The following is a 57,671-nucleotide window of genomic DNA, read 5'->3' on the forward strand; positions in this document are numbered from 1 at the left end:
TTCTCACAGGAAAATATCAAAGACAGCCAATTAAAAATGCTGTTTGCAATCTGCACGCCAGCAATTGCAAGTGAGGCTCAAATAGGTCTTGCCCTTAGAATCCTCTGTGGTTTTGGTATAGACGAAATTGCCGAAGCATTTCTTTCCAACAAAGAAACCATCAATAAGCGCCTATTCAGAGCAAAGGAAAAACTACGTTCAGAAAAAATCGAACTCGAACTGCCCTCCGAAGCAGAAATTATTAAACGCCTCGATAACGTACTCCATATTATTTACCTCTTATTTAATGAAGGGTATTATTCTAAAACCCAAAATCAAATTTTAAGAAAGGAGCTCTGTATTGAAGCGTTACGCCTTGCGTTAATGCTTTCGACTTATGAAAAAACAAATACACCTAAGACCAATGCGCTCATTGCGCTGATTTGTTTTCATTCCTCCCGTTTCGAGGCAAGGCTGACCAATAAAGGTGATTTCATTTTGTATGAGCAACAGGATGAGGAGCGCTGGAATCAAGAACTTATACATCAAGGGCTTTATTTTCTGAAAAACGCTGCATCGGGAGACGAACTCACATCCTACCATCTGGAGGCAAAGATTGCGCAATGCCATTGTATAAAGGAAGACAGTCCAGAAAAATGGGCCGAAATCCTGCAATGGTATGACCGTTTATTAGTCGTCAACTATTCACCTGCAGCTGCATTGAATAGAATATTTGCACTATATAAAGTAAAAGGCAATAGAGCTGCACTTACTGAAATAAAAATGCTGCAGCTAGAAGATAATCACTTTTATTTTGTCCTCCTTGGTGAACTCTATAAGGAACTGGACAAAAACAAAGCCATCGCAAACTTTAACAAAGCAAAAATCCTGGCTAAAACAACATTGGAAAAAGAGATCATCCAACAGAAGATTGATGCTATAAAGTCTGCAATGGCCTAATTGTTTGCTATTGATCGATTACTTTTGCTCCTTTCCAATAGGATACAAAAAGTTGGTATAGCTCCGAGGGCTCCAAATCAATAGTTGAGGACGAATACATGATACACAGTTCTTGAGTGGATTCTTGATAAGCCATTTTCCATAACAGCGACGAAAGCTGCTCTTTATATTTAGGGGGATTACCCAATGTAACAATAACCATCGTATCACCACCGACTTTTTGTAAGTCGATACTTTTGACATCCTGCCAGTCGCCTTGGCCAAAAGCTTTCGATATTGGTGTTGTCTTTCCAAGAAAATAGCGGTCGTTCAAAACAATTTGCGCTGTTTTATCCCGAAGGCTCAGTAGGCTGGAAAACAATAAAACTAAGAGTACCAGCAATGCTCCTGCAGAGAAAACTGTCGGTTTGGCTTTAAATACACCATCAAATAAACCGATACTGTACAATAAAATGACCAGAAGCAACAAACATAGGCCTCCCGAAATTGACAATAGCTGACTTGTTTTCTTTTTATTTCTGTATAAGCTTGTTTCCTTCATCTGCTTAATTTCCCCAGTTAACATTTAGGTTATGTTTTTCAGCATAAGCTTTTCCTAAAGCATATACGTTGTCAAACACCTCGTTAATGGAAGGCATATCGTTTTTTTCGATCTTTTGGAGTAATGCCTGCTTTTCTTCAGCCGAACCTTTACCATCACATAACTTTGCATAAGCGGTATATTCATTTTTATAGACAGGCAACACTTTTTCAAATAATGCAATAGACTGCTCTTTCAATGCTTTTGCATCGGCATCGGAAACATTCAGTTCCTTAATATCCTTTAAGGCCTTTTCAACAACCTGAATTTTGATCCCGACAGATTTTTGAGCTTCATCGCCTACTTTCTTACTGGAGGGCATATCCGCAAATTCAACGGTCTCCTGCTCGAGCTGTTTGCCATAGCGTTCAGGGGCAAAATCTGCTACAAGATTTGTGTTTAAAACAACTTTTCCGAAAAAAGTCTCTGGACTTGGGGATTGACAAGCCGTAAAAAATAAGCTCATCGACATGAAAATAATAAATAGTAAGTGCTTCATATATAAATTCTGTTTGTGACCAAAGTAATTAATTATCATGAAATAGGCAAACATGTTGCCCCGCCCTCCTGCTCTATAAATTGTCATAAACCCTTCCTTTTAGGCGAAAAAAGCACGATATCGGAGCGATTTATATTGCACAAAATGTTAATTTTTAATATATTAGCAATTACAACATAAGAGATTAAAAACAGTCATTATGGGCTATGATATTAGTTACCACCCCATCTCAGAACAGCAGATAGAAACTTGGTATTTTGACTTGCTCAAAAATCCTGAAAAGATTGAGGAAGTTTCTGCAACTCACCAACTAGAAGACTTCTATAAAACCAAATACCAAGACACCTTAAATGCGGGCCGGGAAACCGACAAAAATGATTATTTTGACAAAACCCATGGTTTTTTCATTGCTGTTGTCCAAGGTTTTTTCGAAAAATACTTCTATGTTCGAGGTGGAGCCCTTTCCTTCTCCAAAAATGACCATTTATCCAGCTATTACAAACAGTGGGAACAATTTGTTCAACAAGAATTTCTAACCAATAATATCGAAAATAGGCTTGTAGAAAATTATTGTTCGGGTGTGTTCATCCCGGCAGAAAAAGTCGCGCAATTGTTGATAGATTACCAAAGTGACCCGACGATCAAGGATGAATTAGATACGCTATTTTCTGATAACCGTATTTCTATTTTCCTCAATGCACTGCAATATGCCAAAGATCGTAACCTTGGTCTCTTGGAAGCAACAGAAGTTGTAGAACCACAACCTTTTGATCTGAATGAATCAAAAAGTTACTCCAACCTCTTTAACTGCGACAAAGACGGACCGCTTTTATATCAGACAACAGCATTAAAACAGATCCAGGAAATAGAACAACGCAATGGACTTCCAGAAAATGAGATTTTACCAAATGTCAAAACAGAGACAATCCATGCAGACCCTAAACATTTTGAAACCACAGACAGCTCTCAAAGCAGCAAAAAAAAGAATTTTTGGAGCAGATTATTCGGTAAAAATTAGACGCTGGTCTTTGCTGGACATTGGCACTATAGATACCTTAATAGCATCTACACTGTTGAAGAAATCTTGAATTCCAACCCATTAAACACTTCAATAATATTGATTTCAATCCGTTATACGGACATATTTCAAAAACAATTGATCGCCTTGCATCTGAATTAAACAAATGATTTGACGATATTCGTCTTAGAATTATAACTGCTCACCCCATTATGATCTTCATTCTTCTCCTTATTATTCTTACGCTGTTCGGGATTTTATATCTGCTTCGTTCGGCTGTCAAAAAACAACAGCGGAACATAACAATTGCTGAGTATGCCATTATCATCGGCTACCTGATTTCATTAATGATAACCGGGGTAGGGCTATTATTCCACTCGAGTCAATATAATCAGGCCGTAGATCCCGTAGATGGTGATTGTTATATTCCCTTCGGCGGAAAACACCTTGTATCGCTATCATTTTATTTTATTGCATTTAATATTTCAGCAATAGCGATTTGGCTCAAGGGACGAAAAATCCCCCCTATTCCTCTTGTTCTGATGCTGATTATGTTAATGACAGGTAGTATTATCAGTCTGTTTGTGCTCGTTCAGGTCTGTCACCACGATACGTCCACATTGGATATGTATGTTGGCAACGAAGGAACTTTATTCTTTATTTTCACGCCAATATGCTGCTTGATTATGGGCATTGGGCTAATCCGTAAAATCATCGTTGAAGAGCGGGGTTACGCTATGAGTAGAAGCTATGCCAACAGCACGCTCAATAAAATCAATAACCTGCTTTCCTCAAAGCTGAATTATCCGACATGGGCTCTTATTTTACTTGTTCCGGTCTTTCTCCTACTAACTATCATCCTTGTCCTATTGGGGCAGGATCGGGATTCAATGGTGAAAGTTTTCACAGAAACAACTACTTGGGCTTTTTCACAAAAAATGCACCCTCCTATCCTCGATCATCAGGGCCATTACCTCTGTACAGTTGCGGCAAAAGGAGATCCCGCTCTTGTTAAACCCCTACGGCTAGGTACAAGACATGGCAACACGATCATTGTCAATAGACAGCTTCAGGTGGCCAACGCATTCGAAGAAATATTAAGCGATTTATCACCAGCACTACATCGCTATGTCAGATATTGCTACGATAAATATGGTTTTAATATCTCCGTCAAAATTAATTCCAGCAGCGCATCAAATGTGACTTATATTTTGATGAAACCACTAGAATATATATTTTTATTTTTCTTATATACATTCTAAGTCGAACCCGAAAAGAAAATCGCAAAACAATACAGCTAATTTTTAAAATCGTAGCCAACAATCAGCCATTACCCCAATTTTCTCCATTTCGGGAAACATTTCATTTTAATCATTATGGATCAAACACATTATTTTATCGTTCTGACGGGAGGACCTGGGGTCGGTAAAACAACCTTATTAAATGAATTACATAAGCAGGGATTCAGCATTGTGGAAGAGGATGCCCGGCACATCATCCGAGAACAATTGGAAGCTGATGCCGATGGTTTGCCCTGGAAAAATAAAATTCACTATGCCAAACTCATGTTGGCCGCTTCATCAGCCAGCTATTTGATGCAGGTGAGGCAACATCACCAAAACTACATTTTTTTTGACCGCGGAATTCCAGATACATTGGCATATATTGCGATGGAAGGTCTTTCAATCGAAGAAGAACTGCTTCACGAAGCAAAAGGTCGACGTTATCATAAAAAAGTATTTATCTTACCGCCTTGGGCAGAGATCTATGCGAATGACAACGAGCGGAAACAAACTTGGCGGGAGGCCGAAAACACTTTCAAGATAATGAAAGAGACCTATACACAACTCGGTTATGAAACCATTGAGGTTCCAAAAACAACGGTAAACGATCGCGTTCAGTTCATCCTGAAAGCCCTGGAACAGCAAAACTATTGATTCCGCATTTCTTTCTCAATACGGCGGTCAGGTATAAGCCACATAATAGCGACTGTTCCATACATGAGCAAACTGATATAGGGATTAATAAAAGACAGTCCTATCCCCAAAAAATACAGCGCTGTAGAAATATTTTCCTTAACCTTCGATTTAACCGCTTTTTTCAGTGCAGATTCTTCCCCTTCGATTTGAATCACAAAATATTCAACGATATTATATGATATGGAACACATGATCAGGACAAAGCCATAAGCGATAATAGGATCCCTTTCAAAATGTGACTCACCAATCCAATTTGTTGTAACCGGCATTAATGATAGCCAAAACAATAAATTCAAATTGCTCCAAAGAACTTTTCCATTTACTTTTCGAACAATTTGAAAGAGATGATGGTGATTATTCCAGTACAGTCCAACGTAAACAAAACTAACGATATAGGAGATAATTTTAGGATATAATGGTTTAAGACTCGCAAAAGTAAATCCTTCAGGTACTTTTAATTCAAGTACCATAATCGTTATAATGATGGCCAAAACGCCATCACTGAATGCTTCTAACCTGCCTTTAGTCATTTTTGAAGATCGGAGTTAATAGCTGATACTGCAGGCCTAAGCGAAATACATTTAATCGTGCCACACCGGGATCAGCACCAAGCATCCCGTTGTTATAATCCTTCAATCCCCATGAATAACCGGCAAACACGGTATAACGGTCATAATTTACATTAAACTGTAAACGAGGGCGTAGATCCAAATCGATAACCTTGCCTCTATCACGATCAAAACTTGTTTTATTCCCCTGTTTATCTTCAATGCTACCATTTTCTTTGATGCTCAGCGTTTTGGCAATATCCATACCCAGCTGTATATCCATTGTCATCGGTTCAAAAAAGACACGATAGCCAACAAAAGGATTAAAATTGATAAATTGTTGATTTAGACGGGTCTGACCACGGCTTCCATTCATAAACTCATTGCCTTCCAAATCAATCTTTGTCTGCAATCGTTCATATGCACCCTCTAAACCTAATATTAGGTTGTTGGCAAAAACATAACGGTAGTTTAAGGCGCCTCCAATATTGATTCCATATTTTTTTCCATAAGGATTATTGGTATAATAGTCCTGTTGTGTAGATCCATTCAACGTACTCTTTGCTTCCGTTCCCGATCCCGTAAAATTGGACACACCGGAGGTGACACCCACACGTAGTTCATGAGATTGCGAGAAAGCCATAAAATGGGTTATACCAGCAAAAAGTCCGACAAGTAAAAATCTCTTCATCATAACCGAAATATTAAATTAAAATCCTTTAAAAAATTGAGCGAATTTGATTGTTAAAAGTAAGAAAATTTATGTGATTCAACTTACTCCAATCTTTATTTTTTCTGTAACGATAAGCTGTATTCATCAGCGGAAATCCATCAATCTTATCAGCCAATAAAAAAATATCAGGAGACAATATGACTATATTTATTGAACTACATCAATGGAAATGAATCAATTCAGGCTTATTTTTGTTGTATTACAAACAAAAGAATAATCCGTATGAAATATATATTGGAAAACCCTATCCTTGGCCATATTACTGAGCAGAAATATAAGACCACAATACAATGGAGAAATGGAGAATTTATTACGGATGAACCTGAAAAACTTGGTGGCAAAGATCTTGGTCCTGACCCCTACACCCTTCTCATCTCATCGCTTGTATCTTGTACCTTAGCTACTTTACGCATGTACATCGATAAAAAAGGGCTTGATATTCCAGAAATTTCAGTCAGTTCAAATATGTACCTCAAAATTGAAAAAGGACAGGTGGTTACATATTTTGATCGCGAGATAGCTTTTGGACAAATCTTAGCAGAGGATACCCGAGAACGCCTGCAACAAATTGCCGAAGAATGTCCCATTTCAAAAATTTTAAAGGGTAATGCCATTGTCAATACACTCATCAGGACAAATCCTTAAACAAGAACATCATGAAAACATTAACCTTTCTCATATTTGGTAAAAATGAAGAAATTCTCCTCACGCTCAAGAGAATCATTGAAAACACGCCCAACTGGAATGCATCGATACAATACGATTTGGATGCCTGTAAAAAACAGCTTATTGACGTCCCTGTAGATGTTTTGTTATTGAGTTCAGGACTCTCTCCTCAGGAAGAGCGTATAATAACAGATCACCTTACGCGGCTCACTTATCCGATTGGTCTGATCAAACATTATGGCGGTGGAAGTGGACTTCTAAAAAATGAAGTCTATAGTCTTTTTCCAGACTTACTCTCCGTTTAATAAAGCACGGGCCATAGCAATAGCGTCCTAGAAAAACAACCGAAAACCGTTAAAACTCTTTCTTTATTGAACTAGATCAATAGAAATCGGCGGCTAATAGGCTAATTTTGGATACTAAATAATAAGATCATGAACAGACAGAACTTTATAAAAAAGGGACTTTTGGGTTCCGGGATATTTGCATCCACAGTGTCTTCAGCTGATATCTTGAAGAATGATATTGACGAGATAGAACCGCTTGAAACGCTGGATGCCGAAGCTGTAAACTATAATTCAGACAAATTGGAAAACCATAGTGTCCTCCACAAAGCGGCTACACGCGGTCATGCAAATCATGGCTGGTTAGATAGCAATCATACGTTTAGCTTCGCCAATTATCACAACCCCGAACGTATGCACTTTGGTGTGTTACGTGTGCTAAATGATGATATGGTGGCTGAAGGAAGAGGTTTTGGCAAACACCCTCACGACAATATGGAAATCATCAGTATCCCTTTGGAAGGTGATTTGCAACATGAAGACAGCATGGGTAACAAAGCTATTATCCGGAAGGGAGATATTCAGGTGATGAGCGCCGGAACGGGTATCATACACAGTGAATATAATAAAAACACCGATCAGGTAGTCAAGTTTCTTCAAATTTGGGTGTACCCTAATCAACGGAATGTGAGCCCCCGATACGATCAAATTACATTGGATATAACACAAAGACAGAATAAGTTCCAGCAAATTCTTTCTCCAAATCCAGAAGACGAGGGTGTATGGATCCATCAGGATGCCTGGTTTTCCATGGGGCATTTTGACAAGGACGTCCAAACAAAATACCAGATCAAAAAGGCAGGAAATGGTGTATATGTTTTTGTAATAAAAGGTAGTGTTACTGTCGAAGGACAAGAATTAGAAAGCAGAGATGGCTTTGGAATATGGGATGTCGCTGAAATTAACCTGAAAGTGACCTCAGCAGATACTGAAATCCTGCTGATGGATCTCAGTATGATATTGGACTAATTAGATGCACTATTTAGACATCAATTAACAAAAAAAGGGAGCCTCATAGGCTCCCTTTTTTTGTTAAGGCTATTTATATTTTAGAAAGTAACGGAATTCAGCTTTTTATCAACCAAAATGCCATCTATTGCTTTCAGATTGAAGTTGACATTACGTTTTGCTTTCAATTTGATCTTAAATAAAACTTCAGAGCCATTCAAAGTCTCCTTGTTGCCTAGATTAACAAAAGTAGCATACAGAGCCTTACTTCCATTGGTGTGAAGACGATCGTTGCTATAATTGTTCATCTCTTTTAAATGTACGGACTCAATACCGACATATTCAAAATCGCCTTGATTGTAAGGAAGAGCAAAACTAAGTGCATTGACAGCTTTAAGATTCTCTCCACTAACACTGATCTCCACAATATCACCCGATTTTAAGGTCGTTTTTGAAGGAATCAATTTTAATTTACCACTGACCTTTTCTTCTTTATTTGGTTTTGCACCACCTTCTATGACAACAGCAACATTGGAAATATCATAAGCGTCAATCAGATTATTTTTATTGACATCACCATTGCTGACATAACCTTCAAAATCTCCATCTCCCAGTCGCAATCCCGTGTAGTTAATATAGGAAGTCAAGTCATTATGATCGATCAATCGGTCATTATTAATATCGCCCGGTAAGTAGCTTGACGATCCCGGTACTTTAAACACATATAATTCTCTTCCTGAACCAAAACCTCCAACAGCTTCAGAAACTGAAATTTTGACAAATCGGGCCACCGGATGGGTTCCAAAATCAAAACGTTTCATTTCGCCATCACGTTTCCAATCAAAACTACCAGCTTCCGTCCAGGTGTCCTTATCGTTGCTATAGAATACTTTTCCTTTTAAAATGATGCCATTTCCGCCATCGGTTCTTGGAAGATACTCAAACTTATCCAATTGATTAACGGATTTTAGATCTAAGGTCATATCAAACGGAACCGCAGTCTGTCCCCATTTTGTATGCCACATATCCCCCTCATCATAATTGAACAATTTATTGATACCATTTCCACCTTGGTTATCCACAGAAGTCTCTGCTTTGATACCTTCAATGGCAAATTCCAACGGGTTTGCCTTTGTTCTTGCGGCAAATGTACTCCAATCTGAAACACCAGATTTATTGACAGCCCTAATTTTAAACTGGTAATCCGTTTCCGCGGCCAATCCTTCGAATAGCAATTGACTGTCTTTGATGGTCGAATAGATCAGATTATTGAATTCAATTTCATAATAATCAGCATTTGCAACCTTTTCCCAGGTTGGCGTTAAGGTATATGCTTGTGTATGTTGGTCTGTGATAACAGCTTTGGGCGAGGTCAAAGCACCAGTCTGAGCCAGATAGTTGTCAGCAGGAGCATATTCGAAACCCTCCAATTGTACTTCTATTGCGGTCGATGAGACATCCTGTTTGGCTAGTCGTACCAGCAACATCGGATTTTTCACCAAAGGTATTTTTTCAAACTCCGATCCCTTGGTTGCAAACTGATTCAGGTTTGGTTGTGCGTCGTAGAAATATACGTTTTCAGAAGTATTAAACGCATCTATACTATTCACTTCTTTAAGTTTGCTATTTTTCCCATTGATCTTTACTGTCAATTTCTTCGGTGCTTTGCTAACGTTGAAACGAATTTCCGTAGACTTCATTTTCTCAAAGCCGTCAAATTCGCCTTGCGTTGGAGCAATCGCAAAAACAACTTTATTGTTGTTTAACTGTGAAGTTATGGATGTATTTGCCCCCTTACCATAACGATAAGCCTCTGTCTTTCCATCATCATCATATTCCAGGAAACTGGAGTTCCCATAAGGATATACTTCATAAATACGTTGATCTTTTTTGATTTCCAGCACATTATTATTTGGGCTGGTCACCGGAATAATGGCTCCATTTTTCACGAAAACGGGCAGCTTCCAAATAGGCACATTAAAGTTATTGATAATACGCCCTCCCTTGTATTTTTCACCCGTAAAATAATCAATCCATTCACCATCCGGCAGGTAGATACCATTGCGCATATCATTTCCCTTCTCATCCACATGTGTTTCCTGGTAAATCGGTGCTACAAGGAAATTTGGACCATAGAGGTACTGGTATTGCGTTGCTTTTCCAAGCGTATAACTATTTGCTTGCTCTAAAAACATAGCACGAATGATGGGCAGTCCATCTACTGCTTGTTTCGCAACACTATAGCTATAGGGAACCAACTGAGATTTCAATTTCAGATACAGACGATTGATAGAAGTAGCTGGCTCCCCCAAAGCATGTGGGTATTTCTCGTTCGATCCCCAGCCATCCATATTAAGTTCCATTGGTGTCCAGGTCTTCCATTGAAAATCACGAATATTGACCTTAAAATTTTTACCACCAAAGATCCCGTCCATATCGGAGGTAATATTGGGCTGACCTGAAAGTCCCGAGCCAATATATGTTGGTATATGGAATCGAATATACTCCCATACGCCTCCAGTCTGGTCGCCCGACCAGATACCGGCATAGCGCTGTGTGCCTGCCCAACCATCCAATGAAATAATAAATGGACGAGCGTTGTTACCATAGTAAGGCATAGTATGTCCCACATCGGCGACCCCATTGAGACCAAAGGAGTATCCTGGACCAACCCAGGCCACATCCGTTTTTAGGACTCGTACACCCGCATCCCGAACCTCTTTTACAATATCACGTTGCAGTAATGCACTTATACTATCTTTCGGATGGAGATCAGACTGTGTCCATAAACCGATTTCTACTCCATTCTTACGTGCATAATCACCAAACTCTTTCAAATTTCGGATATTTCCATCTAAAGATTCCGTTTGGCCATAGCCAGCACCATAGCCATCATTTGGAAGAATCCAGCCCAAAGGCATATCATGTGCTTTATACCGGTCTATTACAGCGCGGGCCGAAAACTGATAATTGTTTTTCTCACCGTTCAGCGATTCTTTGATTCCGCCATTGTTCTTTTGACTTTCTTTATAGCGTTTTCCGTCTTCAAATAGAATTCCCTTTTCATCTTCTTTCCAAAAATCGCGGTTATAGGCATTAAGATGCCCCTCATACAAACCAAATTTCGGTAGAAGAATTGGGTTGCCCGTCAATTGATAGAAATCGTTGAGCAAAGGTACTATCCCGTCATTAATCATAAAAAAGACATCTAGATAATCTGTATCATGCGCCAATTTTACTGTCCCAGGGGTTTTGGCTCCAAAGGTATAACTTCCCTTCTTAAAGGTATGCCACATAAAACCATACCCTTTGGTTGACCAGTAATAAGGGCTTGGAGAGGCAACACCACCATCGGTCCAGCTGTTCTGATTTTCGATTGCAATCACTTTTCCCTTATGTGAAAAACGCCCGTTTTGAACGCCGCCACCAAAAAAGTATTCATCCGCATTTTCCTTCAATTCAACGCTTACTTGTTTCTCTTCGAAAACAATTGGCTTTAAGCTTTCAACGACAATTTTATTGCTTTTCCGATTGAGGATACTAAACTGAGAAGTCTGTTTATCCATTGAAAAAAGAATATCGTTAGTGGAGATGCTGACCTTATTACCTTCATCCTTTACCTCAAGCCCAGTGACCGTTTTCCGAGGTTGCTCTACCAATATTTTTGCTTCGGGTTTTGCTTCGGGATCACGGATAACACCGCCATGAACATCCTGGAACATCCTAAAAATATGATTACCGTAGAAATCTAAAGTCAGACGTTGACCATTATCGTATACTATCTCGACTGTTGTCGGATTAATTTTCTGAATCGTGATAATACGGTTGCCTTGATCGCGACCTATTGTACTATAATATTTGATCGTACTTACTTTAGCGTCAACTCGAGTGGGTTGAAAAATAAAAGGAGAAGCCAATCCCATCAGTAAACTGACTTGTGCTTTTGTGCTCCAAAAAGATATCTTCATGCGTATGATTTATAATGCATTAAATTAACTTAACAATAATACAATAGTAAATCGAAGTAAAAAAGAGATTATGGAATGCAAACGATTGTCCAATAATAATGTTGCAGGCTAGCGGCGGTTGCGGAACAGCTTCCGATGGAGCAGGCTCACCGACGGTCCTGTGCTGCGATAACCGAAAGGCGGAGGATATGCAATAGCCTGTACATGGAAATACGGAAGTACTTAAACGAAAGAAGCCCTTGACTGTTTCCAGCAAGGGCTTCCGTGTAAAAAAAGGCACCGACCTACTCTCCCACCTGTTACGGCAATACCATCGGCTCTGGCGGGCTTGACTGCTCTGTTCGGAATGGGAAGAGGTAGACACCGCCGATATAGGCACCTAAAAATCTTTATTGGATGATCTATGATATTAATATCATGTGATTCATGCCAACTGACATAGCTATTGAAAGAGGTTCGTTTCCTGTTTGTTTCTTAAAAATTAAAGAGGAAGACAACAGTGTCTGTCTGCTTGAGAAAGCTTCGGGCTATTAGTACCACTTGGCTTTGGTCTCTCAACCTTTACACCTATGGCCTATCAACGTAGTCATCTTCTACGACCCTATAAGGAAGTCTCATCTCGTGGCTAGTTTCGCACTTAGATGCTTTCAGCGCTTATCTATTCCAGACGTAGCTACCCTGCCGTACACCTGGCGGCATAACAGGTTCACCAGAGGTCTGTCCAACCCGGTCCTCTCGTACTAAGGTCAGATCCACTCAAACTTCCAACGCCCACAACAGATAGGGACCGAACTGTCTCGCGACGTTCTGAACCCAGCTCGCGTGCCACTTTAATGGGCGAACAGCCCAACCCTTGGGACCTTCTCCAGCCCCAGGATGTGACGAGCCGACATCGAGGTGCCAAACCTCCCCGTCGATATGAGCTCTTGGGGGAGATCAGCCTGTTATCCCCAGCGTACCTTTTATCCTTTGAGCGATGGCCCTTCCATACAGAACCACCGGATCACTATGTCCGTCTTTCGACCCTGTTCGACTTGTCGGTCTCACAGTCAAGCAAGCTTATGCCATTGCACTCCACGTACGGTTACCAAGCGTACTGAGCTTACCTTTGAAAGCCTCCGTTACCTTTTTGGAGGCGACCACCCCAGTCAAACTACCCACCAAACAATGTCCTCCCCATAAGGGAGTTAGAAACCGAATACAGAAAGGGCGGTATTTCAAGGTTGATTCCATGACTCCTGGCGAAGCCACTTCAACATCTCCCGCCTATCCTACACATCCTGTACCCAATCTCAATGTTAAGCTATAGTGAAGGTGCATGGGGTCTTTCCGTCCCGTTGCGGGTAATCGGCGTCTTCACCGATACCACAATTTCACCGAGCTCATGGCTGAGACAGCGCCCAGATCGTTACACCATTCGTGCAGGTCGGAACTTACCCGACAAGGAATTTCGCTACCTTAGGACCGTTATAGTTACGGCCGCCGTTTACTGGGGCTTCGATTCAATGCTTCTCTTGCGATGACATCCCCTCTTAACCTTCCAGCACCGGGCAGGTGTCAGGCCTTATACTTCATCTTGCGATTTTGCAAAGCCATATGTTTTTGTTAAACAGTCGCCTGGGCCTTTTCACTGCGGCTGCTCTTACGAGACAGCGCCCCTTCTCCCGAAGTTACAGGGCCATTTTGCCGAGTTCCTTAGCCATGACTCACTCGAGCACCTTAGGATTCTCTCCTCGACCACCTGTGTCGGTTTGCGGTACGGGTCTTCATAACCTGAAGCTTAGCGGGTTTTCTTGGAAGTCTGTTTACCTGCTCTATCAGCGCCACCGGAGCTTTGCTGTACTATTGGGTTTCAGCAGGGTCGGCGGATTTGCCTACCGTCCCTATACCTACGCCTTTCAACGAACTATTCCGTCAGTTCGCGGCAGTGTCACTACTCCGTCACCACATCGCAGTTATGAAGAGTACTGGAATATTAACCAGTTGTCCATCGGCTTGCCCCCTTCGGGTGCGCCTTAGGTCCCGACTGACCCTGATCCGATTAACGTTGATCAGGAAACCTTGGTCTTTCGGTGGGCGGGTTTCTCACCCGCCTTATCGTTACTTATGCCTACATTTGCTTTTCCATAACCTCCACAGTTCATTGCCAAACTGCTTCCCCGGCGATGGAATGCTCCCCTACCAGATGCATATCTTTCAATGCAAATCCATAGCTTCGGTACCGTTCTTGATGCCCGTTTATTATCCACGCCCGGCCGCTCGACTAGTGAGCTGTTACGCACTCTTTAAATGAATGGCTGCTTCCAAGCCAACATCCTAGCTGTCTGGGCAACCGGACCTCGTTAGTTCAACTTAGAACGAATTTGGGGACCTTAGCTGATGGTCTGGGTTCTTTCCCTCTCGGCCTTGGACCTTAGCACCCAAAGCCTCACTGCCGGCTATATTTGATAGCATTCGGAGTTCGTCTGGATTTGGTAGGATTTGACTCCCCCGCACCCAATCGGTAGCTCTACCTCTATCAAACTCTACGCCGACGCTGTTCCTAAAAACATTTCGGGGAGTACGAGCTATTTCCCAGTTTGATTGGCCTTTCACCCCTACCCTCAGGTCATCCGGAAACTTTTCAACGTTTATCGGTTCGGTCCTCCATTACATGTTACTGCAACTTCAACCTGCCCAAGGGTAGATCACAAGGTTTCGCGTCTACCTCATCTGACTATGCGCCCTATTAAGACTCGCTTTCGCTTCGGCTGCGTCCCTGAAGGACTTAACCTTGCCAGACAAGAGTAACTCGTAGGCTCATTATGCAAAAGGCACGCTGTCACAGGACCTGCCTGCTCCAACCGCTTGTAAGCACACGGTTTCAGGTTCTTTTCACTCCCCTGTTCGGGGTTCTTTTCACCTTTCCCTCACGGTACTGGTTCACTATCGGTCTCTCAGGAGTATTTAGCCTTACCAGATGGTGCTGGTGGATTCCCACAGGATTTCTCCGGTCCCGCGGTACTCAGGATACCACTATGTCAACATTCTTTACCTGTACGGGGCTCTCACCCTTGTCGCGCAGTTTCCCACCTGCTTCCAGTTCATAGCGCTGTACAATCTCGTGGTCCTACAACCCCGACCATGCCGTAACATGATCGGTTTGGGCTCTTTCCCGTTCGCTCGCCACTACTTGGGAAATCATTGTTATTTTCTTCTCCTACGCCTACTTAGATGTTTCAGTTCAGCGCGTTCGCGTTTTATACGACTATTCTTCAAATAGTCAGGTTGCCCCATTCGGAAATCTCTGGATCAAGTCGCATTTGCCAATCCCCAAAGCTTATCGCAGCTTATCACGTCCTTCTTCGCCTCTGAGAGCCTAGGCATCCCCCGTGTGCCCTTATTTACTTTCTTCACCGGCATAGCCTTTTGCTACTATGCGGCTGCTTTTGATATATATACCCGTATGCTAGGTTCGGGATCGTTCGGCATTCACCGAGGGCCTCTCCCTTACTTCAAACACATACACGTATTGTCTCTATACTGTTGTCTTCTCTTGTAATTTTTTTTCTCTTTCAATATGTCAAAGAACTCTTTTTCCGGTATCCTGAAGTATATCTTTATATACTTCACCGGTGATGTGGAGAATAACGGATTCGAACCGTTGACCCCCTGCGTGCAAGGCAGGTGCTCTAGCCAGCTGAGCTAATTCCCCTCTTTTTTTCGTAGTCCCGAGCAGATTTGAACTGCTGACCCCTACATTATCAGTGTAGTGCTCTAACCAACTGAGCTACGGGACTAGCTTATCTTGTTCATCTCTTTCTCTCGGTCCTGCTCCTTTCGGGGCGGGCACTTTCTTCTGATGTTTTTTCTTCTTGCAATCATATGTAACGTGACGAGCACCGATCTTCGATACTCTAGAAAGGAGGTATTCCAGCCGCACCTTCCGGTACGGCTACCTTGTTACGACTTAGCCCCAATTATCGGTTTTACCCTAACACGCTCCTTTCGGTAACATGCTTTAGGTACCCCCAACTTTCATGGCTTGACGGGCGGTGTGTACAAGGCCCGGGAACGTATTCACCGCGTCATTGCTGATACGCGATTACTAGCGAATCCAACTTCATGGGGTCGAGTTGCAGACCCCAATCCGAACTGTGAATGGCTTTTAGAGATTAGCATCATATTGCTATGTAGCTGCCCGCTGTACCATCCATTGTAGCACGTGTGTAGCCCCGGACGTAAGGGCCATGATGACTTGACGTCGTCCCCACCTTCCTCTCTGTTTGCACAGGCAGTCTGTTTAGAGTCCCCACCTTAAATGCTGGCAACTAAACATAGGGGTTGCGCTCGTTGCGGGACTTAACCCAACACCTCACGGCACGAGCTGACGACAGCCATGCAGCACCTAGTTTCGTGTCCCGAAGGACGAGTGCGTCTCTGCACTCTTCACTAACTTTCAAGCCCGGGTAAGGTTCCTCGCGTATCATCGAATTAAACCACATGCTCCTCCGCTTGTGCGGGCCCCCGTCAATTCCTTTGAGTTTCACCCTTGCGGGCGTACTCCCCAGGTGGATAACTTAACGCTTTCGCTGGGACGCTGGCTGTCTATCGCCAACATCGAGTTATCATCGTTTAGGGCGTGGACTACCAGGGTATCTAATCCTGTTCGATCCCCACGCTTTCGTGCATCAGCGTCAATACCAGCTTAGTGAGCTGCCTTCGCAATCGGAGTTCTAAGACATATCTATGCATTTCACCGCTACTTGTCTTATTCCGCCCACTTCAAATGGATTCAAGCCCATCAGTATCAAAGGCACTGCGATGGTTGAGCCACCGTATTTCACCCCTGACTTAATAGGCCGCCTACGCACCCTTTAAACCCAATAAATCCGGATAACGCTCGGATCCTCCGTATTACCGCGGCTGCTGGCACGGAGTTAGCCGATCCTTATTCTTCCAGTACATTCAGCTAGATACACGTATCTAGGTTTATTCCTGGACAAAAGCAGTTTACAACCCATAGGGCAGTCTTCCTGCACGCGGCATGGCTGGTTCAGGCTTCCGCCCATTGACCAATATTCCTTACTGCTGCCTCCCGTAGGAGTCTGGTCCGTGTCTCAGTACCAGTGTGGGGGATTCTCCTCTCAGAGCCCCTAGACATCGTCGCCTTGGTAAGCCGTTACCCTACCAACTAGCTAATGTCACGCGAGCCCATCTCTATCCTATAAATATTTAATAATTCCTCGATGCCGGGAAATTATATTATGCGGTGTTAATCTCTCTTTCGAGAGGCTATCCCCCTGATAGAGGTAGGTTGCTCACGCGTTACGCACCCGTGCGCCACTCTCACCATCTTCGAGCAAGCTCTCCGATGGATCCCGTCCGACTTGCATGTATTAGGCCTGCCGCTAGCGTTCATCCTGAGCCAGGATCAAACTCTCCATTGTAAAATGAAGTTTTTGATTCCAACTATTTACATAATCAGAATTCTTTTTTTATATCTCTGATCTTGGATCGAATTGAACGAATTACTTGAATTTGTTCATGACTTTCGTTTGTCTACTCGTCACGCTTACATGATTGTGTTTTCTTAAAGAACTTTTGCCGCTTCAACTTCCGTATCCGCTATATTCCGATGGCATTGCGCCGTCTTTATCTTTTTTGTTTTTCCCTTCGTTTCCGTTGGGACTGCAAAGGTAGAAATCTTTTCTGAACTTCCAAAAACTTTTTGAAGTTTTTTTTCTTTTCTCTTTTTTTGATTTCCGCGTTTAAAATAAACTGAGCGGGATTTTAAATCCTGTCAGACTTCTCTTAAACCCTTCTTTTTTCAGGGTTCCCTCTTTCGGGGTAACCGTCCCTCCCTTGCGGAGTGGTGCAAAGATAGGGAGTTTTCACAATCACTTCCAAGACTTTTGTTCTTATTTATTTCATTTCATCCATAACTGCCTGTAACGGTGCGAGATTATTTTTGTAAAACAGGTGATAGGAAGGCTGGGATGGCTGATCCGGCCACCAGATTTGGCCTTCGGAGAACCCCAGGTCATCGTATAGCGTATGGAGGCAGGCTTCGCAATGGATCTATTACCAATTTCGTTCAACTTTTGTTAATAATTAATAGGGGTATTACAGGGGTATAACAGGGGGTTAACAGGGGGTTAGCAGGGGTACAACCCCTATTAACCCCCTATTAAAACGGTGTTATAATGCTGTTAATTACAAATCAGTATACAATTTGAGCCTAAGCGGGGTAACAACAGACCTCCCCTTTTGTCAAAACTGCCGCTGAAACAAGCGAAAATAGCAATATGAAAAGCCAAATGGTCTTTGACAAACAATATGTAACTGAAACCGTATATTCGTAAATAGCAAATTAAAATCTTCCTTATTTTGAACGGACTTTTCAAAATTTACAAAGTTGACGCCGATGAGGCACTGCGCATACAACAATCCAAAAACGAAATACATCAACATGATTTCGAGGAATTGATTATTGGTGTGGCAGGAAAGCTCGAACATTTTATCGATTTTAAAACAAAAACCTACACCGCTCCATTTATAAGTTTTATCACTCAGGGCAAAACCCACCGCGTCAAACCTCTTCTGCATAATAATAACATTGAATTTTGGGTCATTCGATTTAAAAGTGAATTTATCCCCGAAACGACTTTCCAGCTCTACGCCCACTTTCATGAAAATGCGACATTGACCTTCGCCAGCCCCAACTGCTTCGGGAGATTGATAGTCTTGTGTGAGCTAATGCAGCAGGAATGCTTACAACATAGCGTAGACTATGCGGTTATCAAGCAGCTATTGAGCACCATCTTTACCATGATTGAATCTGAACGAAAAAGGCAATTTCCAGACAGCCAACAGCAATTGAAAAATCAGAGTACAACGTTCACAAGCTTTCTATCTATACTGGAAGAGAACTACCGCCGTCCCGAAGGCGTTAATTTTTACGCGGAGAAGCTTTTTATGTCGACACGAAACCTAAATTTAATTTGTCAGAGCATATTACAACAAAGCGTTTCTGAGATTATCGAAACACGGAAACTTATTGAAGCAAAAAACCTCTTGTTGACAACGACTAAAACGATCTCGGAAATTGGTTTTGAACTCGGTTACCAAGATAAAGCCTACTTTACCAATGTCTTCAAAAAGAAAGCAGGCATGACGCCTTCGGAATTTAGAAATGAGATCCAAAAACTTATTTCCGAATAGCGTACAACAGATTTCCGAATAGTACAACAGATTGACAGGATAATGATACCGCCTAGCCAAACCCATCCCTTACCTTTGTAATAAAAATTGACGCAGTCACATCATATCAAATGCGTAGAAAGGATTTTATTAAAATTATGGCAACATTACCATTAGCTGGAGTAGCTCATAAAGCAAACTCTTTATATAAATTTTCCGAGGAACTGGAGGCAACGGACAAATTTCCGGTCTTATTTTTAGGACATGGAAGTCCCATGAACGCCATAGAGGACAACGAATTTGTCCGGGGATTCAAAAAAATTGGCCAAACTTTCGAAAAACCGAAGGCGATTCTTGTTGTCTCGGCACACTGGGAAACACGTGGAACATTTGTCACAGCGATGGAGCATCCCGCCACCATTCATGACTTTGGCGGTTTTCCTCAGGCATTATTTGATGTCCAATACCCAGCTCCAGGCAGCCCGGCGCTCGCTTTAGAAACACAGCGTATTGTCAGCAAAACAGAGGTTCATCTCGACGACAAATGGGGGCTGGACCATGGATCATGGTCTGTAGTCAAACATCTATACCCTGATGCAGACGTTCCTATTATTCAAATGAGCATCGATTACACACAGCCTGCAGCATACCATTATGAAATTGCACAGCAATTAAACGCGCTAAGAAAAAAGGGTGTACTCATTATCGGTAGCGGCAATATGGTGCACAACTTACGGATGGTCGCCTGGGACAAACTCGATACGGCAGGCTATGCGTATGAGTGGGCTACTATAGCCAATGAAAAAATGAAGAAATTTATTCAGAATGGTAATCATCAGGCGCTCATAGATTTCAGAAAACAGGGCAAAGAGTTCGACTTGGCAATTCCAACTCCTGAACATTACCTCCCTTTAATCTATACCTTGGGTTTACAGGAGAAAAATGATGAGTTGTTTCTCTTCAACGACAATTCAGTGGCTGGATCACTGACCATGACCTCTTTGAAAATCGGTTAAGCCTCCAGCATACCTATCAGGAATATCCAACAATACCAGCCCATTCCATTAACCGAGAAAAAGGCCCATGGAATGGGCTTGTTGTATACAGTACTCCGCTGAGTTGGAAATAATCTCGAAATTTCCATGACAAAAAGTGCTTTGATTGCAGCGCTAGGATCGATAAATTTGTTTGAAACAAAACAACGTACTTGAACTTAACTCATGGCAACAAAACCTGTTATTGAAATTGAATATTGTCCAAAATGCAATTGGATGCTGCGCGCCGCCTATATGGCGCAGGAGGTACTGAGTTCGTTCACCGATGAGATCCATGGAGTGATGCTGGTCCCCAGCGAAATTGCAGGCCGTTATACAGTACGGGTAGCGGATAAGGAGATATTCGATCGAAAAAGAGCCGGTCGATTCCCCGAAATAAAAGAACTCAAACAACTGATCCGTGATCTGGTCGCACCAGATAAATCCTTAGGTCATTCGGACAAATCTCCTTCATCCAACATGTAATTTAGCATAAATCGGATTTTAAAGACTTCTTCTTATTAGCAACTTTGTATAAATTAAATGAACAATCATGACTATTCAACAAGAAGTAGATTTTCAACGTATCGCCAAGGCCATACATTTCTTACAGGAAAACTTTAAGTCTCAACCTACATTGGGTCAGATCGCTTCTCATGTTTACATGAGTGAAGCTCATTTTCAACGCATGTTTACCGCATGGGCAGGTACAAGTCCCAAGAAATTCTTACAGTACGTAAGTATAAATTATGCAAAATCATTGCTCAAGGAAAATAACATTGCTGAAACAACATTCCAGCTTGGCCTTTCCAGCAGCAGTAGACTTCATGAACTATTTATCAACATTGAGGGGATGACTCCCGCTGAATATAAAAATGAAGGCTCCAATTTATTGATTTCCTACGCGTATTATCAGAGCTTATTCGGCACAATGCTAATTGCATCCACCTCAAAAGGTATTTGTCATATTGCCTACGCGGATGATAACATAACAGCTTTTGACGCTCTTCAGCAACGATTTCCGAACGCAACATACCTACAACAGGGGAACAGCATGCATGAGAATGCACTCAGCGCATTAAATCCCCAAGATAAAGATATCCGTCAGGTAAAATTACATTTAAAAGGCACTGATTTTCAATTGAAAGTCTGGGAAGCTTTATTAAAAATCCCTATGGGTAACTTAAGCACTTACGGTGCTATCGCTTCTCAAATCGGAAACCCCAAGGCTTCCCGTGCTGTCGGCACAGCTGTTGGAAGCAATCCGATAGCTTACCTTATCCCCTGTCATCGTGTTATACAAAACAGCGGTATATTTGGTGGTTACCGATGGGATCCAATGCGGAAAACAGCGATGATCGGATGGGAGACTTTGCATACGGCTATTTAGTAAACACACACAATACGATAACATGGAACTTTTCGACAATCTCTTCGATGGCAATAGAAATCTACTCCCTTACGATGGGACTGTCAATTATTATGGTAAAATACTACCTCCACAGGAAGCAAACCACTATTTTGATAGACTCATGGACTCGATCGAATGGGTAAATGACCGTGCCATTATTTTTGGAAACGAAATCGTCACCAAACGAAAAGTGGCTTGGTATGGCGACCAGGCTTTCGAATATAGCTATTCCAACACCACTAAAAGGGCGCTTCCCTGGACAAAGGAACTTCTTGAACTGAAAAAGATTGCCGAACAACAAACACAGGAGACGTATAATTCCTGCCTGTTGAATCTTTATCACAATGGCGACGAAGGAATGGCCTGGCACAGTGACGGTGAAAAAGACCTCAAAAAAAATGGAGCAATTGCTTCTTTAAGCTTTGGTGCTGAACGAAAGTTTGCCTTTAAACATAAAACGAGCAAAGAAAAAATAGACATCATCTTGGGCCATGGAAGTTTATTGGTGATGAAAGGTCTTACACAAACGTATTGGTTGCATCGGCTTCCACCGACAAAAAAGGTGTTCAGTGCACGAATTAATCTGACATTTCGATGCATCGATCAGCTGTAATCTTACAGCCCCAGGGTAAGGCTTACAGGAATGGACACCTAGTTGTAGGCAGACTTCAACAGCATTCAGTCACCAATCGTGTCAACCTTTTCAAACATAAAGGCTGACACGATCGATCGGGTTATTTAATAACGTCCCAGCTGTTGTCCTTGGCTGTGTAATCCATAAAAATGCCACCGTCCAAGGTAATATTTTTCACCTTTTTAGTCGAAGTCCAAGTCAGGATTACCTGTTTTTCATTGTGTTGCCAAATTGACGGAGTTTGATGTTTTGTCTCCACCGATCCATCCGTATAGGTAATCAACACATCAAACGGAATTGCAAATCCCCCGATATTGGTGATCGTCAGTGTATTTTTACCAGCAAGCTGTTTAAAACCATTCACCTTAAGGTCAATGTAATTATTGGTGAAATACCAATTTTTCCAATACCAGTTTAAATTCTGCCCAGCTCCAGCATTGATGCTATAAAAGAAGTCCCAAGGCGTCGGATGTTTTCCATGCCATAGCTCCATGTAATGGTGTAGTGCTTTTTTAAACAGTTCATCACCCAGGTAATCCCGTAACGCAATATAAGACAATGCGGCCTTGATGTAGGCATTGTTGCCGTACCCTAAACCACTCAACTGAGAGGTCATGGTAATCAAGGGTTGGTCTTCTTCGGTAGAGGGGTCAAAGATATAGCGCTTTACACGGGCATCTTTGAAAAGTTCTTTATTTTTTTCGGCACCAATCTCCGCATTTCCAATCCAGAATTCCAATGCAGTAGCCCAGCCTTCATCCATATAACCGTATCGCGTCTCATTGATACCCATGTAAAAAGGGAAATAGGTATGTGCAATTTCATGGTCTGCTGTTTGCCGTGCATCCACGAGATTATCTGGGACACTCGAATCGTTAATCATCATCGGATATTCCATATCTGCAAACCCTTGAACGGCTGTCATTGTTGGGTACGGATAGGTGACACCAGGCCAATTTTTAGAAAACCAGTCAATGCAATATTGCTGCCAACCAATGTATTGTTCAAAATCTGCTGTTCCAGCGACATAGCTTGACTGCACACTCACGCGCTTACTTCCCAAATCTACACTCCCGCCATCCCAGATATAATTATCACTCACACTGAAACAAAAATCAGGCACATAGGTTGCTTTAAATTTCCACTTATTCCAGGCTTCTTGTGTTGTCACTTTCCCCGCTTTCATTTCGGCATCTGTCGCGATATGTATTGGCGTATCGCTGACTTTTGATTTTTCGAAACGGTCCAGAATAGGTTTCTGCAGTACATCAGCCGCATTTGTCAATTCACCTGTCGCCCAAACAACAAAGTTCTTCGGAACAGATATCTCAAATTGATAATCGTTGAAACCATTGTAGAATTCTTGTCGGCCATTATGTTCCAGAAGATCCCAACCATTATAATCGTCGTATACAGACACACGCGGATAAGAGTAAGCACAATAAAAGGTGGAAGCATTCAACAGCCCTTCACGGTCGCTTTCGACAGATAACGGATATTCCCAGCTAATGTCCAATGTTGCAGTCCTTCCCGGAAGGATTTTCTGCCCAAAATCACCTAACTTCACCGTTCCCCAGTCCTTGCTGTTTACGTCGTAAACTTGACCATTCAGTTTAAACGATTTAATCTTTAGGCCCGAAGTCAGGTAGTCGTCCGAAGCGTATGCAGCACGTACCGCATTAGGTTTGTGCACATTGTTCACAAATCGGATAGCCAAGCGTTTCAATGTATCGGGACTATTGTTTGTGTACAGAATAGTCTCTGTTCCACTCACCATCTTTGTAGCCGGATCCAATTGCACCCGCACATCATACTTACCAAAATTCTGCCAATAGTTTTTCCCTGGTAGACCCGTTTTGGTACGGGTTCCCTTCTCGATCGCTTGCTGAATATTTCTTGGGGTATACAGTTCTTGCGCATGAGCTACCCCTGTCAATAAAAGCAAAGTCAATCCATAATTAAATATAGTGCGTCCTATCATATCCTAGTTTAAATAATCAAACTAAGATAAATTTGCTGTGATTTGCAAGTTTAATTCTCCTGCTTCGCAAGAAAAACAAACTTCTTCAACACAATACCACATTTGCATTTGTTCAGAGATCAAAAAAAGACAGGCTCCGAGTACTTGAGAAAACATTTTATTTTTTTTGACGTTTAGTTTTAAGATAGACCCGAATGTATGCATCAACTTTTACGTTTTAACGATTTCTTCCGACATGCTTTTTTAGCAATACTTTTAATTTCAATCCCTACGCTGCTCGCTGCCCAAACCGATGCAAAAACAGACTCTCTTGCACAGTACAAACATCAGCGTGACTCGGCCTTGGCCAGTCAATACGATATATCGGATCTAATCGGAAGAATAATCCATCCCAAACGAAAAAAGGAACATGCGAGTAAACGCTCTCCCATCACCTTAATGCCCAACATTGCCTACAACCCAACCATTGGTGGTCAGATCGGAATCAAGGCTGTCGCGGGGAAAGTATTGGGTGACCCCAAAACAACGACCATGTCGATCGCAGCGACATCCGCCTCAATCACCACAAAAAACATCATGGTCTTCTATATTAGCCATAATATCTTTACCCCCAACAATAAACTAAATTTTCAGGGCGCTTTTGCACTTGTCAAAATGGTCGCTTTAGATGCGGGTTTGGGCATGACTCCCCATGGAAAATGGAACAATGCCGATGAAGAGATCCTTGCCAACCCCGACCATAAGAAATACGGAGCAAAATATAACGCGTTTACATTTAATGAAAAAGTCTATAAACGAATCGCCGACGGACTATTTGTTGGAGCCGGATTGGCGTTTGACTTACGACGAAAAATAACCAGCAGCGGCCCCAATGGCAACATTACTCCCAATACCATCTACACCGAAAAACATGGCTTCGAGCCCGACAGTTATAATTCCAATGGACTATTGCTCAATATGCAATACATGACAAGAGACAATCCCAATAGGCCTTACAAGGGTATCTATTCGGATATCGGTGTGCGATGGAACACAACGCTGTTGGGCAGTAGCAAAAGTGCTGTACAGCTTACCACCGACTTTCGAAAATACTTTAGTTTATCTCAGTCCGACCCGGCTCATGTACTTGCCTTCTGGTATTGGGGCTCCTATAAACTCGGTGGTACACTCCCCTATTTTGATCTCCCCGGAACGGGAAGAGACGTAGCCGTCAGAAGCGGCCGCGGTTACACCATTGGTTATTTCAAAGGAATTTCTTTCGGTTATGCCGAAACAGAATACCGCTTCCCAATTTTAAAGAATCGCTTTTTGAGCGGAGCTGCTTTTTTTAACCTACAGACTGCCAGCGACGAACTGGGCACCAAACTTTTTGAAAGGTGGCAACCTGGGGGTGGTGCCGGATTACGGGTACTCTTTAACAAAGCAACACGCACAAATCTATGTCTGGACTATGCCTTTGGAAAATATGGTTCCCGTGGTTTCTTTTTGGGGCTGAATGAAGCTTTCTAATTCCAGATTGCGACAGCTTTGTTTGCCATAAAATAACTAAATTAGCCGATGTTGTTGCTCTTTCTATTCACGAAGAGTGACTGAATTGGCATTGACGATATTTCATCATGAATTTAAAAACCTTTTTTCTATACATTGTATTATTATCAGCTCTTGTTTCCTGTCATCAGACAAAGACGTCAAAAACAACGAAAAATGACGAACAAAAGAAAGAACAGGTAGTCCCTCCTGCATCACCACCACTCCCATCGGATACTTCGAGCTACGATAGCCCGCGTTTTGCAGACAGAATAAAGGAACAAGCGCAGCAGTTAATGAAAATGAACGACGCCGGCCTCTTCGATAAACTGCACCAGAAGTTAACGACAACACTAAGTGCAGACCAGAAAGATTATTTTCTTGGGCATCCTAACTTGGCTGTTTTAGCGATCGCGAAAGGGAATATCTTCGAAAATGGCCCCGGTGACCTTGGGTATACGGTATACAACAAAGGTAATCATCGCATCGAGATCACCTTATTCGATCATAAAAGCAATACATACAACACACTGTATAAAGAGTTAAAAGTTGTCAATACCCTTCAAAATTTGGATTGTTCATCCAGCTTTGGATCGCTCGATTATCTCGTTGCTTCCGAACTGATTGATCAAGAGGATTATATTCGATTAAACAATTCAAATTACCTGATTGACGACAATTCCTTTGATGTGACCGATATTTCGACGAACAAAAACTTTGATTTGCAGCAGGGATGTCTGAACAAAAAATTCTCAAAAGAAGCCATGGCCAACAGTCTTTGTGTACCGACTAGCTCCGTATATGCGAATTTTCAATACCTAAAATACAATAAGAAAAAGCAGATTTTTGAAATTTATTTCAGTCAGGAATTTGCAGACTAAGCCGACCAAACCTTAACGATGAAAAGATATTACCTACTTGCTACCCTTGGTTTATGTAGCAAATTATATGCGCAGGAAGTGGATACTACGACTAATCTGCTAGAACAAGTCGAAGTTAAAGCCTACTTCAATAAACAACCGCTATTGCGATTGACATCTTCTGCGGCTGTGTTAAGCAGCCAAATGATCCAATCCCAGCAGTCGCCCTCCTTTGTTTCAGCAATGAACAGGGTGCCGGGTTTACGCATGGAAGAACGTTCCCCTGGGAGTTACCGGCTAGCACTCCGTGGGAGTATGGTCCGTTCACCTTTTGGTGTTCGCAATGTCAAAATATATCTGGACGACTTTCCTTTTACTGACGCAGGCGGGAACACCTACATTAACTTGATAGATCCCTCCGCAATAGGGCAGATAAATGTATTGAAAGGTCCAGATGGATCGATATATGGGGCCAATTCAGGCGGTGTACTCTCCTTTTATAGTAAAGGATTCGATCGATCTGACAAACCTGAAGTCAACCTCCAATTAACGGGGGGCTCCTACGGTCTTTTCCAGGAACAGCTCAATGCAATATTACCCATCAACCAGACTCAGCAACTTGCTATCAATCAAAGTTGGACAAGAAGTGACGGTTATCGCCAGAATTCAGCCTTAAACAAAAAGAATATCCAACTCAATTACAATTGGCAATATGCAAAAACATCCGAATTAAAATTCACCGGTTTCTATTCGGATATCGGTTACCAAACTCCGGGAGGGCTCACCGCAGCACAAATGGAGAGCGACCGCAGGCAGGCTCGGCCTAAGGGCGGACCAAATCCTGGTGCTGCTGAACAAAAAGCAGCAATCTACGATAAAACATTCTTTGGTGGACTGAGCAACCAGACGCATCTCAGTTCTAAGATGACCTTATTCGCCAGTGTATTTGGCTCATCCAATCAGATCAAAAATCCCTTCATCACCAATTACGAGAAAAGAGATGAAAAGAATTTAGGAACGCGCCTGTATTTATCTTATGTGGATTTGTTGAGCCAAGATTTAAAATATGAAGTCCAACTGGGCTTGGAAGCGCAAAAGGGTTGGTATGCTATTGACAATTATGACAACGCCCAAGGTGTCGCTACCGATCCTCAGGCCAAGGACAAATTGGAAAACAGTCAGCAATCATTTTTTGCACGCACCCAACTGGAATGGCTAGAGCGTCTCCAGGTAGAGCTGTCGCTCGGATTAAATGAGAATAAAATTGGCTACCAGCAACGTTATCCTGTTGCACAAGAAAACAAAGAAAATATTGATTTCGGGAGTACATGGATGCCACGAGCAGCACTATCCTATTTGATCACACCAATGCTTGCACTTAGAGCATCGATTTCTAAAGGTTTCTCTGCACCAACTGTTGCTGAAGTCCGTTCGTCAGACAATACAATTAATACGATGCTGAAACCAGAAACAGGTACAAACCATGAATTTGGGCTTCGTTGGCATTTGTGGAATCGCCGGATTATTTTAGATGCAGCGGCCTACACTTATCAAATGAACAATGCCATCATCCGACAGGTACGGGATAATGGTGCTGAATATTTTCAAAATGCGGGTAAAATAAACCAAAAGGGATTGGAAGCATCGCTATTCATGTATTTGATCAGGCCTCAAACAACCGGTACGGTCCGTAGCCTACAGCTGACCAGTAATTTTTCCCTCAATGACTACAGTTTCAAAACCTATCAGGTAGGCGACAAAAACTATAAGAACAATAAACTTCCTGCGGTTCCTAAAACGGTATGGGTAAATTCGTTGAATATACTTTTCCCGGATGAATTCCAGTTGGATCTTCTTTCCAATTTAACAGCAGCAATACCACTGGATGACGCAAACACTGTTTATGCCAAACGGTATCATCTTTTACAAGGCAAATTATCCTGGAGCAAATCTGTCTGTTCACAGCATAAAATTAGATTTTTTGTTGGGGCCGACAATCTACTCAATGAAAAATATAGTCTTGGAAACGATATCAATGCTTTTGGAGGACGGTATTTTAATCCTGCCCCTTTACGTAATTATTATGGCGGAATGAGTTTTAATTTTTAACCAAGCATTATGGACTTCCATCAATATACATTGACCGATATCGATTTCACCAAGGTGAGCCGTTATTCTTATTTTCCTTGGATGGACCTGACATTGGCCCATTTTCAGGTCAATGCGATGGAAATGGAGGTGAATCAGGCAAATTTTCAGGTACTGGAGAATTATACCGATTTTGAAGTGATGATCCTCCATACGTTGCCCACAACAGCCGTCTTTTGCAATTGTCCACAAACAGGATTCTGCCGTCATCAAAAGGCGGCTTTAAGTAAACTATTTACACAGGAGAATTGGCTGGCATTTTTTGATCACAACCGCTATCAGCATCTCCTCAAGAAGGTTGCGGCACAATATGGACTGGAAAAGGAACCGTCTTTAGAAAACTATTTTGCTGCCCAGATCAAAGCAGGGAAGCTGGAGTTTCTGTTAAAAGACAAACAGCTGACCTCCATTGATGACTTTGATCTAGTAGAGGAATCTCTTGTCCCAAAAAAGGTCAAGACGACGGCCGAACAGCAGCATCATTTTGTGGTGTTAACGCGCAACCGGTACTACAAAAATCTACAAATACTCCTGTGTCAAGCTCCAATGACGAAATCCGGCCTACCTAAAAATCCGATTTCCGCCAGTGAGAGTCAGTCCCGTATCTGGCAAAGCAGCTCGATTGAGGAAATGCAATTTTACACCGCTGTTTACCAATTTTCTCAAGCTATGCAACAGGATATCGAAATCAGCTCCAGTCTGAAGGCGGTTGCAAAAAATCCGTTACACCTCGATTTTTATCTGCATGACTATGAGAAATCCGACAATATAACAGCCTCCACCTTATCGCCGGTTCAATTTAACCTAAACAAAGGTGAAATTAAGCTCTTCATTACAAAAAAAGGTGCGTTTTATACCATTCAAGGAGAAATTCATATTCATACGATAGCCCACAATTTACAGGATTTAGTCGTTCTTTTGGACCATTTCATTCTCATCAAAAATCAGCTTTTTCTGATTGAAAATAGGTTTCACCTCAAGTTGATCCGTTTGTTTGGCAACAAAGGTGAGCAATTGTTGATCCATCAGCGTAAGTTCGAAGAATTCAACAGGTTGTTTTTGGAACAGATAGCACATTCCGTGGAGTTAAATTTTAAAGATATTCCCAAAGCAAGCAAGCCACAGTTGAAGGAAAATCTGTATTATCAGGACATGCAGCCACTTTTGTTTCTGGAAGAATCGGAAGATTTTGTCAACCTTATTCCTGTCATGCGTTATGGTGAGGTCGAAATTCCTATTTTAAGTAAGCGGAATATATTTGGTACAGACAGCAAGGGTACACAATTTTTGGTCGATCGGAAACGTGAAGCTGAAACAAAAGTTATTTCCCTGTTACTGAAGCAGCATCCCTATTTTCAGGAGCAAATGGATGAAGGAAGCTTTCAGCATTTTTATTTGCATCGCAAATACTTTCTGGACAGTAACTGGTTTCTGGATGCTTTTGAGGAGTGGCAACATCAGGGTATACAGATCATCGGATTTAATACGTTACGTGGAAATAAATTAAGCCGTTTTAAGGGAAAAATACATGTGGAGGTCCTCAGTGGACAAAATTGGTTCAACGCCAATATACAGGTCAAATTTGGCCCCAAAAGTGTCTCCCTAAAAAAACTTGAAAAGGCAGTACGGAACCGCTCGCAATTCATCACCTTGGATGACGGCACCCAGGGCATTTTACCGCAACAGTGGCTCGATAAATTTGAAGCCTATTTTAATGCAGCAGAATCGATAGCTGATGATTTCATTGAAATTCCAAAATACAAATTCAATGAAATCGATCAACTATTTGATCAGGCGGAGCTAGACCCTATCGTGTTGGCGGAGCTCAGCACGTTGAGAAAGCAGCTCGCTAATTTTTCTTCGCTATCCGAGGTCCAGATACCACCAACTTTTGTCGGAAACTTACGCCCTTATCAGCAACAAGGGCTACAATGGCTGCATTTCTTGGATGGGCTTAATTTTGGTGGCTGTCTTGCCGATGACATGGGACTTGGCAAAACGATCCAAATATTAGCCTTTCTGGCTACTCAAAAAGCAAAGGGACAATCTGCACCAACATTACTTGTACTTCCCACGACCTTAATTTTTAATTGGCGGCATGAAATCCAGCAATTCCTTCCATCTTTCCAAACGTTGGTTTTAGATGGTCCAAATAGAATAGAAAAAGGGATGCAGTTTGAACAATATGACCTTGTTTTAGTTTCTTATCACAACCTGCTGACGGATATTAATACGCTAAAAAAAATAACCTTCAATTATGTCATATTGGACGAATCGCAGCAAATCAAAAACCCGGATTCCCAGCGATACAAAACGGTAAATTTATTAAAATCAAGAAATCGCATTATTTTAACAGGAACTCCTATCGAGAATAATACGATGGATCTTTATGCCCAGCTTTCCTTTATTGTGCCGGGTCTACTAGGAAGCAAAAAATATTTCAAAGATGTCTATACGACTCCTATTGATGCTTTCCATGACCGCAAGAGAAAAAAAATGCTGAAAGAGAAAATAAAGCCTTTCATTCTCCGTAGAACAAAACAGGATGTATTACGTGATCTTCCTACAAAAAATGAACTGGTCCTTTACTGTGAGATGAAAACTGCCCAACGGCGAATTTATGATCTTTATGAAAAAGAGTTTCGAGATTTTATCTCTGCCAAAGATGGCGATGAAATCAAGAAAAGCCCCATGCATGTCCTAAAAGGTCTAACAAAATTGCGACAGATATGTAATTCAAGCAAACTGCTCCAAAATGAGGATCTGACTAGCGCTGCGGACTCTGCCAAAATTGAAATGCTTATCGAGCAAATTCAGCATAAAAAAGACCAGCACAAAATGATCGTGTTTTCACAGTTTGTCAGTATGCTCAATCTGATTAAAGAGGCTTTGGATAAACAGGGTATTCGCGCGTTAATGCTCACAGGCCAATCCAAAAATCGAGGTAAATTGGTTAGTGATTTTCAATCCGACAAGGATATCCCCGTTTTTCTGGTTAGTCTAAAAGCCGGTGGTACCGGACTTAATCTTACCGCGGCCGATGTCGTGTACCTGGTAGACCCCTGGTGGAATCCTGCTGTTGAACAACAGGCGATCGATAGGATCTATCGCATGGGGCAACAAAAGACGGTCACCGCAGTCCGATTAATCAGCCCTAACACGGTCGAAGATAAAATTCAGACCTTACAGCAACATAAAAAGGAGATTAGCAACAGTATTCTGGATGACGGCGGAAGTTTAGATGTCTTTTATCTCGACAAAAGCTATTTAATGAATTTGCTACGCTAAACTATTGAAATCAAAAAAGGGGACATCGATCGATGTCCCCTTTTTTGATATAATTCGTTTTCAGCTGCTCTTTACTTTTTGTCAGAAATGTACGTTTTGTTACCATTTCCGTTGATATAATATTTGCCACCTTTTGGACCGAGATAAACTGTATGTCCATTATATTTTTCACTTGTTGCTTTATCAGCTGTAGCTACGGCATCCTTTTTAACAGCAGCGGCTTGTTTTTCAGCTTTAGCACTTTCTTTTTTTACGGCTTTTTCCTTCGCTTCCATTGGTGCTGCTGGCGCTGTTTTTGTATCAGCCATCTTTTTCGTCTGCACTGACTTTTCCTTGACTGCAGCTTCCTTCTTCGCAGTAGCTTTCACCGGCGCTGCCTTCGTTTTCGTTTCGGCCTCGTTGGCTTTAGTCTTTACTTCTTTTGCTTTTTGTTCAGACTTTTTGGCTTCTTTTTCCATTTTTTTAGGAGCCGTTTGTGCATAGGATTGTCCCAATCCCACTGCAGCGATCAAAGCTAATGCAGCTGTGATTTTTTTGAAACGATTTATTGCTCTCATAACTCAATTGTTATTTAAATAATTGTAAATAAAAGTACAATACAAATGCCGTATTTCGATTTAATTACCTGAAAAAATAATTTTAACAAATTTTTAACCTAGCCAAGGAATTATTCGACAACTTGTTTTCTAAATTTCGAATCAATTACATATTTTACCCCCTTCGCATCTATAAATACAGGCTTTCCATGGTAGTGCTCATTACTGCGTCGATCAATGGCAACACGATACCGGGTGGCGGAGCTAGTGGAGCTGTAGGTTATATTGCCAACCGATTCTCCAGGGCTCACGATTACTTCCGAACCTTCATATACGCGCTCACTCACCCTGCCGTTAAAACGCTGTTTTCCCGTTGACGTTTTTATTTTCTCCTGCTGCTCGGGCTCTTTATCGATCGGCGCAACGTCCAAGGTCATCACATCGACCTGTGGGCTTAAAGGGAAGAATGGATCTACCCACCGATATACAAAATGATAATCGGTTTCTAAGTTATTAAAAGCATGCATTTGCTGTGCCCTTACAACACTTATCCCACCTCCTAAAATCAGCAATGGCAGTAGGCAACGTCTAAAGAAGATTAATTCAACTCTTAACATATCTTTTTTTCCTTTCGTTTAAGTGCTTCCAAATAAAATGCCATCTCTCTCTAAAGCACTCATCTTTAACACATTTTTAACTAAAATAAATTAGTTTGATATTTAACTGTTTTATGTTTAACTTTGTGCTATGAAAAACGAATCCATGAATCCAGTAAAACCCTTAGTGGATAGTATCATTGCTTTGCGAACGAGCTTAAAACAATACTATATCCAGAAAATAAAGGAACAGCAATTGGATATCACCTATGAAATGTTACAAGTATTGGCAGCACTGTGGAAGAAGGAGCAAATGAATCAGCAAGATATAGCCACAGCAATACAGAAGAACAAAGCAAGTGTCACTCCGCTGATCGATAATCTTTGTAAACGGGATCTGGTTAGACGCGTAAGCGATCCCAATGACAGACGAAATAATTTAATCGAATTAACGGTAAAGGGAGACGAATATAGGACATTATTAGATCCTGTCCAGCAAGACCTCTACCGTGTGATCCTGCAGGAGATATCAGAAAAAAAAGTATTGGAAATTACAGAAACTCTCGAAAAATTGACCGCAATTATTGATAAGCAATAGTATCGGGAGCCTTGATTTTCAGAAAAAAAGAAGATAAGTAATTGAGTCATGAGCAATTCAACATTAAGTGAGAAAGAAATAAAACGAAGGCGGAAGATATGGATCATCAACATCCTATCTGCAGTCGTCATTGTGGTTACAATTATCTGGGGTATCTTAGTCTTTTTCCACATCAACGAATCTGTTTATACAGATGATGCCCAGGTAGATGCCCATATTACCCCTATAAATTCGCGTATCAGCGGTTATATCAAAACAATTCGATTTGATGAGCATCAAAAAGTTCACAAAGGCGATACACTCGTCATTATTGATGATGCTGAGTACAGAATTTTATTACAAAATGCACAAGCCACTCTTGCCGATGCCAAAGCAAGTAAAACAATATCGCAATCTGGAATTGCCATTGCCGGCAACAGTACTGCGATAGCAAATGCCAATATCGATGAGATGAGAGCCCGGCTAGATAATATGGAATTGAATTATAGGCGTTACGAGAGTCTCGTGAAAGATGAAGCAGTAACGCAATATCAATTCGATCAGGTAAAAGCAGATTATGAGGCCATGTTAGCCAAATATAAGGCACTTTTGGCGCAAGAGCGTGTATCGAAACTTAACACACATGAGTCTGAACAGAAGCTGTCAATCAATGATGCCTCATTACTAAAGGCCGAATCTGCGATTGATCTAGCCAAGTTAAACCTTTCGTATACGGTTATCACTGCACCGTACGACGGTGTATTGGGACGGCGGACGATTGAAGAGGGTCAATTGGTGCAAAACGGTACGCCATTGGTCAATATTGTACGTGATGAGCAGAAATGGATTACCGCAAATTATACCGAAAGTCAACTAAAAAATATTGCTCTCGGGGCAAAAGTCAACATTGAAATTGATGCATTGGCCGGGAAGACATTTGAAGGTGAAGTAGCCGCCATATCCGAAGCAACAGGATCTAAGTATTCTGCTGTTCCGGTTGACAATTCTACGGGGAACTTCGTTAAGGTACAACAGCGCATTCCGGTTAGAATTAATTTTACAGCATCCAATACCCCAAAAGATCTCGCCATGCTTCGCGTAGGTATGAATGCTATCATACGTATTAAATAATCATGAAAGATCGTATATTCAGAGATTGGTTGAGTTCAGGTTGGGAATTGTTCTTTCTGTTTCTACTCAATATTTTATTTTCGTTCAATAATGGAATCCCAACTTCCATTAACACGTATGTCATGAATGGATACGCCGGTATCACCGCAGATTTGAGTATGGCTACATATTGTTATTATGCGGGAATGGTATGTGCCATACCACTGGTATTTAGGTTGTTGAAATTATTTTCCAAAAAGACGATATTAATTGTATCTATCTTCATTATCCTCGCTTCCAATGCGGTTTTGGAACATGCCAATAATGGTGTCAACATCTGTATGGCCACATTTTTTATTGGGAGTGCCAAGATTATTGTCACTATGGCTATCATTGGGGAAATGATCCCTTTTCTCATGCCACGTGGAGAACGATATCAATTATATGCAGTCTACTACCCCATGACAATGATCATTCCTGCCTTGGCAAGTTATGTATCTGTTCTATTTGCAACGCGTTTCTATTGGGAAACTGTCTTTTTATTTCAAAATATACTACTTGCAGTAGCGTTGTTAATCTGCATCATCTTTATGAAATCGTCAGATTTTAAAAAGGTACCTCTTTATCAATATGACTGGTTTGGAAGTATTTTACTTTGTATTTCATTATTGAATTTTGCCTATTTCAGCACATATGGTCTGACACAAAATTGGTTTCATTCCAGGTTTATTTTGGTCACCGGAATCGCATCGCTCTGTTTTTTTATACTTTTTATAAATAGAAGTGTACTAATCCGAAAATCACTCTTAAATTTTGAAGCCTTTTCAACACGGATTCTGCCTATCTCCATTGGAACAATTTTTATTTTCGGCATTTTTTATAGCTCGACCTCGCTGTACTCCTCCCTTTTGGGAATTACGCTTGGTACAAACCCCTTGGAAGTCGCCGAAATAAATACCTATGTAATTCCTGGTTATATGATCGGCGCAGTAATCGCTTATATTTATTTCAAAATAACAAAAAAATGCAAGTTCATTTTGGCATTCTCAGCAGCGTGTTATGCCCTATCTTGCTTTTTCTTTGCAAGGATTATTGACCAACATACAAACTCGGCTTTGTTCTATCTCCCTTTGACATTAAGAGGAATGGGCGTGATCACTTCCTACATTGGAATAGGCGTATATATGGCCGGCAATATTCCCAGTAAATATTACCTCTCTGGCTTAGTATTTTTGATTCTTACACGTTCATTTTTGGTGCCTGTAGTCTGGTCAAACATCATTACTAATTGGTATTACCACCTACAGATCCTCAATGCCAATAATCTTGCTGGTATAATCGATCGAACAAATAGCTTGGTGCTACAAAGAGGAAATATAATGAAATCGGTCCAAGTCCAAGCCTCGCTACTATCCATACGCGACGCCTACTCCGGGCTATTTATTATCGGGGTAATCCTAACGTTATTCATCTTAATCTTCCCTTTTCATTCTTCGCCTATACGAAGAGTTTTCGACTGGAAGAGAAAAAATGCAACGAAAGAAGCTTTGCAAATTCCCATTTCTTAGTTAACTGATATAAATTTCAGTAATATACTTGAATACGATACGCTCAGCGATTGCGTACTTATCGAAAAGTGTACGGAGATCGTCATAGAGCGTTTTGTTTTCAGCCTGCTCTTTTGGAAAATAGGATGATGAACGTACTCTTCCCAAAAACGACCGAAGGTCCAATATCTGTTGATTTGGTAAGGTTACCTTGGTCATTGAACGTGATCCAAAAAATTGTTTGAGATCATCATCACTGATATTTTTGTGACTGACAGATTGATAACTTGGTATATGACTGAGCAGAAAATCTTCGTACTCCTGTTGAAAAGCATCGCCGGGATCACGCTGGTTCCAGACCAGTACAATACGTCCATTTTCTGTGAGAATGCGAGCGAACTCCCTCTTACATGCTTCCCGGTCAAACCAATGAAACGATTGCCCTGCAAAAATGAGATCTACGCATCCAGACTCAATAGATGTATCTTCGGCAGTCGCATTCAGCGCGATTAAATTCCGATAGGTTTTAAAATGATGCAGTAAAGATTCACGCATTTCCCGATTGGGTTCAACAGCAAAAACGTCATTCCCATTTTCGAGAAAAAGTTGCGTAGATAGCCCTGTACCACTACCGATATCGGCAACCAACCATTTTTTATCCAGCCCTATTTGTTCTTTAAGCACCTGAATAATCTCTTTTGGGTAACATGGTCTAAATTTCTCGTAATCGACAACCCTGTCCGTGAATCTATCAATACTGTTTTTGTTCATAATAAGAATTGCTGTAACTAGTCGATTATACCTTCATCTTTAAAACTATAATATCCGTTATCGGTAAAGATTAAATGATCGGCAACTCTAATATCCATAATTTTAGAGGCTTCAACAATTTTTTGCGTCAGAATTTTGTCAGCATTGCTTGGATACAAGGTGCCCGAGGGATGGTTATGAACTAATATAATTGCATGTGCTTTAAGGCTAAGTGCAGATCGTAATATAATCCTGACATCAACTGGCGTAAAATCATTACCGCCGCGTCCGATCAGTTGTTTGTCTAATATTTTATACCCCGTATTGAGATACAGAGTCCAAAACTCTTCATGGGGCAGATCCTGAAGTATGGGTTTCATAAAGTTGTAAACGAAGCGGCTGCTATTTACGAGCTTACGCTGTTCTACGGGCAGGTCGTTTTTCCGGCGTGCGAGCTCCAATGCGGCAAGAATAGCGATAGCTTTTGCCTCGCCTATCCCTTTATACATGCTCAGTTCTGAAACCTCCATCATCGAAAGCGTCTGCAGGTTGTTATTGACATCGGCCAATATGCGCCGGCATAATTCAACAGCACTTTCATTTTTGGAACCAGACCCGATTAAAATAGCCAGTAATTCGGCGTCGGTAAGCGCCCTACGGCCCTGGCTCAATAGTTTCTCTCTCGGACGATCGGCCTCTGCCCACTCCCGAATGACTAGTTTGTACGGATTTGACATCTACAGTTAATTATAATTGGCTAGCGTACATAAATATACAAAAATACTGTTACTTAATATCCTGAGAAATACACAATCTATCAATTAAAAAAAATTGGCAATCGGGATTTACTTCACATTTCACTCTGAAACGTTATCTTTGTATTTCATAAAAATTTTTGAATATGAGTAAAGCGATTATTAAAACAGAAAAAGGCGACATGACTGTGGAGTTCTACACAGCTGATGCTCCAAATACAGTAGCCAATTTTATCAAACTTGCTAAATCAGGATATTATGATGGATTGGCATTTCACCGTGTAATCCCTGATTTCGTTATCCAAGGTGGATGTCCAAATTCACGTGAAGGAGCTGCAGGAATCCCTGGAACGGGTGGCCCTGGTTATAAAATTGACTGTGAATTAACAGGCGAAAACCAATACCACGATAGAGGTGTATTGTCTATGGCTCATGCAGGCCGTAATACTGGTGGTTCTCAATTTTTCATCTGTCATAGCCGTAACAACACTGCTCACTTAGATCGTAACCATACTTGTTTTGGAAAAGTTATCGAGAACGTAGACATTGTTGACGATATCAGACAAGGTGACCGTATTTTATCAATTGAAGTTATCGAAGATTAATTCTTGGAGATTTAAATAGTATTAAAATGAATTTAAGAGCATTAGTATCCGTAACTGGTAAACCAGGATTGTTCAAATTGGTTGGACAAAATAAAGGTGGTTTTATTTTAGAAACCCTTGATCAGGCAAAAATTAAAACGGTAGTAAGTTTATCTTCTACAAAAATGGCGACTTTGGAAGATATCACCATCTATGGTGAAGAAGAAGAAATTCGTCTATTGAATATTTTTGAAACAATCAAAGAGAAAGGCATCGCTCTGCCAGATACAAAATCTGATGGCGCAACATTAAGAGATTTCTTCCGTGAAGTAGCTCCTGGCCATGATGAATCACGTGTTTATTCTTCGGATATTAAAAAGGTTATCACATGGTATAACATTATCAAGGAATTCCCTTTATTTGAAGAAGAAGCACCTGCTCCTTTAATGTAAACTTTTACATATATCCCAAATAAAAAAGGAGTTGATCATGTGATCAACTCCTTTTTTATGGTGTTTTCTAATGAAACACGACATCAAGTACATTTTTTTCGATGCTGTTTTGATCTTTGGCCGCGTCAAGTTTAGCATGGGCTTTTGTAACCTCAAATTCTTTGGGTTCAAATTGCTTTTCGACGACAGCTGTGGTTGTAAAGCGCAATAGGGAATTTTCATCTTCATTGAGATAGGCATCAATTTCAAGAATCCCTTCGTTTTCATCAAACACATAGGGGTGCAGCAGATTGATTCCCTTCGGGATCCGTGGGCTCTTCCAAACGACAAATTTAGGGAGCGTTTTATCCATTGCATCAATTTTATTGTAAATGGCCTGCTGACAGGTAATTCCGGCAATTACTTTTGTTTTTCCGGTCTTATCGATCATATACTCTTTGGGATTTATTCGTATCTGCACTTTCGCCAATCCATTAAGTTTCCCTTCTGGATAGTTCAGTCCTACATTGATAGTCTCGTTGCCACTATTTGCTAAAAAAGCCTCGCCTGAACCTTTGCTATAATTCACATAATTTTCCAGGCGGTACGTCAGGCCCGCAGCATCAGATTTCGCTTGTTGTTGATCAAATTTAATTTCCATCTTACGTAAAGGGGCAAGCATCAGCTCCATACGCTGCAGGGGATTTTCAATATCAAAGCTATCTTTCTTCATTTGTTCCGCCTGGGGTAGCGTGGATATTGCCTTCCACAATGCAGCAGGTGAACTATCTTTGGTCAGATTCATCAACCTGATTAGTTCAGCAAAAGGCATATTGGGAAAAGTAACTTTTTGTACGATTACCGCAGCATTGATCCGTTTAGAAGAGCGGATATCCGTTGTTGTATTTGATTCTTCATGTAGTTTAACCTCTTTGGGTGTAGAGGATTGACAATTGTGAAAAAGAAGTACTATGCCTAATAATGGGAAAATTAAGGCGTACTTTTTTAGATATTTTTTCATATCTATAGTTGTTTAAATGTAGTATAGACAAATTTACCTTATTTGATGCAGATATCACAAAAAAAGCCCCAGAATTTATATCCGGAGCTTCTTTTATCTTACGCTAGCACATAGGCTATTCGCATTAATTAATGACCTTTTGGTTCGGCATCGATACGTTTAATATCTGCTCCTAATTTACGCAAGCGTTCTTCGATATCTTGATAGCCACGTTCAATCTGTTCGATATTGTGGATCACAGATTTTCCTTTGGCAGATAGCGCTGCAATCAATAAAGACACCCCGGCACGAATATCTGGCGAAGTCATCTCAATACCTCTCAGGTGGTGTGATTTATTCAGTCCAATAACGGTTGCGCGGTGCGGATCGCACAAGATAATCTGCGCCCCCATATCGATCAATTTGTCCACGAAGAACAAACGGCTCTCGAACATTTTTTGGTGGATCAATACGTTTCCTTTTGCCTGAGTCGCCACAACAAGTACTATACTTAATAGATCGGGCGTAAAACCTGGCCAAGGTGCATCTGAAATCGTCAGGATAGATCCATCGATAAATGTATCGATTTCATACGATTCTTGCGCCGGAATAAAAATATCATCACCACGTAATTCAAACTCGATGCCTAAGCGCGAAAATACAGATGGAATAACGCCAAGTTCTTCGAAACAGACATCTTTAATGGTGATTTCTGAACCTGTCATTGCTGCAAGTCCGATGAAAGAACCTATTTCAATCATATCAGGCAACATGCGGTGTGAAGTTCCCCCCAGACGCTCTACTCCTTCGATGGTCAACAAATTAGATCCAATACCGGATATTTTAGCCCCCATGCGATTCAACATCTTACATAGTTGTTGTAAATACGGCTCACAAGCAGCGTTGTATATCGTTGTTGTCCCTTTTGCCAATACAGCAGCCATCACGATATTCGCCGTACCCGTTACAGAAGCTTCGTCCAAAAGGATATAACTTCCTTTTAACTCCGTTGCATCAACGTTAAAAAAATGGGTAGTCGCATCGTACACAAACTTAGCACCCAATTTTTCAAAACCCAAAAAGTGTGTATCTAATCGTCTACGGCCGATTTTATCACCCCCCGGTTTCGGAATAGCGGCTTTTCCGAATCGAGCCAACAAAGGACCGACAATCATGATAGAGCCACGCAATCCACCACCTTTTTCTTTAAATTCAGGTGACTGGAAATAGTCTATATTTATATCTTTAGCTTCAAAAACGTATGTGTCCTTATCTATGCGATCAATTTTAACACCTAAAGCAGCCAATAGATCGATCAACTTATTGACATCCTTAATATCTGGGATATTACTGATGGTCATAGGTTCTTCTGTCAGTAAAACTGCAGAAAGAATCTGTAAGGCCTCATTTTTTGCTCCTTGAGGAATAATCTCTCCCTTTAACGGTTTTCCACCGATTATTTCAAATGCGTTCATTTATATATAAGTGATATCTTCTTAGTATCTTATCCCGGTTCTTGTATTAGCCTTGGGATATTTAGCCTTCCGCCTAACATACCGGGATCGGAGACCAAAGAACCTTGTTTTTTTATAAAACAGCGCGATTCTTAAAAAAAGAAGGCAATTGTAAAGAAATCTGTTAATCACTTCGCAATTGCCTGCTTCTTTAAACAAAATCTTTAAGAACTAGCCTCGTTTATTATTATAATTACCCTGCGGCTTTCTGTTTCTGTTATTGTTGTTATTGTTGTCCCTACCGTAGCTGTTGTTATTATTATCCCTACTGTAGCTGTTGTTATTGCTTCCGTAGTTATTGCGCTTCGTATTATTGTTGTTGTTACTTGTCATACGAGGCTTGCCTCCACCTTTCGACTGGTGACCGGAATTATTATTATTGTTATTGTTATTATTTCCGCCTGAGTTACTGTTAGCCGGACCTTTAACGCGATTTCCCGGAGGCGGAGTTTTAAAGTCAAGTTTGGTCAATACAGTACCTTCTGGTAAGGTCAATTGATAACCTGACAACTCTTTGAGATCCTGGATGATCAACTCGTCCGAAACAGAATCCTTATTCCAGGTCAGGTAAGCCATTTTCATAAAATTGGCGATACCGATAACCATCTGCTCTCTTTTAGCCTCGTCATTAGCCAATAAAGCCTTTTCAATCATTTTCTCTACGGTAAAACCATAGTGCTTGAATCTAATGGAATGCTGCGGATAGCCCAAATGCTCAACTTCGTGTTTCACACTTTTCGCTGTAGCAATTGGATAAGGTGAGTCAATATCCAATTTAAAATCAGAGATAATCTGTAGGTGATCCCACAGTTTATGTTTAAAATCAGACACGTCTCTCAAATGTGGGTTCAATACCCCCATCATATCGATTACAATCTGCGCATGTTTATTTCTTTCTTCCTTTGTGGGTAAAGTACAGATGTAATCTACCATATTTTGCACATTGCGACCATATTCTGCAAGGATCAATTTTGGTCTAGTGCTGTTGTAGTCAAAGTTCATATAGCTAATATAAGTACCTAATTAAACGATCAAGATGCCGTTTTGGTATTTTATTATTGAATTATTCTAAGTTTTGCAAATTTAAGCAACAATTGTTTCTGTCCCAACTCTTTAAAGAAAATAGTTGCTTTTATATCTCCTTTGTTTCCTTCGAGATTAACAACTTTACCAAATCCAAAACGTTCATGTTCAACTTCCATGCCGACTTGAAGATTTGATGTATCTGAAGGAGCAAAACCCGCAGTAGGTTTGTGGGCTTTCGGTAGTATTGATGTCGTTTTAACCATCGGCTTAGGCTTAGGTTTAGAAAACGTATCATCACTATCCTTTTGTTGCCATGCAATTCGTTCGCCTTGAAAACTTCCGGCTGAGGCAGAAGTTTGTCGTGGTTTAAAATCCAATGCAAGACATGCCGGATTCAATTCATCCAAGAAGCGACTGGGTTCGCAGTTATTCAGCGTTCCCCAACGATATCGCGAAGTAGCATACGAAAGTAGTAATTTTTTTTCAGCTCTCGTAACAGCGACATAAAAAAGTCTTCGTTCCTCTTCCAATTCCGACCTGGAATTCAACGACAACTGGGAAGGAAATAGGTTTTCTTCTAAGCCTACAATGAAAACAATCGGAAATTCCAATCCTTTGGAAGAGTGGATGGTCATCAATGATACAGTATCAGCATTTGGATCTTTATCATTATCGTCGTTTGTCAACAGGGCGATATCCTGCATATAGACATCAAGTCCACGCTCTTCGATATCTTCCCGTTCCGAAAATTCCTTGATACCATTGAGGAGTTCCTGGATATTTTCGTAACGCGCCAGCCCCTCTACCGATTTGTCTTCATACAATTCTTTCAGAATACCACAGTGCTGCGCAATATGCATTGCCGTATCAAATGCGTTATTGTTTTTGGCAAGAGCCTGAAAACTCTGTATCATCTGTGCAAAACCACCGACAGAAGTTGCACTGCGTCCGTCTAGAAACTGGGCTGCATTTGCAACAACATCCCATATACGGTATTGATTCTGATCTGCAGCGATCATGATCTTCTCTATCGTCGTATCCCCTATCCCTCTACGTGGATAATTGATAACACGCTTTAGTGCTTCCTCATCATTTGGGTTGAAGGTGAGTCTGAAATACGCGATCAGATCTTTAATTTCTTTCCGTTGATAGAAAGAAGTACCACCGTATATTTTATAGGGGATATTAATTTTGCGCAAGGCCTCCTCCATTGCCCTGGATTGGGCGTTGGTACGATACAGAATAGCAAAATCTTTATAATTAAGTCCTTTTAACGATTTCTCTTCGATAATCTGGTCAGCAACGATCTTACCTTCCTCATTGTCAGAGAAAGCACGTGAAACCTTGATCTTTTCGCCCTCTTCATTATCCGAGAAAACATTTTTTTCCAATTGATTCTGATTATTCGCAATCACCGAATTGGCCGCATTTACGATCATCTTAGTCGATCGATAATTCTGCTCCAGTTTAAAGATCTTCACATCAGGATAATCCTTTTGGAAATTCAGGATATTCTGAATATTTGCACCACGAAATGCATAGATCGATTGTGCATCATCCCCAACCACGCAGATATTTTCGTTGACTGCTGCCAGGCGTTTGACAATAAGGTATTGGGAGAAGTTGGTATCCTGGTACTCATCGACCATCAGATAGCGAAATTGATGCTGATATTTATGCAATACCTCTGGATGCTTGTTTAACAAGACATTTGTTTTAAACAAGAGGTCATCAAAATCCATTGCTCCAGCACGGTAACAGCGTTGTGCATAGGTCATATAAATCTGCCCCAATTGACCACGACCATTGGAAATATCTTCGGCCAGTATGGCTTCATTCTTATTATATTCCTGCGGTGAGATCAAGTTGTTTTTTGCCTGTGAGATACGTCCATACACATGATTGACATTATACAGCTTATCATCGAGATTCATTTCCTTTAAAATGGCACGCAACAAACTTTTGGTATCGTCCGTATCGTAGATGGTAAAGTTTCTGGGATAACCGATCAATTCTGCTTCGACACGGAGTATCTTTGCGAATACCGAGTGGAATGTTCCCATCCAAATATTTTTCGCTTCGCTTCCAACAACAGAAACGATACGTGCGCGCATCTCTTTGGCAGCCTTGTTGGTAAATGTTAATACCAAGATATTGAATGGATCAACACCTTTTCGAATCAAGTGTGCTACACGATAGGTAATTACCCGTGTTTTTCCTGAACCAGCTCCTGCAACAATCATCACAGGACCTTCTGTTTGCTCTACGGCTCCTCGTTGTGAAGGGTTTAAACCCGCTAAATAATCCAAATTAACTCCTTAAATTTTAAAACCTGAGAATAGGGTATAAAAGTACAAATTTCCTATTGATCACTGGGGCTATCTTGCTAATATTTTTACACAAAAAAAACCGATAATCAAGATTATCGGTTTTTATATCATCCAAGCAACATCTAGCCTCTGCTGTTATAATTTGGTGCTTCCTTCGTAATGGAAATATTATGTGGATGGGACTCTCTCAACCCTGCTCCTGTAATGCGGACAAATTGTGCTTCCTGTAATTTTTCAATTGTTGCAGCACCACAGTATCCCATAGAAGCGCGTAATCCGCCAATATATTGATAAACGACCTCAGCTAATGTACCTTTGTAAGGAACACGCCCAACAATACCTTCAGGAACCAATTTTTTGATATCATCTTCTACGTCTTGGAAATAACGATCTTTAGATCCTTTTTCCATGGCTTCGATTGAGCCCATACCGCGGTAAGATTTAAACTTACGTCCCTCATAGATAATTGTTTCACCTGGAGCTTCTTCCACACCGGCGAATAAAGAGCCAGCCATAATTGTGCTTGCTCCGGCTGCAATTGCTTTTGCAATATCACCAGTTTGTTTGATACCACCATCTGCGATCAAAGGCACGCCAGTTCCTTTAAGTGCTTTGGCAACTTCATATACAGCATAAAGCTGAGGAACACCAACACCAGCAATAATACGGGTTGTACAAATTGAGCCCGGTCCGATACCTACTTTTACGGCATCTGCACCTGCTTCAGCCAAAGCTGTTGCTGCTGCACCGGTCGCAATATTTCCAACGATTACCTGTAGCTCAGGAAACTGCGATTTCACCAATTTCAATTTATCGATTACACCTTTAGAATGCCCGTGTGCCGTATCGATTGTAACCACATCCACACCTGCTTTCACCAAAGCCTCAACGCGATCAAGGGTATCTGGTGTAACACCTACTGCCGCACCAACCAATAAACGGCCATGGCTATCTTTGGCAGCATTGGGATAATGTTTATATTTTTGGATATCTTTAAAGGTAATCAAGCCTTTCAAAATACCTTCTTCATTAACTACAGGAAGTTTTTCGATTTTTTCGTTCTGAAGAATTTCTTCCGCTTTCACCAAATCCGTTCCTTCGGGAGCAACAACAAGATTTTCCTTGGTCATCAATTCGTTGATTGGACGGCTCATATCTTTTTGGAAACGAAGATCACGATTCGTTACAATACCAACCAATTGACCTTTTTCGTTCACAACAGGAATTCCACCGATTTTGTGCTCCTTCATAATATTGAAGGCATCACCCACAGTTGCTGTTGCCAATAACGTTACTGGATCCTGAATCATACCGCTCTCCGAACGTTTTACTTTGCGTACTTCAGCAGCTTGTTCTGCGATCGTCATGTTCTTATGCAACATACCAATACCGCCAGCTTGAGCAATCGCAATCGCCAAATCAGCACCGGTTACCGTATCCATTGCTGCAGAAACCAATGGAATATTTAATTTGATTTTTTTTGTTAGCGAAGTGCTCGTATCAACGTCACGGGGTAAAATTTCAGAATAAGCTGGAATTAATAAGACGTCGTCGTAAGTGAGACCTTCTGCTACGAATTTTTGTGGATCTAATTGCATGGCAAATATGTATTGGGTTTTCTATTTGCCAGGCAAATTTAAGAAAAATAAGCAATAATAAAAAATAAAAGATACAAATTACAATCGGAAGACAAATTAGAAACGTTATGAATTAAGCATTCATCTAGGGTACGTCCCAGCCTTTATCATTTTTTGGCAGGCTATTTGCTTTTGGTAACACGAAAAGTTATTTTAATTAATGAAAATATAAAGATAAGATAATTATGAAAAAGACATTACTCTCATTAGCTGCCGTCGCAGCATTAGCATTTGGCGCACAGGAAGCGAAAGCTCAGTCTCCATTTAGATCAGCGATAGGTGTTGTATTCGATGGTACAACAACTGACTTATGGGGTGTTCAATATAAGCAATCTTTTGGTGGTGCCAACATGGGGCAAGCACAAGTGATGTTTGATGACCATGTTGTTGCTGTTGGTGCGGATTACCAATATGCAAGACCTTTCCAAGGTGTTAATGGTTTGGGATGGTATGCAGGTGTTGGTGCACAATTGACTTTTATTGACGTAGGTGATAACATTACAAACGTTGCATTACGCCCGCAATTAGGTTTGGAATTTAAAATTCCAGTTGCTCCGATTGCATTCCACGCAGACTGGAAACCTGACTGGAGATTGAACCACAACAGTGATTTTGATGCTTCAACATTCTCGTTTGGTATCAAATACACATTGAAATAATATAAGACAACTAAACAGTATAAAAGGTCCTTCTCTATGTTGAGCAGGGCCTTTTTTTATAAATAAAATCAATAAATATTTCTTTTTTTCTTCAATTCTCCTATTTTTATGCCGTTGACCTGATTGGCGTAAATAAAACTTTTCATTCTACAAAAATTTTATACCTTTGCCATTCTTGGTAAAATGTGATTAAACGAGAACTAATTATCAATTACATAAACAGTATTTAACATTAAAATTAATACAATTATAACAGACGATGCAAGGTAAAGGGCTGATTAAACTTTTAGTGATAGTGGTGTCATTAGCGTGTCTATACTCCCTATCATTTACTTGGGTGACCCGCAATGTGGAGCGAGATGCTGAGAATTTTGCCAAAGGAGACTTGGCGAAAGAGAAAAGCTACCTCGACTCAATGGCCGGTGAAGTAGTGTACAATTTAGGTTTTGCAAAATACACCTATCGGGAAGCCAAAGCAAATGAACTCGCTTTGGGATTGGATTTGAAAGGTGGTATGAACGTGACCATGGAAATCTCATTGGACGAATTGATCCGCAATTTGGCGAACAATCCAAAAGATGAGAAATTCAACAAAGCGTTGGAGCAAGCAGTAGCAAAAAGCAAAACGAGTGCAAAAACAGTCGTTGCTTTATTTATGGAAGAGTACAAATCCATCGGTGCTACAACTCCACTTTCGACATTCTTTTCAACAAAAGATAACGCTGCTCTAATTAAACCTGGTGATTCAGACTCCAAAGTTGAATCATTCCTTCAAAAAGAAGCAGACAATGCCATCCAAAACTCATACAAAGTACTTCGTACACGTATCGATAAATTTGGCGTTGCGTCTCCAAACATTCAAATTCAACAAGGTACAAACCGTATTTTGATCGAATTACCTGGTGTGAAAGATGAAAGCCGTGTTCGTAACCTATTACAAGGTTCGGCTAAATTGGAATTCTACGAAACATATACAAACCAGGAAGTTTATCCAATACTGGAAAATATCGACAAAACTTTAGCATCAACGTTAAAAGCTGCTCCAGCTGCTACAACAAATACTGCCGCAGATACAAGCAAAAAATCAGATGATTTATTGTCTAATCTAACCGGTGGTAAAAAAGATGCTAAGAAAGACAGTGCTGCTGTAAATCTAGGTCAGAAAAATCCATTATTTGAAGTATTACGTCCAGCTGTTTACATGGGCGAAAACCAACAAATGGCACTTATGCCAGGTTCAATGGTCGGTATTGCTTCATTAAAAGATACGGCAAAAGTAAATGCTTACTTGCAACGTCCTGAGGTGAAATCAATACTTCCTGGAAACTTAAAGCTTTTATGGTCTGTTAAACCAGAGCAAAAAACACCTGAGCAACTATCATTATACGCCATTAAAGGGTCTGGACAGGACAATGGTGCTGTATTGACGGGTGATGTGATCACTGACGCAACAGCAAACTTTGATGAGAAAAATCAACCTGTGGTTGGTATGCAAATGAACAGTGAAGGTGCTCATCAATGGAAGAAAATTACAGCAAAAGCAGCTCAAAACAGAGATGCGATTGCTATCGTTCTTGATAATGTAGTTTATTCTGCTCCTTCTGTAAACGGTGAAATTCCAAATGGTAGCTCATCAATCTCTGGATCCTTTACGGTAGAAGATACCAAAGATTTGGCGAACGTATTGAAGGCAGGTCGTCTTCCTACAACGGCTAAAATCGTTGAAGAAGCTGTTGTGGGTCCTACTTTGGGTCAGGCTGCCATCGATGCCGGTGTAAATTCTGCTGTTATCGGTATTATCGTGGTAATGATCTTTATGATCGCTTACTACAATACGGCGGGTATCGTAGCAAACATCGCGGTATTGTTAAACGTATTTATCATTATGGGGGTATTGGCATCCTTAAATGCTGTACTGACCCTACCTGGTATTGCCGGTATCGTATTGACAATGGGTACTGCTGTCGATGCAAACGTTTTGATTTATGAACGTATCCGTGAAGAACTGGGCTTAGGAAAATCGATCCGTCAGGCTGTTGCCGATGGTTACAAACATGCTTTACCTTCCATCCTGGATTCGCAGATCACAACCTTCTTAATTGGTATTATCCTATTTTTATTTGGTAGTGGTCCGATCTTAGGTTTCGCAACAACGTTAATGGTGGGTATTATTACTTCATTGTTTACTGCGATCTTAGTTACACGTGTTATCTTTGAATGGATGTTAGCGAAAGATTTCAAAATCAAAGTCTCTTTCCCTTGGTCTGCAAACACTTTGCATAACGCAAACTTCAAATTCGTGCAGAAACGTAAAATCTTTTACGCGATTTCAATCGTTGCTGTGTTAATTTCTGCTGCATCAATTTTCACAAAAGGATTCAGTTTAGGCGTGGATTTCCAAGGTGGACGTACTTATACTGTTCGCTATGATAAACCTGTGGACTTAGAAGCTGTACGTACAAACTTGGACGATATCTTCAAGAAAACAACAGAGGTAAAAGTATTCGGTGCAGCCAATCAATTGCGTATTACAACAACTTACCATATTGAAGAAACTTCGGACACTGCTGATAAAGAAGTATTGGACAAATTAAACCAAGGTCTATCGAAAGTAGATGCTTCTAATAAACATGAGATTCTTTCGTCTCAAAAAGTTGGACCAAGTATCGCTACCGATATCAAATCTAGAGCAACCAGCTCAGCAATTTTCTCTATCATCATTGTTGCAGCTTACATCTTGATCCGTTTCCATAAATGGGAATATTCAGTTGGAGCAGCTATTGCAACAATTCACGATGCGATCATTTTATTGGGATTATTCTCTATCTTGGATGGTATCGTTCCATTCTCACTTGATATCGACCAACACTTTGTAGCAGCGATATTAACTGTAATTGCTTACTCGGTGAATGATACAGTGGTTGTATTTGACCGTTTACGTGAGTTCGTATCGAAACCAAATGCACATAATGAAGATCTTGGCGATGTCGTAAACCATGCGATCAACTCGACATTAAGTAGAACAATTATCACATCATTGACAATCGTGTTTGTTCTCGCTGTATTGTTTATCTTTGGTGGTGAAGTTATCCGTGGATTCTCATTCGCGATCTTAATCGGTGTTATCGTAGGTACATATTCATCTATTATCTTAGCTGCACCTTCAGTATATGACTTACGTAAAGGAAAGCATTTAGCAGAAGGTAATACTGCTAAAAAAGCTGAAGTCGTAAGACCATAATAGCTGATATTGATAAAATAAAAAAGGGCGTTCGAATGAACGCCCTTTTTTATTGCATTCAAATTACTTGTCACACTAAATATTTTAAATATATTTGTTGTACTAAATATTTGTATGCTAAACGAAAAATTTGACCGCTACTCCTTCATCTTGGACCAAACAGCCAAGAAAGTAAAACAGTTCGCCCAATCTTCTTTTGCCGAGAAAGGATTTGATATTACTGTAGACCAATGGACCGTTTTAAAGGCTTTATACGAAACAGATCAACTTTCACAAAAAGAACTGGCCAAGCGCTGCGGAAAAGACCAGCCCACACTGACACGGATCGTAGATATCCTTCTTAAAAAGAATCTGGCTGAGCGGATCACTGACGAAACAGACCGTCGGAGTCTATACCTCCATTTGACAGAAGAAGGAAAATTGAAAGTAGCATCGCTTACGCCAATTGTTACGGAGATTCGTATGAAGGCCTGGGAAAATTTAGCGGACGAAGATTTCGAAGCTTTCACAAGAATTTTGAATACAATATATAACAATTTAAATATAGAATAGCTATGATAAATACGGATATCTGTATCATCGGAGCAGGACCTGTTGGCCTATTCGCAGTTTTTGAAGCTGGGCTTTTAAAAATGCGCTGCCATTTGATTGATGTGTTACCCCAAGTGGGCGGTCAACTTTCGGAGATTTACCCCCATAAGCCTATCTACGACATTCCTGGTTATCCAAGTATCACTGCGCAGGAGTTGATCGATAAACAGCTTGAACAGATTAAACCCTTTGACCCCACATTCACCTTAGGCGAGCGTGTGGAACATATAACAAAACAGGACGACGGTTCTTTTATTGTAGAAACCAATGATCATACGATGGTTCATACACAGGTCATTGTCATCGCTGGGGGCTTAGGTTGCTTTGAACCACGCAAGCCCGAAATTCCGAATCTTCATCTCTTTGAAGGAAAAGGCGTAGATTATATGGTAAAAGACCCAGCCAAGTACCGGGATAAAAAAATCGTCATTGCCGGTGGCGGTGATTCCGCGCTCGATTGGACCTTCCATCTCGCAGATATTGCGCAACAGGTCACTTTAATCCACCGAAGTGACTCCTTCAGAGGCGCTCCGGACTCGGCTGAAAAGGTTTTCAAATTGGCCCAACAAGGTAAGATCAACTTATTATTGTCCCACAATCTGACCAATATTCATGGCAATGACTACTTATCTCATGTTGAAACAACAAATAAAGAAAAAGAAGTCACAGCAACAGATGCAGACTATTTTATTCCTTTATACGGTCTTACGCCGAAGCTTGGTCCAATCGCAGATTGGGGATTAAATATCGATAAAAATGCGATAGAGGTCAATACGCTTGATTACTCAACCAATATCGAACGGATCTATGCTATAGGAGACATCAACACCTATCCAGGCAAACTGAAACTCATTCTCTGTGGATACCATGAGGCTGCCCTGATGTGTCAAAGTGCCTTTAAATTTGTCTATCCCGATCAAAAATTGACATTCAAATACACCACTGTAAACGGTATAAATACTTTCTAGCCATGGACGATAATTTAATTCAAGTCACTGTTATTGATCGGGATGGGACCGAAAATATCCTGGAAGTTCCTACCGATATCAATCTTTCACTCATGGAGATTTTAAAGGCATCCGAATATGAAATATTGGCCACTTGTGGTGGTATGGCGCTGTGCGCTACCTGCCATGTCGAAGTTGTCGAAGGCCTGCATACACTTCCCGAAGCGAGTGATCAGGAGCTCGACATGCTGGACACACTTCCGGATGCCGATGATCAAAGTCGACTTGCCTGTCAGCTGCATTTACAGAATACCAATAACGGCATGAAAATCAAGATCAAAGGCGCGCTACAATAGTGTCATCATTGTGTATTTTATACACAATGATGACACTATACATCTTTTTTTTTCAAAGGGTACAATGTACACTATAAAGAGCTAAAAATCAAACAACTACAAAACATATTATTGAAAGAATTAGCCTCTTTACAATAAAATTCACAACATATCAGCATAATAAATAAATATTTTTTAGCTTTTTGAGCCAAAATTTAAGATATTTGCAGCTTAATTCGATTGTACCGAATTTTTACAACAAACTATTAAAAATATGCCAAGCAATAGTTCAAATAGAAAATTCCCAAGAGTAATCATTATTGGTGCTGGATTTGGAGGAATTGAAGTTGCTAAAAAGCTTAAAAATAAGGAAGTTGAAGTTCTGTTGCTGGACAGAAATAACTTTCATACTTTTCAACCATTGATGTACCAAGTTGCCACGGGTACTCTTTCAGCGGACTCCATCTCCTTCCCTGTTCGCAAAATGTTCAAAGGCCAAGACAACTTTCATTTTAGACTTGCTGACGTAAAAAGCGTAGACAATGAGGCTAAGATTGTAAGAACAGATGTTGGTGATTTTGACTACGATTATTTAATTGTTGCGACAGGTGCTACCACGAACTTCTTCGGAAATCAGCAAATCACGAAATATGCTTTGCCGATGAAAAATATACAAGAAGCATTAAATATTCGAAGCTATGTTTTACAGAACCTCGAAGAAGCAGTACGAATAGAAAACCCTGCTGATCGTAAAGCTAATTTGAACTTTGTTATTGTTGGGGGTGGTCCAACAGGTGTAGAACTTTCGGGGGCAATCGCAGAGATCAAAAACAATGTTCTTGAGAAAGATTATCCAGAATTGAAAAAATCTGAGATGTCGGTTTACCTGGTTGAAGGACTTCCAAAAGTATTGGCCAACTTATCTGAAAAATCTTCTAAAGATTCAGAAAAGTACCTCAAAGATTTGGGTGTAGAAGTATTATTGAATGTTCAGGTAACTGGATATGATGGCAATTCAATTACTTTCGCCGATGGCAGAAGTATCGAAACAAAAACTGTTATCTGGGGAGCAGGTGTAGCTGGGCAGTATCCGAATGGTTTCAAAAAGGAGATTATCCAACGTGGTAACCGTATACAGACAGATGATCAATGTCGTGTTATCGATATGCCAGGTGTTTATGCCATTGGTGATGTTTCGGCATTTATCACAGATGACCTTCCTCGCGGCCTACCAGGTGTTGCACCGGTGGCTCAGCAACAGGGAGCTTATGTTGCCAAACACATTCTTCAAACAATGTCTAATCAACCAACTGAGAAATTCAACTATTTCGACAAAGGGTCCATGGCTACGGTAGGTCGTAATAAAGCTGTCGTTGACATGGGAAAAATCCATTTCAATGGATTCTTTGGCTGGATGACCTGGATGTTTGTCCACTTGATGTCCATCTATGGATTCAGAAATAAATTGATCACATTCGTAAACTGGTCGATCAAATTTTTCACCAAAAACAGTGGTGTGCGTTTGATCTTCCACAAATATGATGAGCCGACTCCGGAAGAACAACAGGCTGAAACAGCCCAATAACTTTCAATTGGAGTTTAGATAAACTATTTCAATACCCCGACAGCGCCATTATCCCAAACGATAATGGCGCTGTTTTTTTTTTTACACTTATTTTACCTGTTTAATCCACTCGCTAAAAACATGTAATAACAGACTGTAGAAACACTTCGAAACAATAGCCCTCTTCAGATAGTTGTCAAAACCACCTTTTCCCGATTGGATTCTTTCTTCTCGCGGTCAATGATTTCAAAAACACCGGCTTAATTCTTTTTTAACACCGCATCCAATTAAAAATAACTTCACCTAGGACGCAAGAATTACAGATTATATTCGTTAAATTTAAAGACAGTTTTTTCCAGATAGAATTTACTTTCAGAATGTAGTTTTTTTTGATGTATAACCTCAAAAAGATTAATTTTTTTTGTGTAGGTTTGCATATTATTTTAAAATAGCTTAAGGATTAGCAGATGGGCTTATTTAATTGGTTTACGCAAGAAGTTGCGATTGACTTGGGTACTGCAAATACCCTAATAATTCATAATGACAAAGTAGTAGTGGATGAACCTTCTATTGTTGCATTTGACCGCACCACAAACAAAGTGATCGCCATTGGTCGCCAGGCCATGCAAATGGAGGGTAAAACACACGACAATATAAAGACAGTACGTCCTTTACGTGATGGAGTAATCGCTGATTTTACGGCAGCTGAGCACCTGATCAGAGGTATGGTAAAATTGGTAAACAATGGTAAGAGCTGGTTTTTTCCTTCCCTACGTATGGTTGTTTGTATTCCTTCCGGTATTACGGAAGTAGAGAAAAGAGCTGTCCGCGATTCAGCAGAAATTGCGGGTGCCAAAGAAGTCTATTTAATCCACGAACCCATGGCTGCTGCTGTAGGAATCGGAATTGACGTGGAAGAACCAATGGGTAATATGATTATCGATATCGGTGGTGGTACCACTGAAATTGCTGTCATCGCTTTATCGGGTATTGTATGTGACCAGTCCATTCGTGTTGCTGGTGATAACTTCGACTCTGACATCGTTCAATACATCAGAAGACAACATAACATCATGATCGGTGAACGTACGGCTGAAAAAATCAAAATTGAAGTGGGAGCTGCTCTACCAGAGTTGCAGGAACCACCGGCGGATTTCGCTGTTCAAGGCCGTGATTTGATGACAGGTGTTCCTAAGCAAATTACTGTTTCTTACACCGAAATAGCGCATTGTCTAGATAAGTCCATATCAAAAATTGAAGAGGCGATCTTAAAAGCACTTGAAATTACCCCACCAGAATTATCAGCGGATATTTATCAAACAGGTATTTATCTTACGGGTGGTGGTGCGTTATTGCGCGGTTTGGACCGTCGTATACAAGCGAAAACTAAACTTCCAGTACATATTGCCGAAGATCCGTTACGTGCTGTCGTAAGAGGGACTGGTATTGCACTTAAAAATATTGGACGATTTAAATTCTTGATGCAATCATAACGTTCGATAATTAATAACAATATTTTATTAAAGAGCGATATAATATGCAAAACTATTATATCGCTTGCTTATTAAATACCCACATTAAAAAATGAGAAACCTTTGGTTATTCCTGAGACGATATAATGCATTCTTCTGGTTTATCCTATTTTTTGGATTCTCGTTATTTTTGGTGATCACCAACAATTCTTTCCAACGTAATTCTGTTTTAAATTCTTCAAATAGTATCATCGGAGGCCTGTATGCAAAGGTCAATTCCTGGAAAAGCTATCTGCACCTCGGGGAGACTAATGATGCACTTGCAAAGGAAAATGCACAATTAAGAAAGGACTTACAAGCCTATCGATCAACTGACAGCATCAAGATTGGTCCTGTCCCAGCAATCGATAGCAGTGAGTTTGGGCGTTACGAATTTATTATTGCGAATGTCATCAACAATAGCATTCACCAAAAGGCAAATACGATTACACTCGATAAAGGCAGTAAAGATGGTATAGAGCGAGGTATGGGTGTTATCGCTCCCAACGGGGTAGTTGGTATTGTATTGAATGTTTCCCCTAACTTCTCTACCGTTCAATCCCTATTGCATCCAGATACGCGTATATCCGTTACACTGGGCCACACCGAGGTCTTTGGCTCGTTGGTATGGGGCAATAGCATGGATTACCGCGCGGCAATGGTCAAGGAAATTCCAAACCACATCAAAGTCAACAAAGGAGATAAAGTGTATACCTCCGGATATTCAGGACATTTTCCAAAAGGAATTTTTGTCGGAACGGTCATTCAGACAGGTATTTCTTCAGGAGATGCTTTTTTGGATCTTAGATTATTGTTGAGCACCAATTTCTCCAATTTGCAACATGTCTACGTTGTAAAAGACCTGTTAAATAAAGAATTAAAGACACTAGAAGAATCGACAAAGGACAATGGCTAGGATTTTAATATTTAATATTATTCGATTTATCGTTTTGATAGGCATGCAAGTTTTCCTATTTCAAAATATCGGTTATTACAATCTGGTCGCTGCATTTCCTTATATCTTATTTATTTTTTTACTTCCGACAGGAACACCTAATTTCCTGGTGTATTTGATCGCATTTCTTACGGGACTTACCGTAGATTCATTTTATGATACCCTTGGTGTCAATACCGCAGCCTGTGTTGCATTGGCCGCCTTCCGTATTTTCTTCATGAAAATTACGCTCGAAGTTGAAGAACGTGAATCTTTTTTTACCCCGATGTTGGGGTTTATGAATATTCGCTGGTTCTTTTCCTACATCTTTTTCGGAACATTGATCCATCATACATTTTTGTATCTCTTGGAATCTTTTTCCTTCCAGCACATCCAATACACCTTATTGAGTATAGTTTTAAGTTGTATATTTACAGTAATTATCATGCTATTATTTAGCATATTATTCTACAAAAAGAAAGATCGGTTGTAGTAGATCGATGGATAGAAATTCATTTCTATGAACAGTTTTTTTGCGCGTAAGTACGTCGTTTCGGGAATCTTTATTGCTATCACATTGACCTTGGTGGCCCGCTTATTCTATTTACAGATCATAGACGATTCCTATATACATTCCGCAAACAGCAATGTCATGCGCAAGGTCATTGTGTACCCGGCCAGAGGGGTTATATTGGACCGAAAGGGAAAGGTATTAGTTCAAAACGAACCGGTATATGACCTTATGGTTACTCCACGTGAGGTGAAAGAAATCGACACCGCTTTGTTTTGCAAATTGATAGACATTGACAAGGAAGGCTTTATTAAACGGATGGAAAAGGCAAGAGTACACTCGCCTTACCGTGCATCCATTTTTGAAAAACAGCTTTCTGTACGGACATGGGCCCAATATCAGGAATACCAATATCAATTTCGTGGTTTCTATGTCCAAAAAAGAACAATCAGAAGTTATCCCGATAGCATTGCGGCTCAATTTTTGGGTTATGTAAGTGAGGTAAATGATAAAGATATCGAACGCTCCAACGGGTTTTATCGTAGTGGTGACTATATTGGTCGCAGTGGTGTAGAACGTTCTTATGAAGACCTTATTCGCGGAAAACGTGGTGTCAACAACTTAATGGTTGATGCGCTGAACCGCCCGAAAGGGGTATTTATGGAGGGGAAATACGATACACTTGCTGTCGCAGGGGA

Annotated in this window: 46 protein-coding genes, 2 tRNA genes and 3 rRNA genes (2 of these 51 only partly in view); 31 read left to right on the forward strand and 20 right to left on the reverse strand. The window is 40.8% G+C overall.

From position 1 onward, the window contains the following. Positions 1 to 939 carry the 3' portion of an RNA polymerase sigma factor gene (locus tag K2F45_RS22095; RefSeq protein WP_248932464.1) on the forward strand. Its footprint begins 303 nt before the window's first position, so 939 of the gene's 1,242 nt are visible here — the last part of the coding sequence; its start codon lies beyond the left edge, outside the window; the stop codon is at positions 937 to 939. A 7-nt stretch (positions 940 to 946) separates the two neighbouring features. On the opposite strand, the gene K2F45_RS22100 is transcribed toward K2F45_RS22095, so the two are convergent. Beyond that, positions 947 to 1,504, reverse strand: a complete 558-nt coding sequence (locus tag K2F45_RS22100; protein WP_248932465.1) for a hypothetical protein — start codon at positions 1,502 to 1,504, stop codon at positions 947 to 949. Then, positions 1,485 to 2,018, reverse strand: coding sequence for a hypothetical protein (locus tag K2F45_RS22105; protein WP_147420985.1), 534 nt, complete (start codon positions 2,016 to 2,018; stop codon positions 1,485 to 1,487). Before K2F45_RS22105 ends, K2F45_RS22100 begins: the two co-directional genes overlap by 20 nt. Positions 2,019 to 2,217: 199 nt before the next feature. On the opposite strand from K2F45_RS22105, the gene K2F45_RS22110 reads away from it, so the two are divergent. From K2F45_RS22110 to K2F45_RS22120, 3 genes are all read left to right on the forward strand, one after another. Next, on the forward strand, positions 2,218 to 3,036 hold the full coding sequence (locus K2F45_RS22110) for a hypothetical protein (RefSeq protein ID WP_248932466.1): 819 nt from the start codon (positions 2,218 to 2,220) through the stop codon (positions 3,034 to 3,036). Positions 3,037 to 3,248: 212 nt separating this feature from the next. After that, positions 3,249 to 4,298, forward strand: a complete 1,050-nt coding sequence (locus K2F45_RS22115; protein WP_248932467.1) for a DUF6688 domain-containing protein — start codon at positions 3,249 to 3,251, stop codon at positions 4,296 to 4,298. A gap of 114 nt (positions 4,299 to 4,412) precedes the next feature. Further along, positions 4,413 to 4,973 (forward strand): AAA family ATPase, encoded by a 561-nt coding sequence (locus K2F45_RS22120; protein WP_248932468.1) that lies wholly within the window; start codon positions 4,413 to 4,415, stop codon positions 4,971 to 4,973. Here the strand turns inward: K2F45_RS22120 and K2F45_RS22125 are convergent. Together K2F45_RS22125 and K2F45_RS22130 are read right to left on the reverse strand one after the other, a co-directional pair. Then, positions 4,967 to 5,545, reverse strand: coding sequence for a TMEM175 family protein (locus K2F45_RS22125; RefSeq protein WP_120336201.1), 579 nt, complete (start codon positions 5,543 to 5,545; stop codon positions 4,967 to 4,969). The two genes, K2F45_RS22120 and K2F45_RS22125, sit on opposite strands and share 7 nt — an antisense overlap. Next, positions 5,538 to 6,257: an outer membrane beta-barrel protein gene (locus tag K2F45_RS22130; protein ID WP_145330102.1), complete on the reverse strand. Its 720-nt coding sequence runs from the start codon at positions 6,255 to 6,257 to the stop codon at positions 5,538 to 5,540. Before K2F45_RS22130 ends, K2F45_RS22125 begins: the two co-directional genes overlap by 8 nt. Before the next feature lie 261 nt (positions 6,258 to 6,518). On the opposite strand from K2F45_RS22130, the gene K2F45_RS22135 reads away from it, so the two are divergent. The 3 genes from K2F45_RS22135 to K2F45_RS22145 all read left to right on the forward strand — a co-directional run bounded on the left by K2F45_RS22135 (position 6,519) and on the right by K2F45_RS22145 (position 8,275). Beyond that, positions 6,519 to 6,941, forward strand: a complete 423-nt coding sequence (locus K2F45_RS22135; RefSeq protein ID WP_075993955.1) for an OsmC family protein — start codon at positions 6,519 to 6,521, stop codon at positions 6,939 to 6,941. 11 nt (positions 6,942 to 6,952) lie between these two features. Further along, a complete protein-coding gene (locus tag K2F45_RS22140) occupies positions 6,953 to 7,267 on the forward strand; it encodes a hypothetical protein (RefSeq protein WP_248932469.1) in 315 nt (104 codons plus the stop codon). Positions 7,268 to 7,396: 129 nt separating this feature from the next. Then, positions 7,397 to 8,275, forward strand: coding sequence for a pirin family protein (locus K2F45_RS22145; RefSeq protein WP_248932470.1), 879 nt, complete (start codon positions 7,397 to 7,399; stop codon positions 8,273 to 8,275). Between the two features lie 80 nt (positions 8,276 to 8,355). Here the strand turns inward: K2F45_RS22145 and K2F45_RS22150 are convergent, their stop codons facing one another. The 6 genes from K2F45_RS22150 to K2F45_RS22175 form a co-directional block, all read right to left on the reverse strand. Continuing rightward, entirely contained in the window at positions 8,356 to 12,222 is a 3,867-nt protein-coding gene (locus tag K2F45_RS22150; protein ID WP_248932471.1) for a TIM-barrel domain-containing protein, read from the reverse strand. A 271-nt stretch (positions 12,223 to 12,493) separates the two neighbouring features. Next, positions 12,494 to 12,605 (reverse strand): 5S ribosomal RNA (rrf, locus tag K2F45_RS22155). A gap of 128 nt (positions 12,606 to 12,733) precedes the next feature. Continuing rightward, positions 12,734 to 15,615, reverse strand: a 23S ribosomal RNA gene (locus tag K2F45_RS22160). A 227-nt stretch (positions 15,616 to 15,842) separates the two neighbouring features. Further along, positions 15,843 to 15,916: transfer RNA gene (locus K2F45_RS22165), tRNA-Ala, on the reverse strand. An 11-nt stretch (positions 15,917 to 15,927) separates the two neighbouring features. After that, positions 15,928 to 16,001 (reverse strand) — tRNA-Ile (locus K2F45_RS22170). A 121-nt stretch (positions 16,002 to 16,122) separates the two neighbouring features. Continuing rightward, positions 16,123 to 17,651, reverse strand: a 16S ribosomal RNA gene (locus K2F45_RS22175). The 16S, 23S and 5S rRNA genes sit together here with 2 tRNA genes alongside, the layout of an rRNA operon. A 940-nt stretch (positions 17,652 to 18,591) precedes the next feature. On the opposite strand from K2F45_RS22175, the gene K2F45_RS22180 reads away from it, so the two are divergent. The 5 genes from K2F45_RS22180 (at position 18,592) to K2F45_RS22200 (ending at position 22,462) form a co-directional block, all read left to right on the forward strand. Further along, the gene (locus tag K2F45_RS22180; RefSeq protein ID WP_075993959.1) at positions 18,592 to 19,425 is read left to right on the forward strand and encodes an AraC family transcriptional regulator; all 834 of its coding nucleotides are present in this window, start codon (positions 18,592 to 18,594) and stop codon (positions 19,423 to 19,425) included. 137 nt (positions 19,426 to 19,562) lie between these two features. Further along, on the forward strand, positions 19,563 to 20,420 hold the full coding sequence (ygiD, locus tag K2F45_RS22185) for a 4,5-DOPA-extradiol-dioxygenase (RefSeq protein WP_216640404.1): 858 nt from the start codon (positions 19,563 to 19,565) through the stop codon (positions 20,418 to 20,420). Positions 20,421 to 20,624: 204 nt separating this feature from the next. Then, on the forward strand, positions 20,625 to 20,924 hold the full coding sequence (locus tag K2F45_RS22190) for an Rdx family protein (protein ID WP_075993960.1): 300 nt from the start codon (positions 20,625 to 20,627) through the stop codon (positions 20,922 to 20,924). 67 nt (positions 20,925 to 20,991) lie between these two features. After that, complete coding sequence (locus K2F45_RS22195) at positions 20,992 to 21,828, forward strand: methylated-DNA--[protein]-cysteine S-methyltransferase (protein WP_167512264.1); 837 nt, start codon at positions 20,992 to 20,994, stop codon at positions 21,826 to 21,828. Positions 21,829 to 21,850: 22 nt separating this feature from the next. Continuing rightward, positions 21,851 to 22,462, forward strand: a complete 612-nt coding sequence (locus tag K2F45_RS22200) for an alpha-ketoglutarate-dependent dioxygenase AlkB family protein (RefSeq protein WP_075993961.1) — start codon at positions 21,851 to 21,853, stop codon at positions 22,460 to 22,462. Between the two features lie 121 nt (positions 22,463 to 22,583). On the opposite strand, the gene K2F45_RS22205 is transcribed toward K2F45_RS22200, so the two are convergent. Further along, entirely contained in the window at positions 22,584 to 24,464 is a 1,881-nt protein-coding gene (locus tag K2F45_RS22205; RefSeq protein ID WP_075993962.1) for a M1 family metallopeptidase, read from the reverse strand. A gap of 198 nt (positions 24,465 to 24,662) precedes the next feature. Here K2F45_RS22205 and K2F45_RS22210 point away from each other — a divergent pair, with 198 nt between their 5' ends. The 4 genes from K2F45_RS22210 to K2F45_RS22225 all read left to right on the forward strand — a co-directional run bounded on the left by K2F45_RS22210 (position 24,663) and on the right by K2F45_RS22225 (position 32,287). Continuing rightward, positions 24,663 to 25,973, forward strand: coding sequence for a BamA/TamA family outer membrane protein (locus tag K2F45_RS22210; RefSeq protein ID WP_248932472.1), 1,311 nt, complete (start codon positions 24,663 to 24,665; stop codon positions 25,971 to 25,973). Positions 25,974 to 26,080: 107 nt separating this feature from the next. Further along, positions 26,081 to 26,872, forward strand: coding sequence for a hypothetical protein (locus K2F45_RS22215; protein WP_075993963.1), 792 nt, complete (start codon positions 26,081 to 26,083; stop codon positions 26,870 to 26,872). Positions 26,873 to 26,890: 18 nt separating this feature from the next. Continuing rightward, on the forward strand, positions 26,891 to 28,960 hold the full coding sequence (locus K2F45_RS22220; RefSeq protein ID WP_075993964.1) for a TonB-dependent receptor: 2,070 nt from the start codon (positions 26,891 to 26,893) through the stop codon (positions 28,958 to 28,960). Between the two features lie 9 nt (positions 28,961 to 28,969). Then, positions 28,970 to 32,287 (forward strand): DEAD/DEAH box helicase, encoded by a 3,318-nt coding sequence (locus K2F45_RS22225; RefSeq protein ID WP_248932473.1) that lies wholly within the window; start codon positions 28,970 to 28,972, stop codon positions 32,285 to 32,287. A 71-nt stretch (positions 32,288 to 32,358) separates the two neighbouring features. On the opposite strand, the gene K2F45_RS22230 is transcribed toward K2F45_RS22225, so the two are convergent. Continuing rightward, the gene (locus K2F45_RS22230) at positions 32,359 to 32,844 is read right to left on the reverse strand and encodes a hypothetical protein (RefSeq protein ID WP_248932474.1); all 486 of its coding nucleotides are present in this window, start codon (positions 32,842 to 32,844) and stop codon (positions 32,359 to 32,361) included. A 110-nt stretch (positions 32,845 to 32,954) separates the two neighbouring features. Further along, complete coding sequence (locus K2F45_RS22235; protein ID WP_145328686.1) at positions 32,955 to 33,440, reverse strand: hypothetical protein; 486 nt, start codon at positions 33,438 to 33,440, stop codon at positions 32,955 to 32,957. 130 nt (positions 33,441 to 33,570) lie between these two features. Between K2F45_RS22235 and K2F45_RS22240 the strand changes: the two genes are divergently transcribed. The 3 genes from K2F45_RS22240 to K2F45_RS22250 are packed head-to-tail and all read left to right on the forward strand — an operon-like array spanning position 33,571 to position 36,674. Then, a complete protein-coding gene (locus K2F45_RS22240) occupies positions 33,571 to 34,017 on the forward strand; it encodes a MarR family winged helix-turn-helix transcriptional regulator (RefSeq protein ID WP_088162755.1) in 447 nt (148 codons plus the stop codon). 48 nt (positions 34,018 to 34,065) lie between these two features. Then, complete coding sequence (locus tag K2F45_RS22245; RefSeq protein ID WP_075993967.1) at positions 34,066 to 35,127, forward strand: HlyD family secretion protein; 1,062 nt, start codon at positions 34,066 to 34,068, stop codon at positions 35,125 to 35,127. 2 nt (positions 35,128 to 35,129) lie between these two features. Then, positions 35,130 to 36,674, forward strand: a complete 1,545-nt coding sequence (locus K2F45_RS22250; protein ID WP_248932475.1) for an MFS transporter — start codon at positions 35,130 to 35,132, stop codon at positions 36,672 to 36,674. Here K2F45_RS22250 and K2F45_RS22255 read toward each other — a convergent pair whose 3' ends face one another. Continuing rightward, positions 36,675 to 37,424 (reverse strand): class I SAM-dependent methyltransferase, encoded by a 750-nt coding sequence (locus K2F45_RS22255; RefSeq protein WP_075993970.1) that lies wholly within the window; start codon positions 37,422 to 37,424, stop codon positions 36,675 to 36,677. Between the two features lie 17 nt (positions 37,425 to 37,441). Beyond that, positions 37,442 to 38,140, reverse strand: a complete 699-nt coding sequence (gene radC / locus K2F45_RS22260) for a RadC family protein (protein ID WP_075993971.1) — start codon at positions 38,138 to 38,140, stop codon at positions 37,442 to 37,444. Between the two features lie 164 nt (positions 38,141 to 38,304). Between radC and K2F45_RS22265 the strand changes: the two genes are divergently transcribed. Both K2F45_RS22265 and K2F45_RS22270 read left to right on the forward strand, forming a co-directional pair. Then, positions 38,305 to 38,763, forward strand: a complete 459-nt coding sequence (locus K2F45_RS22265; RefSeq protein ID WP_046671802.1) for a peptidylprolyl isomerase — start codon at positions 38,305 to 38,307, stop codon at positions 38,761 to 38,763. A 26-nt stretch (positions 38,764 to 38,789) separates the two neighbouring features. After that, positions 38,790 to 39,194 carry a DUF5606 family protein gene (locus K2F45_RS22270; RefSeq protein WP_075993972.1) on the forward strand — a complete coding sequence of 135 codons (405 nt, stop codon included), beginning with the start codon at positions 38,790 to 38,792 and terminating at the stop codon, positions 39,192 to 39,194. Between the two features lie 67 nt (positions 39,195 to 39,261). Here K2F45_RS22270 and K2F45_RS22275 read toward each other — a convergent pair whose 3' ends face one another. The 5 genes from K2F45_RS22275 to guaB all read right to left on the reverse strand — a co-directional run bounded on the left by K2F45_RS22275 (position 39,262) and on the right by guaB (position 46,641). Continuing rightward, positions 39,262 to 40,194: a hypothetical protein gene (locus K2F45_RS22275; RefSeq protein ID WP_075993973.1), complete on the reverse strand. Its 933-nt coding sequence runs from the start codon at positions 40,192 to 40,194 to the stop codon at positions 39,262 to 39,264. 128 nt (positions 40,195 to 40,322) lie between these two features. Further along, positions 40,323 to 41,648 carry a UDP-N-acetylglucosamine 1-carboxyvinyltransferase gene (murA, locus tag K2F45_RS22280; RefSeq protein WP_075993974.1) on the reverse strand — a complete coding sequence of 442 codons (1,326 nt, stop codon included), beginning with the start codon at positions 41,646 to 41,648 and terminating at the stop codon, positions 40,323 to 40,325. A 210-nt stretch (positions 41,649 to 41,858) separates the two neighbouring features. After that, positions 41,859 to 42,689, reverse strand: a complete 831-nt coding sequence (locus tag K2F45_RS22285) for a DUF4290 domain-containing protein (protein WP_070565986.1) — start codon at positions 42,687 to 42,689, stop codon at positions 41,859 to 41,861. A 53-nt stretch (positions 42,690 to 42,742) separates the two neighbouring features. Further along, positions 42,743 to 45,022, reverse strand: a complete 2,280-nt coding sequence (locus K2F45_RS22290; RefSeq protein ID WP_070565989.1) for an ATP-dependent helicase — start codon at positions 45,020 to 45,022, stop codon at positions 42,743 to 42,745. 143 nt (positions 45,023 to 45,165) lie between these two features. Beyond that, entirely contained in the window at positions 45,166 to 46,641 is a 1,476-nt protein-coding gene (gene guaB, locus K2F45_RS22295; protein WP_075993975.1) for an IMP dehydrogenase, read from the reverse strand. A 224-nt stretch (positions 46,642 to 46,865) separates the two neighbouring features. Between guaB and K2F45_RS22300 the strand changes: the two genes are divergently transcribed. The 10 genes from K2F45_RS22300 to mrdA all read left to right on the forward strand — a co-directional run. After that, positions 46,866 to 47,339 (forward strand): hypothetical protein, encoded by a 474-nt coding sequence (locus tag K2F45_RS22300; protein WP_070565992.1) that lies wholly within the window; start codon positions 46,866 to 46,868, stop codon positions 47,337 to 47,339. Positions 47,340 to 47,598: 259 nt separating this feature from the next. Beyond that, positions 47,599 to 50,580 carry a protein translocase subunit SecDF gene (gene secDF, locus K2F45_RS22305; protein ID WP_075993976.1) on the forward strand — a complete coding sequence of 994 codons (2,982 nt, stop codon included), beginning with the start codon at positions 47,599 to 47,601 and terminating at the stop codon, positions 50,578 to 50,580. Between the two features lie 114 nt (positions 50,581 to 50,694). Then, entirely contained in the window at positions 50,695 to 51,132 is a 438-nt protein-coding gene (locus tag K2F45_RS22310; protein ID WP_075993977.1) for a MarR family winged helix-turn-helix transcriptional regulator, read from the forward strand. 2 nt (positions 51,133 to 51,134) lie between these two features. After that, entirely contained in the window at positions 51,135 to 52,139 is a 1,005-nt protein-coding gene (locus K2F45_RS22315; RefSeq protein ID WP_075993978.1) for an NAD(P)/FAD-dependent oxidoreductase, read from the forward strand. A 2-nt stretch (positions 52,140 to 52,141) separates the two neighbouring features. Continuing rightward, positions 52,142 to 52,474: a 2Fe-2S iron-sulfur cluster-binding protein gene (locus K2F45_RS22320; protein WP_075993979.1), complete on the forward strand. Its 333-nt coding sequence runs from the start codon at positions 52,142 to 52,144 to the stop codon at positions 52,472 to 52,474. Positions 52,475 to 52,727: 253 nt separating this feature from the next. Beyond that, the gene (locus K2F45_RS22325) at positions 52,728 to 54,038 is read left to right on the forward strand and encodes an NAD(P)/FAD-dependent oxidoreductase (protein ID WP_075993980.1); all 1,311 of its coding nucleotides are present in this window, start codon (positions 52,728 to 52,730) and stop codon (positions 54,036 to 54,038) included. 446 nt (positions 54,039 to 54,484) lie between these two features. Beyond that, on the forward strand, positions 54,485 to 55,510 hold the full coding sequence (locus tag K2F45_RS22330; protein ID WP_046671815.1) for a rod shape-determining protein: 1,026 nt from the start codon (positions 54,485 to 54,487) through the stop codon (positions 55,508 to 55,510). Positions 55,511 to 55,601: 91 nt separating this feature from the next. Continuing rightward, positions 55,602 to 56,444 (forward strand): rod shape-determining protein MreC, encoded by an 843-nt coding sequence (gene mreC / locus K2F45_RS22335; protein WP_075993981.1) that lies wholly within the window; start codon positions 55,602 to 55,604, stop codon positions 56,442 to 56,444. Then, a complete protein-coding gene (locus K2F45_RS22340) occupies positions 56,437 to 56,955 on the forward strand; it encodes a hypothetical protein (RefSeq protein ID WP_046671817.1) in 519 nt (172 codons plus the stop codon). The genes mreC and K2F45_RS22340 overlap by 8 nt, the downstream gene beginning before the upstream one ends. 27 nt (positions 56,956 to 56,982) lie before the next feature. Then, positions 56,983 to 57,671, forward strand: the 5' portion of a protein-coding gene (mrdA, locus tag K2F45_RS22345) for a penicillin-binding protein 2 (protein WP_248932476.1). The gene runs 1,294 nt beyond the window's last position; 689 of the gene's 1,983 nt are visible here — the first part of the coding sequence; its start codon is at positions 56,983 to 56,985; its stop codon lies beyond the right edge, outside the window.

Source organism: Sphingobacterium siyangense (assembly GCF_023277505.1).
Classification (GTDB): domain Bacteria; phylum Bacteroidota; class Bacteroidia; order Sphingobacteriales; family Sphingobacteriaceae; genus Sphingobacterium; species Sphingobacterium siyangense.

Coding starts and splice junctions, on each gene's coding strand:
- K2F45_RS22100 (WP_248932465.1), bottom strand. CDS start 1,504: ATGTTAACTGGGGAAATTAAGCAGATGAAGGAAACAAGCTTATACAGA.
- K2F45_RS22105 (WP_147420985.1), bottom strand. CDS start 2,018: ATGAAGCACTTACTATTTATTATTTTCATGTCGATGAGCTTATTTTTT.
- K2F45_RS22110 (WP_248932466.1), top strand. CDS start 2,218: ATGGGCTATGATATTAGTTACCACCCCATCTCAGAACAGCAGATAGAA.
- K2F45_RS22115 (WP_248932467.1), top strand. CDS start 3,249: ATGATCTTCATTCTTCTCCTTATTATTCTTACGCTGTTCGGGATTTTA.
- K2F45_RS22120 (WP_248932468.1), top strand. CDS start 4,413: ATGGATCAAACACATTATTTTATCGTTCTGACGGGAGGACCTGGGGTC.
- K2F45_RS22125 (WP_120336201.1), bottom strand. CDS start 5,545: ATGACTAAAGGCAGGTTAGAAGCATTCAGTGATGGCGTTTTGGCCATC.
- K2F45_RS22130 (WP_145330102.1), bottom strand. CDS start 6,257: ATGATGAAGAGATTTTTACTTGTCGGACTTTTTGCTGGTATAACCCAT.
- K2F45_RS22135 (WP_075993955.1), top strand. CDS start 6,519: ATGAAATATATATTGGAAAACCCTATCCTTGGCCATATTACTGAGCAG.
- K2F45_RS22140 (WP_248932469.1), top strand. CDS start 6,953: ATGAAAACATTAACCTTTCTCATATTTGGTAAAAATGAAGAAATTCTC.
- K2F45_RS22145 (WP_248932470.1), top strand. CDS start 7,397: ATGAACAGACAGAACTTTATAAAAAAGGGACTTTTGGGTTCCGGGATA.
- K2F45_RS22150 (WP_248932471.1), bottom strand. CDS start 12,222: ATGAAGATATCTTTTTGGAGCACAAAAGCACAAGTCAGTTTACTGATG.
- ygiD (WP_216640404.1), top strand. CDS start 19,563: ATGGCAACATTACCATTAGCTGGAGTAGCTCATAAAGCAAACTCTTTA.
- K2F45_RS22190 (WP_075993960.1), top strand. CDS start 20,625: ATGGCAACAAAACCTGTTATTGAAATTGAATATTGTCCAAAATGCAAT.
- K2F45_RS22195 (WP_167512264.1), top strand. CDS start 20,992: ATGACTATTCAACAAGAAGTAGATTTTCAACGTATCGCCAAGGCCATA.
- K2F45_RS22200 (WP_075993961.1), top strand. CDS start 21,851: ATGGAACTTTTCGACAATCTCTTCGATGGCAATAGAAATCTACTCCCT.
- K2F45_RS22205 (WP_075993962.1), bottom strand. CDS start 24,464: ATGATAGGACGCACTATATTTAATTATGGATTGACTTTGCTTTTATTG.
- K2F45_RS22210 (WP_248932472.1), top strand. CDS start 24,663: ATGCATCAACTTTTACGTTTTAACGATTTCTTCCGACATGCTTTTTTA.
- K2F45_RS22215 (WP_075993963.1), top strand. CDS start 26,081: ATGAATTTAAAAACCTTTTTTCTATACATTGTATTATTATCAGCTCTT.
- K2F45_RS22220 (WP_075993964.1), top strand. CDS start 26,891: ATGAAAAGATATTACCTACTTGCTACCCTTGGTTTATGTAGCAAATTA.
- K2F45_RS22225 (WP_248932473.1), top strand. CDS start 28,970: ATGGACTTCCATCAATATACATTGACCGATATCGATTTCACCAAGGTG.
- K2F45_RS22230 (WP_248932474.1), bottom strand. CDS start 32,844: ATGAGAGCAATAAATCGTTTCAAAAAAATCACAGCTGCATTAGCTTTG.
- K2F45_RS22235 (WP_145328686.1), bottom strand. CDS start 33,440: ATGTTAAGAGTTGAATTAATCTTCTTTAGACGTTGCCTACTGCCATTG.
- K2F45_RS22240 (WP_088162755.1), top strand. CDS start 33,571: ATGAAAAACGAATCCATGAATCCAGTAAAACCCTTAGTGGATAGTATC.
- K2F45_RS22245 (WP_075993967.1), top strand. CDS start 34,066: ATGAGCAATTCAACATTAAGTGAGAAAGAAATAAAACGAAGGCGGAAG.
- K2F45_RS22250 (WP_248932475.1), top strand. CDS start 35,130: ATGAAAGATCGTATATTCAGAGATTGGTTGAGTTCAGGTTGGGAATTG.
- K2F45_RS22255 (WP_075993970.1), bottom strand. CDS start 37,424: ATGAACAAAAACAGTATTGATAGATTCACGGACAGGGTTGTCGATTAC.
- radC (WP_075993971.1), bottom strand. CDS start 38,140: ATGTCAAATCCGTACAAACTAGTCATTCGGGAGTGGGCAGAGGCCGAT.
- K2F45_RS22265 (WP_046671802.1), top strand. CDS start 38,305: ATGAGTAAAGCGATTATTAAAACAGAAAAAGGCGACATGACTGTGGAG.
- K2F45_RS22270 (WP_075993972.1), top strand. CDS start 38,790: ATGAATTTAAGAGCATTAGTATCCGTAACTGGTAAACCAGGATTGTTC.
- K2F45_RS22275 (WP_075993973.1), bottom strand. CDS start 40,194: ATGAAAAAATATCTAAAAAAGTACGCCTTAATTTTCCCATTATTAGGC.
- murA (WP_075993974.1), bottom strand. CDS start 41,648: ATGAACGCATTTGAAATAATCGGTGGAAAACCGTTAAAGGGAGAGATT.
- K2F45_RS22285 (WP_070565986.1), bottom strand. CDS start 42,689: ATGAACTTTGACTACAACAGCACTAGACCAAAATTGATCCTTGCAGAA.
- guaB (WP_075993975.1), bottom strand. CDS start 46,641: ATGCAATTAGATCCACAAAAATTCGTAGCAGAAGGTCTCACTTACGAC.
- K2F45_RS22300 (WP_070565992.1), top strand. CDS start 46,866: ATGAAAAAGACATTACTCTCATTAGCTGCCGTCGCAGCATTAGCATTT.
- secDF (WP_075993976.1), top strand. CDS start 47,599: ATGCAAGGTAAAGGGCTGATTAAACTTTTAGTGATAGTGGTGTCATTA.
- K2F45_RS22310 (WP_075993977.1), top strand. CDS start 50,695: ATGCTAAACGAAAAATTTGACCGCTACTCCTTCATCTTGGACCAAACA.
- K2F45_RS22315 (WP_075993978.1), top strand. CDS start 51,135: ATGATAAATACGGATATCTGTATCATCGGAGCAGGACCTGTTGGCCTA.
- K2F45_RS22320 (WP_075993979.1), top strand. CDS start 52,142: ATGGACGATAATTTAATTCAAGTCACTGTTATTGATCGGGATGGGACC.
- K2F45_RS22325 (WP_075993980.1), top strand. CDS start 52,728: ATGCCAAGCAATAGTTCAAATAGAAAATTCCCAAGAGTAATCATTATT.
- K2F45_RS22330 (WP_046671815.1), top strand. CDS start 54,485: ATGGGCTTATTTAATTGGTTTACGCAAGAAGTTGCGATTGACTTGGGT.
- mreC (WP_075993981.1), top strand. CDS start 55,602: ATGAGAAACCTTTGGTTATTCCTGAGACGATATAATGCATTCTTCTGG.
- K2F45_RS22340 (WP_046671817.1), top strand. CDS start 56,437: ATGGCTAGGATTTTAATATTTAATATTATTCGATTTATCGTTTTGATA.